The following is a 44,183-nucleotide window of genomic DNA, read 5'->3' as shown; positions in this document are numbered from 1 at the left end:
CCGCGCCCGTGCGGGCGCCGGCGCGCGGGCCGGCGCGGGCGGCCAGTGGCGCCAGGCCCGGCCCGGGGACTTCGGCTTCGGCGAGGGAGTCGACCTGGAGGACCTGCTCGGCGGCATGTTCGGCGGCCGGGGCAGACGGCACTGGGGCCCCGTGCCCGGTGCCGACCAGGAGGCGGAGCTGACGCTTTCCGTTGAGGAGGCCTACCACGGCGGGCGGCGCACCATCACGCTACCCGGCGGGAGGCGACTGGAGGTCAACATCCCACCCGGGGTCACCAACGGTCAGCGGATCAGGCTGGCCGGCCAGGGCGGGCATGGAATCGACGGAGCGCCGGCCGGCGACCTCCTCCTGATCATGCGAATCGCCCCCCATCCCCGCTACCGCGTGGAGGGCCGCGACATCCACGCCTCGCTGCCTCTCGCTCCGTGGGAGGCGGCGCTGGGCGCCACGGTCGCGGTGGACACCCCGGGCGGCGAGGCGAAGGTGAAGGTGCCGCCGGGCACGTCCTCGGGCCGCCGCCTGCGGTTGAAGGGCCGCGGTATGCCAAATCCGCGCGGAGCGCCCGGCGACTTCTTCGCCGAGGTCCGGATCATGGTGCCGGCCAGGCTCACGGACGAGGAGCGGCGCCTGTTCGAGCAGCTCGCCGCCGTCTCTCACTTCGACCCGAGGGGGCGTTCATGACGTACGCGATCGTCCGCCCGATCCGACTCGACCTGGACTCCTACGCGCGGGCCACGGGCCTGCACCCGCAGGCCGTGCACCGGCTGGTGACGCTCGGCCTGCTGGAGCCGACCAGGAACGCCAGGGGGGAGTTGTGCTTCGCCCCCTCCCAGGTGGCAATCGCGGCCCGGATCCAGCGGCTGCACGAGGGACTGTCCATCAACTACGCCGCGATCGGCGTGGTGATCGACCTCCTCGACCGGATCGAGGAGCTGGAGGCCGCCCTGCGCGGCCTCTCACGACGCTAGGGGGCTGGAGTGGACCCGAACAGGATGACGCAGAAGTCGCAGGAAGCCCTGCACGACGCCCAGACCAAGGCCCTGCGCTTCGGCCACACCGAGGTCGACGGCGAGCATCTCCTGATGGCCCTGCTCGACCAGCCAGAAGGTCTGGCACCCAGGCTGGTGGAGCAGGCCGGAGCCGATCCGCGGCGCCTGCACGCCGACCTGGAGGCCGAGTTGTCGCGGCGGCCCAAGGTCAGCGGGCCGGGCGCCGCGCCGGGCCAGGTGTTCGTCACCCAGCGCCTGTCGCGGCTGCTCGACGCCGCCGACCGGGAGGCGAGCCGGCTGAAGGACGAGTACATCTCTGTCGAGCACCTGCTGCTGGCCCTGATCGAGGAAGGATCCACGACCGTGTCCGGTCGGCTGCTGCACGAGCAGGGGCTGACCAGGGACCGGTTCCTGGAGGCGCTCACCTCCGTACGCGGTCACCAGCGCGTCACCTCGGCCATGCCCGAGGTCGCGTACGAGGCGCTGGAGAAATACGGACGCGACCTGGTCGCCGACGCTCGGGCGGACAAGCTCGACCCGGTGATCGGCCGCGACACGGAGATCCGGCGGGTGATCCAGATCCTCTCCCGCAAGACCAAGAACAACCCGGTGCTGATCGGCGACCCCGGCGTCGGCAAGACGGCCGTCGTCGAAGGGCTCGCCCAGCGCATCGCCAACGGCGACGTCCCCGAGGGGCTGCACGACAAGACCGTCTTCAACCTGGACATGGGCGCGCTCGTGGCGGGCGCCAAGTACCGCGGGGAGTTCGAGGAACGCCTCAAGGCCGTGCTGAACGAGGTGAAGGCGGCGGAGGGCCGAATCCTGCTGTTCGTGGACGAGATGCACACGGTGGTGGGAGCCGGGGCGACCGAGGGAGCCATGGACGCGGGCAACATGCTCAAGCCGATGCTGGCCCGCGGCGAGCTGCACATGATCGGCGCGACCACGGTCGAGGAGTATCGCCTGCACATCGAGAAGGACGCCGCCCTGGAGCGCAGGTTCCAGCCGGTGCTGATCGACGAGCCCTCGGTCGAGGACACCATCTCGATCCTGCGCGGCCTGCGCGAGCGGCTGGAGGTCTTCCACGGCGTGAAGATCCAGGACAGCGCTCTCGTCGCCGCGGTGACGCTGAGCCACCGCTACATCTCCGACCGGTTCCTGCCCGACAAGGCGATCGACCTGGTCGACGAGGCGTGCGCGATGATCAGGACCGAGATCGACTCCATGCCGGCCGAGCTGGACGCCCTGACCAGGCGGGTGCGGCGGCTGGAGATCGAGGAGGCCGCCCTGGAGAAGGAGGAGGACCCGGCCAGCCGGGCCAGGCTCGCCGAGTTGCGCACGGAGCTCTCCGCCCTGCGTTCCGAGGCCGACGCGATGCGGGCGCAGTGGGAGGCCGAGCGCTCGGCCCTGCGCAAGGTCCAGAGCCTGCGGCAGGAGATCGAGCACGTACGGCGGGAGGCCGAGCAGGCCGAACGCGACTACGACCTCAACCGTGCCGCCGAGCTTCGCCACGGCAAGCTCCCCGAGTTGGAGCGCCGGCTGCGCGCCGAGGAGGAGCGGCTGAGCAGCCGGCAGCACGGGCAGCGGCTGCTGCGCGAGGTGGTGACCGAGAACGAGATCGCGGACATCGTCTCGCGCTGGACCGGCATTCCCGTGTCCCGGCTGCAGGAGGCCGAGCGGGACAAGCTGCTCAAGCTCGACCAGATCCTGCACGAGCGGGTCGTCGGGCAGGAGGAGGCCGTGCGACTGGTGGCCGACGCCATCATCCGCGCCCGCTCCGGCATCAAGGATCCCCGTCGCCCCATCGGGTCGTTCCTCTTCCTCGGGCCGACCGGGGTCGGCAAGACCGAGCTGGCCAGGTCACTCGCGGCGGCCCTGTTCGACACCGAGGACAACATGGTCCGCATCGACATGAGCGAGTACCAGGAACGCCACACGGTCAGCCGCCTCGTCGGCGCCCCTCCCGGCTACGTCGGCTACGAGGAGGGCGGGCAGCTCACGGAGGCGGTGCGGCGCAAGCCGTACTCGGTGGTGTTGTTCGACGAGATCGAGAAGGCCCACGCGGACGTCTTCAACACGCTGCTGCAGGTCCTCGACGACGGCCGGCTGACCGACGCGCAGGGCCGCACGGTCAACTTCCGCAACACCGTGATCATCATGACCTCGAACATCGGCTCGCACCACCTGCTCGACGGGATCACCCCCGACGGCGAGATCAAGCCCGAGGCCCACGACGGGGTGATGGCGGAACTGCGCCGGCACTTCCGCCCCGAGTTCCTCAACAGGATCGACGACGTCGTGCTGTTCAAGCCGCTGACCGAGGCGGAGATCGAGCGGATCGTCGAGCTGATGTTCAACGACATCAGGCAGCGCCTGGCCGAGCGGCGGCTCACGCTGGAGGTCACCGAGGACGCGCGCAAGCTCATCGCCAACCAGGGGTACGACCCCGTCTACGGCGCCAGGCCGCTCCGCCGCTTCATCGCCCGAGAGGTCGAGACCAGGATCGGCCGCGCCCTGCTGGCCGGCGACGTCCCCGACGGCTCGACCGTCACGGTCGGCGCCGACAAGGGGGAACTCAACGTCACCTTCCACCCGCCGAGGAGCTGACATGCACACCGTCGTGACCTGCGTGAACTGCGGGAGGCAGAACAGGGTTCCGGCTGCGGCCGAGGGCCGGCCCCGCTGCGGGAACTGTCACCAGCCGCTGCCGTGGATCGCCGACGCCGGCGACGACACCTTCGCGGAGGTCGCGGAACGGGTGCGCCTCCCCGTCCTCGTCGACTTCTGGGCGCAGTGGTGCGCGCCGTGCCGGGCGGTCACGCCCGCGCTCGAACAACTCGCCCACGAGATGGCCGGACGGGTGAAGCTCGTCAAGGTCGATGTGGACCGGGCCCCGGCCCTCTCGCAGCGGTTCACGATCACGGCCGTGCCGACGCTCATGGTGCTCAACGAAGGCCGCGTCGTGGCACAACGCGCGGGCGGGGCCCCGCCGGCCCAGCTCCGCGAATGGGTCGAGGGGACGTTGAGGACACCGTCATGATGGAGTCGGCGGCCTCCCTGTCCGAGACACCGGACCTGCATGGGGCCTATCCCCGTCTGGACGAGCGGCGCGTCGCCGAGCTGTCGAAATGCGGCGAGCGCAGAACCGTGTCGCCCGGCGACGTGCTCTACCGGGAGGGTGAGCCGGCCCGGGAGTTCATCGTGATCCTGCGGGGCAAGGTGGCCACGGTCGAGGGGTACGGCGGCGAGGAGGAGCGGACGATCGCCGTCCACGGCCCCGGACGCTTTCTCGGCGAGCTCGGCCTCCTCACCGGCCAGGCCGGATTCCTGACCGCCGTCGTGCGGGAGCCCGGCGAGATCCTGGCTGTCCCGGCCGACCAGGTGCGCACGATGGTGGCCGGTGACCCGGCGTTCGGAGACCTCGTCCTGCGGGCCTACCTGACCCGCCGCACCATGCTGATCGGGATGGACGCCGGGTTCCGCATCATCGGCTCCCGCTATTCTCCCGACGCCCGCCGGTTGCGCGAGTTCGCCGCCCGCAACAGGCTCCCGCACCGATGGATAGACCTGGAGGAGGATGAGGAGACGGATGCGCTCCTCCGCCACCTCGGCATCTCCCCGCAGGAGACCCCGGTCGTGATCTGGCGCGGAGACCAGGTGCTGCGCAACCCGTCCGTCGCCACGCTGGCGAAGACCGTCGGCCTGCCGGCGCCCCGGCCGGCCGACGGCGTGTGCGACCTGATCGTCGTGGGCGCGGGCCCCGCCGGCCTGGCCGCGAGCGTGTACGGGGCCTCGGAGGGCCTGATCACGGTCGTGCTCGACGCGGTCGCCGCGGGCGGCCAGGCGAGCACCTCGTCCCGCATCGACAACTACCTCGGCTTCCCGTCGGGCATCTCGGGCGCCGAGCTCGCCGAGCGGGCCGTCATCCAGGCGGCCAAGTTCGGCGCCCGGCTGACCGTCCCGGCCGAGGCGAGCGGGCTGGAGGCGGACGACGGCCACTACACCGTCCACGTCGCTGGAGGGCCTGTCGTACGGGGCCACGCCGTACTGATCGCCACCGGCGCCCGTTACCGCAAACTCGACGTCCCCGATCTGGAGAAGTACGAAGGGTGCGGCGTCTACTACGCGGCGACGCCGTTCGAGCTGCGCATGTGCCGCCAGGCGCCGGTGGTCATCGTCGGCGGCGGCAACTCCGCGGGCCAGGCGGCACTGTACCTGTCCAGGAACGCCTCGTCGGTGCGCCTGCTCGTCCGCGGCGGCGACCTCGGCGGGAGCATGTCCCGCTACCTCGCCGATGCGATCACCAGGACTCCCGCCATCGAAATCATGTTCCACACCGAAGTACGCGAGCTCCTCGGCGACAGTTTTCTGCGGGCCGTGCGCGCCCAGAACAACCAGACCGGGCAGTTCATCGAGATCGAGACCAACGCGATGTTCGTCTTCATCGGCGCGGATCCGCACACTGGATGGCTGGAGGGCGCCGTCCCGCTGGACGACCGGGGCTTCGTCATCACAGGCGAGGGCTCGTCGTCACACTGGGAGGCCCTGCCCCTGGAGACCGGGCGGCCGGGCGTCTTCGCCGTGGGCGACGTCCGCAGCGGATCGACCAAACGGGTCGCGTCCGCCGTCGGGGAGGGCGCCATGGCGGTACGCCTGGTGCACGAAAGGTTCACCACGACAGGGAATCGACCGAGAGGACAGTGATCAGGATGCCGATGATCGCGATTTCCAGGTTCGAGCACTTCTTCCGCGCCGCCGCAGGACTCGACGTGGACAAGTCCGACCTCAAGCGCTACAGCGACTTCATCAACCGGAAGCTGTACGACATGCTCGTCGTCGCCGAGGCCGCGGCGAAGTCGAACAGGCGCGACGTCATCGAGTTCTGGGACCTGCCCATCACCAAGGGGCTACAGGAGAACATGCACGACTTCCGGGACCTGAACGAGGAACTGGATCTGGCCTCGATCCTGACGGAGCTCCGGGCGCTCCCGCCGCTCGACCTGTCGCTCAGCGAGGAGACCGAGTCGCGGCTGTCGGCCGTGGCGGGCGGGCTCTCCATGGTGCTCGCCAAGGCGTTCACCATCGTCTACCCCACGCTGAAGAACCCGGCCACCGAGCAGTGGGAGCGGCTGACCAGGCTCTTCAACCTGCTGTTGTAATCAACGCGGGCTGTGCGGACGGCACCACCTTCACCGGCTCCTACCGCCCTAGCCACGACTTCGACCGACGCGGGCCGCTATCCGGCCGCCCAACCTTGGGAAGCAACCCGCATGCCATCAGAAGCTCGCGCAGAGAAGCCGCCGTCAGGGGGTGCGTGGGGAGTATTCATGGCGGTCCCTCGCTGCCGGATGTCCCGGGAGAAAGGGACACCTCGACGGGGGCGTTGATCGGCCAGACCGCGAACTGCGGGCCGGGCCCGCTGCGGTAGTCGCGGTCCCAGACCTGGACCTGCTTCACGATGGCCTGGGCGACGTCGCCGCCGCGCGGGCCGTAGCCGTTGCGCCGAACTCGTCGCGGCCCTCTCCGGTCGGCCGGATGGACAGGTAGGCGAACGAGTCGCCTTGGACTGTCGCGTAGGGGAACCAGCGGCCTACCTCCTCAGACACGATGCTCGGGTCCTCGCCCTCGGGGGTGTTCACGGTCATGTTGCAGAAGCCGGGCAGCGCTGTCGCCATCCACAAGGGCAGATCGGGGAACGGCTCGGCGGGGGGCACGGTCACCCCGGACCAGGCCGCGGTGGGGACACCGATCGAGCCGCGGAACGCCAACCGGGCATGGAATGCACTGTGCGACGAGGTGGGCATCACGCGGCCGGACGGCAAGCGGGTGAGGATTCACGACCTCCGGCACACCGCGGCGACCTGGCTGCACGGGGAGGGCGTGGACATGAAGACTATCCAGGGGACTCTTCGGCACAGCCGGCTCGCCACGACCTCGGAGATCTACACGCACCTCACCGAGGAGGTACAGCGCCGGGCCGCGGACTCGATGGACGGGGCGCTGTCCCGGTTCGGCCGCATCGCTCAATGACCCGATGCACTGCTGACCTGCGGGAATGTAGGGGTGTGTAGGGATTCAGGTATTAGCTCTGTACGTATAGGCGCGTAGGTGGAACAGGTAGACCCTACACGGCCCTACACGCCCCCTCTGAAGTGCAGAAACACGGAGAGATCCGGCACGCTAGAGCGATGTAGTCAGATGTAGTCACTCGTATTACAATGTAGTCGTGTCGAATAAGCCGACCACTGTCCGGCTGACGGATGAGCAGAAGGCGGGGCTCGACGCCATTGGCGAGCGAGAGGACCGGAGTCGATCGTGGCTCATCTCGAAGGCCGTGGACGAGTACATCGCCCGGCATCTACGAAGCGAAGAGACAACTACGAACGGGGGTGAACCTCAGTGAACGAACCGGCGCTGCTACAGCCGTTGCTACAGCACACTCCTAGAAACGACTCAGGGAGTCCCTTTAGATCAAGGAACTCCCAGGTCAAACTGTGCGCGGCCGACAGGAGTCGAACCCGTAACCTTCTGATCCGTAGTCAGATGCTCTATCCATTGAGCTACGGCCGCTCGCTGCGTAAGCAAGCATAGCGGGTTTTGGGGAGTGCCTCGAACCAGATACCGCAATCTTGGGCTCGTCCGCTAGGTCCGGCATGGTTGAGGGGCCGGGAGAGGGTGGTCAGGGTGTCTTGAGCGGGCCGGACACTCAGTCGGCGTGGCGTGGGTGCCGGAGTGAGGAGGGTCACGGCCGGTAGGAGGGTGGAGGAGGTCCCGTACGCCAGGCCCGGGACGAGCGAGTAGTCCGGTTTGGCCCGCTGGGGAAACGGGGGTTGTGGATACATCGAAGGGTGTATCCACAGGCGGGTCCCTCGCAGGAGGGAAGTGGCCGGGCGGGGTGGTGAGATGGGGGCATGAAGCGGGAGGCGCTGGGAGCTGGGGCGGCCTTCGCGATGGGGATGGTGCTCATCGCGGGCGGGGCCTTTCTGCAACGTGGGGCGCCCACCTGGGTCTTGTGCGTGCCGCTGGCGATCACCTGTGCCGGGGTTGTGGTGCGGCAGCGGGCGCCGCTGGCTTCGCTGGGGCTGGGGGTTGCCGGGGTCGCGATCGATGCCTTTGTGGGGCCGTCGCTCGCGACGGTCTTGATTTTCACCGACAACCTCTATGCGGCCGCGCTTTATGGGCCGGTTCGGTTCGCTCGGTGGTTGCTCTTCATTACCGCCGCGCTCGCGATTGCGGCCGGGGCCGTGGCCGGGATCTTTGCCGAGGACTGGTGGATGCTCGCCGTCATGGGGGTGCAGGCGGGGCTGGTGCTGGTCGTCCCCGTTACCACTGCGCTGGTTCTGCGGGAGCAGCGGGATCGGGCCGCGGTGGAGCGGGTACGCGCCGAGCAGGTGGCTCATTTGGCCGAGCTCGATCGGCAGGCGGCCGTCGCGGCTGAGCGCACGCGGATGGCGCGTGAGCTGCACGATATGATCGCGAACCATTTCAGCGCCATCGCCATTCAGTCCACCGCCGCCCTTTCTCGCAAGGATCTGGATTCGGCGACGGTCCGGAAGGTCATGGAGTCCGTACGGGAGAACAGCGTGAAAGGGCTGGCCGAGATGCGAACCATGATCGGGCTGTTGCGTCAGGAGGGTGACGATCCCGCGGAAACCACTCGGCCTCGGCTGGCCGATGCGGAGACATTGGTGGAGAGGGTCACGCGCGCCGGACTGGTCGCCGAGCTGCGGGTTCAGGGCGCGCTTCGGGAATTGCCCGCCTCTGTTGATCTGGCCGGTTACCGGATTCTGCAGGAGGCGCTCACCAACGCGCTCAAGCATGGCGACTCGCCTGTTCGGGCCGTCATTTCGTACGAGGTGGGGCGGGTCCTGGTGAGTGTCGAGAACGCGGTCGGCAGGCGTGGGGCGCGGTTGCCCGGGGCCGGGGCCGGGCTGATCGGCATGCGGGAGCGGGCCTCGTTGGTCGGCGGATCTTTTGAGGCCGGGTCTTCGGGCGACGGTGATGCGTGGCGGGTGGTGGCCGCGCTTCCCACCGCCGATGATCAGGCCGTATCGGCCGGCGGCTCCGATCGGGATCTGGTGCCGGGCTTCCGTGGGGAAGGAGAACGGTCCCTGTCCGTTCTGGAAGTACGGCCGGAGAGGGCGTGAGCCGATGACCATCAAGGTGCTGGTTGCCGACGATCATGCGGCCGTCCGGGTGGGGATCGTGCTGATCCTGGAGGGGGCCGGCGATATCGAGGTCGTCGGCGAGGCGGGGGACGGGGAGCAGGCCGTGACCATGGCCCGGGAGATGCGGCCCGATGTGGTGTTGATGGATGTGCGCATGCCGCGCCTCGACGGCATTTCCGCCACCCGGGAGCTGGCGGGCATCAGTGATGTGCTGATCCTTACCACGTTCGACCTCGATGAATATGTTTTCGGAGCGCTGCGGGCGGGAGCCGCCGGATTCTTGCTGAAGAACACGGACGCCGACTCGCTGATCGAGGCCGTGCGGTTGGTGGCGCGTGGAGATGGGCTGATCTCACCCGGGGTTACGCGCAAGTTGATCGCGGCGTTCGCCGGACAACTACCGCGCAGGGAGCCGGCGGCCGATCCGGAGAGCCTGACCCCTCGCGAACGGGAGGTGCTGGCGTGCATCGGGCGGGGACTGTCCAATGCTGAGATCGCCAGGGAGCTCGATATGGCGGAGGCTACGACGAAGACGCATGTCAGCCGGGTGCTGAACAAGCTGGGGTTGAAGAGCCGGGTGCAGGCCGCGATTTACTACTCGGGAGAAGGGATCTAGAGGCTTAGTCTGGGCGTTGTGAGCACGCCGCCGCCCCCGCAGCCGGGAGAGCCCACCCCGCCTCAGAAAGGCTCCTCTGAAGGGCAGGCGGGTTGGGTGCCGCCGTCTCAAGGGAGCTCTGGTCAAGGGAGCTCCGGCCAAGGAGGACCCGGGGCAGGGGAGCCGCCGCCTCCTGGTCAGCCGCCGTCTCACGGTCAGCCGCCCTGGTACGGTCAGCCGCCTTATGGGCCGCCGCCCCCATCCAGGGCCCCCTCCACCGGCGTGCTGATCGCATTGATGTTCGCCGGCCTGGCCATCTACAGCGTCCTCAACGTCGTCATCGGATTCCTCGTGGTCATCGCCATGGGCTCCGCGGGCGCCAACGCCACCGTTTACCTGATCGCCGGCACGGTCGCGCTCGCCCTCATCGGCCTCGGCGCGGGCATCGGACTGCTCTTCGTACGCAGGCCGTGGACCAAAGGCCTCGGCCTCGGCCTCATGATCGGGTGGGCCCTCTGGTCCATCGTGTCCGCCGGCTACTGCACAGGTCTCAACCCGGGCCTGTACGGCTGACATGCCCTACCACGAGATCTTCGTCGGCCTGGGCGTGCTCGTGGCCTCCGTCGTCTTCGTACGGGAGGCGAGGAGAAGGGGCGCGCTCAACGAGCAGTCGTTGACGGCGGTCGCCGGGGCCCTGGTCGGGGGAGCCATCGGGATGCGGCTGGCGGGCTGGCTCGAGACGCTCGACCTGCAGGACCTCTGGCTGTACGGCTCCCGCAGCATCCTCGGCGGCCTGACCGGCGCGTACGTGGGTGTGCTGGTGGCCAAGAGGATCGTCGGCTACAAGGAGCGGACGGGCGACCTGTTCGCCCCGGCGGTCGCGCTCGGCATGGCGGTCGGCAGGATCGGATGCCACCTGACAGAGGCGCCGGGCAGGCCGACCGATCTGCCGTGGGGAGTGCACGCGCCCCCGACCACCCCCGAGTGCCCCGGTTGTCTCACCGGCCAGGCCATGCATCCGTCGTTCGTCTACGAGATCGTCTTCCAGCTGGCCGCGTTCGCCGTGCTCCAGTGGGCGCGCAAGCGGCTGATCCAGCCGGGCGAGCTGTTCACGCTCTACTTGGCCGCGTACGCCGCCTTCCGCTTCCTCGTCGAGTTCACCAGGGCGAATGAGACGGTCTGGCTCGATCTGACCAGGCCCCAGTGGTTCCTGATCCCGAGCCTGCTGCTGCTCGCCATCAGGCTCGGGTACGGCTGGCGGCGCGGCTACTACGACCCCCTCTTCGAGCGAAAGGTCATGACATGAGCGCAGGCATGGGTTTGCGGGGCGACCGCATCCACAGGTACGTCAACGCGTTCTGCCCTCACTGCCACGGTCAGGAGCTCGACAGGGTCGAACGGCTGAGCGGCTACCTGGCCGAGCGCGACGGCAAGGTGTGGCTGGAGCGCGGCTGCCGCGAGCACGGCCTAATCCGGACGTTGTACGACGAAGACCCAGAAATCCTGAAATATCTAGAAGAGTGGACCGCCCCGACAAAGCAGCACGTACCCGATATTTCCGGTAACTTCCGTCCGATACCCTCCGCCTACCTCCACGGCCTCCCCGAGATGCAGACCCAGCACACCTGCATCCTCCTGGAAGACATAGCCGAAGCCTGCAACCTCCGCTGCCCCACCTGCTTCGCCGACAGCTCCCCTGACCTGACCGGCATCGTCCCCGTACAAGACATCCTCGCGAATGTCGACCAGCGCCTCGAAAGAGAGAACGGCAAGCTCGACGTCCTCATGCTGAGCGGCGGCGAGCCCACGCTCCACCCTGAGCTCAAAACCCTCCTCACCGAGCTCGAAGCGCGCCCGATCACCCGCATCCTGATCAACACCAACGGCGTGCTCATAGCCAGGGACGACTCCCTCCTGGACCTCCTCACGGGACACAGGGAGCGGGTGGAGATCTACCTCCAGTACGACGGACCGTCGGCCGAGGCCTCGAAGCACCACAGGGGAGGCGACCTCACCCGCATCAAGGCCCAGGCGATCAGCGCGCTGTCCGAGCGTGAGATCTTCACCACCCTCGTCATGACCGCCGCGCTGGGGGTCAACGACGGCGAGATCGGCGAAGTCGTACGGCTCGCCCTCGACACCCCGTACGTCGGAGGAGTGTCGATCCAGCCCCAGTTCGCGTCGGGCAGATCGGGCGCCGTCGACCCCACGAACAGGCTCACGCACACCGGCGTGCTCAAGCGCCTCGACCCCCAGACCGAAGGCCTCGTGACCTGGCGCGACCTGACCGCCCTGCCCTGCTCCCACCCTCACTGCTGCTCGGTCGGCTATCTCCTCCGCGACGACTCGAGAAGGTGGCGCTCGCTCACGGCGCTGATCGGGCACGACCGCCTCAAGGAGAACCTCGGCCTGGTCTCCAACCGCATCGCCGACACCGAGCTCCCGCGCGAGCTGCGCCTGGCCGTACAGGAGTCCCTTCTCGGCCTGCTGTCGGAGCAGTCGTCGTTGTCGCATCCCCAGATCGGCGACGTGTGGCGGACCATCTGCGAGAACTGCGACCTCGGCATGTCCACCCTGCTCGCCTTGACGGTCAGGCGGAAGAAGCTGCGCAGAATGCTGGGGGAGCGGGTGGTGCGTATCACTGTCAAGCCGTTCATGGACATCTCCACCATGATCGAGGAACGGCTCACGCAGTGCTGCGTGCACGTGGGGACGCGGGCCGAGCAGGACCAGTGCGCGCCGTTCTGCGCCGTGCAGGCCTGGCCGCAGCTCTCCAGGCAGCGGCTGTCGGTGGTGGCGTCGTGACGGCGTCGGGATCCGCTCCGGCTGCCGGCGGTGGCCCGGCGAAGGCCCAGCCGTATGATCCGCTCCGGTTGTGCGTGTACGCGACCGTCGCGCTCCTTGCCTGGCTGCTCGGGCCGTGGGCGGTGCTGGGGTTCGCGGTGCTGGGGTTCGCCGGTTACTGGAAGGCGCGGCGAGCCGGGCTGACCCGGAGCAAGTGCCTGCTCAGGGACACCCGGCTCGTCCTGGCCTACCTCGGGCTCCTCGCCGTCGTGGCGGTCGTGGCGATCATCCACTGACGGCCAGAAGGGCAGTCCACGGGCGTGCCCAGCGTGCCGGGAATCCGCTCGCCACCCCCCGGGCTCGGACGAACTCGTCGAAATTATCCACGAACCCAGGGATCAGCGAGGGCGCGTTACTGTTGCCAGCCTATTCGGCGGGAACGTACAGGCTGAGCGTCTCGGCGATGCAGGACGGCCGCTTCTCGCCCTCGACCTCGATCGTCATCTTCAGACTGGACAGGTAGCCGGCCGGAGTGCCCTTGACGTCGAGCAGTTCGCCCACGGCCCTGATCCGCGCGCCGACGGGGATCGGCCGGGGGAAGCGGACCTTGTTGAGGCCGTAGTTGACCCCCATCGCGATGCCCTCGACCTTGACCAACTCGAACATGAACGACGGCAGCAGCGACAGGCTCAGGTAGCCGTGGGCGATCGTGCCCCCGAACGGCCCCTCCTTGGCCCGCTCCACGTCAACGTGGATCCACTGGTGGTCGTCGGTGGCGTCGGCGAAGAGGTTGACCTGGTCCTGGGTGACGGTGCGCCACTCGGTCGGGCCGAACTTCTCGCCGACGGCCGCCTTGAGCTCCTGAACATTCGCGAAGGTCCGCATGAATCCGAACGCTATTGCTCGGGTGGGACGGCTGCCAAGTTCAGCACCCGCGGTCGAGGATCGGCGCCCCGCGCGCGGACGAATCCTCGAACTCCACAACACCGATGCGCGCGAGGGCGCTCGGCCTGTTGCAAAGATCTTTACTCGAAACCATCGCATAGGTGTTCGAGTCCGCGCTACAGTTCTAGGTACCGCAATCGAACAAGGGTTCGGCCTGGTGAGAGGGGGTGTGTCCGATGACGGTGCTCGCAACCGCCCCTGCTCGGACACGCCGTAGCACTTTCTTCCCAAATCTAAGACGGCCGCTATATCCGGCAATAAAGTCCGAGAGCGTGGACCCTGTGCGAAACCCCTACGCCCCCGGCGCCGGACAGCGTCCGCCGGAGCTCGCCGGGCGTGACCGTGAGCTGCAGCAGTTCGAAGTCGTGCTGGAGCGGGTGGCCCGTGGCCGTCCCGAGCGCAGCATGGTCGTCACCGGCCTGCGGGGCGTCGGCAAGACCGTCCTGCTCAACACGTTCAAGTCCATGGCCATGCAGCGGCTGTGGGGCACGGGCAAGATCGAGGCCCGGCCCGACCAGTCGATCAGGCGTCCCGTGGCGGCCGCGCTGCACATGGCCATCCGCGAGCTGGCGCCGCGCCACCGCGCGCCCGAGCGCATCGAGGAGTTCCTCGGGGTGCTGAAGGCGTTCGCCATGCGGGATCCGGCGGCGGCCAAGGGCACCTCGCACTGGTCGCCCGGCATCGAGGTGCCCGCCAGTCGCGGGCGCGCCGACTCCGGCGACCTGGAGATCGACCTCACCGAGCTTTTCGTCGACGCGGCGAGTGTGGCCACCGACCTGGCGGTGGGCATCGCGCTGTTCATCGACGAAATGCAGGACGTGCAGCCCGCCGACGTCTCCGCGCTCTGCGCCGCCTGCCACGAGCTGTCGCAGTCGGGCGGGCCGCTGATCGTCGTGGGCGCCGGGCTGCCGCACCTGCCGAGCGTGCTGTCGGCCAGCAAGAGCTACTCCGAACGGCTCTTCCGCTACGCGCGCATCGACAAGCTCGACCGGGAGGCGGCCGATCTCGCGCTGATCCTGCCGGCGCGCGAGGAAGAGGTGGAGTTCACCCCGGATGCCCTCGACGCCCTCTATGAGGCGGCCGACGGCTATCCCTACTTCGTGCAGGCGTACGGCAAGGTCGCCTGGGACCTCGCCCCGCGCAGCCCGATCACCCTCGACGACGTCAAGGTCTCCGCGCCGGAGGCCGAGGAGGAGCTCGCGGTCGGGTTCTTCGGCAGCCGCTACGAGCGGGCCACCCCGGCCGAGCGCGACTACATGCACGCCATGGCCCAGATCGGCGACGAGCCGGTCGCCACCGCGGAGGTGGCCGACGCCCTCGGGCGAAAGCCGTCCAGCCTCTCGCCGGCCCGTGACAGCCTCATCAAGAAAGGGCTCATCTACAGCGCCGAGCGTGGCCTGATCGCGTTCACGGTGCCGCACTTCGGGAAGTTCCTGCGCGCTCAGCCGGTCTGAGCCGCGCCCCTAGACCTCTATTGGGCTGTCTAGTGGGGAAGCTAGACAGCCCAATAGAGCCATATCGTCGTGCCTGTCGAGCGGAATCTAACGCTTTATAGCGTCAGGCCGATACTGGCGTATATTCCGGCAGAGATCCGCTGCCCTCCCTGCTGACCACGGCCATCCGCACCGCCGGGCGCCGGCCGCTGAGGTAGACGGCGAAGACGACGTCGTCCTGGTCGTGGTTCTGGAAGGCGAAGAAGCGCCAGCACAGCTCGCGCCAGGTGTCGTACGGCTCGGCCGAGGTCAGCTCGCCTTCGTGGGCCCGCCAGGTGCCGCTCGCCCTGAGACGCGTGAGCGTGGCCGATTCGGCGGGGCCGCGGCGCTGCTCGCAGGGGGCGCGGAACCGTACGCGGTCGATCAGTTCCTCGAGCTCGGGGGAGAGGGCCGCGAGCACAACGACTCCCGCGACCGTCAACCAGGATGGGTGCATCATGGCCGGCCACCCTGGCACCGGCGCCCACACCGACACCCCGGCCATCCCGGTCAGGGCGATCGTCCTGCCGATCGAGCGCAATCCGACCGGCGCGGAGCTCACCTCGCCGAAGCAGCCGCAGCCCGCGTCCGGCCGCCGCCTGCGCAGCTCCAGCAGCACGTACGTGGACATGGAGAAGAAGGCGACCGTACCCCACCGGAAGATCGGATGCGTGGTGACCAGCAGCCCCGTGGCCAGCGTCACCTCGCCACCCGCGCAGATCAGCAGCGCGGGGGCCTGCATGCGGCCCGGAACCAGGACCGCGGGCCCGAGCCTGGACAGTGCGCCAGGTTCACCTCCGGAGCGTACGGTGCTCACCTTGGCCACCGTGCCCGCGAGGAGCAGCACGATCAGAAGCGGCAGCTGCGATTCGAGCACGCCCGCGTCACCCCAATCCGATCTGAGCGTTGAAGCACCCTTTGACCAAGTCGCCGCCGAGCTCCACATAGGAGAACGGCGACAGCTCCACGATCCGGCCGCGCGGCGAGGTGTCGCACTCGACGCAGCGGTCGCAGAAACGCCCGGCCACGCATCCGCACGCCACCACGGGGACGTTGGCGTTTCGCTGCGAGCACAGGTTCCTGACCTGCAGCAATGATCCGACCGCGAGGTACGGCAGCCCCGTGCATGACACCCCGGCATCCGGGCAGCCGGTGTCCTGTCGCTCCAGCATCGGGTACGCGGCGCCCCGCTCTTCCTGGTCGAACGTGTCCGACCAGGTGGCGGGGCCCGAGATGCGGGACTGCAGCCCGGCGTACGCGGGCGGCGGGGCGGGCACGGCGCGGGCCGGGTACGGCGGCTGCGAGGTCGCGGGCAGCAGGGCCAGGCCCGCCCCCTCCTGCCTGATCCCGATCGCGTCGAACAGGTACCCGGGCTCGAACATGGGATGCCGCACCTGCAGCCGCCCGGACGCCCGGTAGGGGATGGTGATCGTCCGATGGCCGCGGTGGGGTCCGCAGTCCAGCTCGACCGTCAGGTCCCTGCGTCCGCTGATCGACAGGATCGTTCCGGTGATGCGGGTGGTGTCGGCCCAGATCCGCTCGACGACGCGCCCCGTGCGCGTCCGCATCGTGACCATGGAGCCCCCGGGGAGATCGGCGGGGGCGACGTCCTGACCGTGCCAGGCGGTGGCCCAGGGGGCGATCACGAGCCGTTCCTCGGCGCCCGCGGGGGTCTCGATGATGATCAGGTGCGGGCTGACGTCCAGGATCTCGCCGGCGACGGCGCGTAGGGGCTCTCCGTTGTCCGGGTCGGGGCCTGGAACGCCGGAGTCGCGCCCGAGCGCGGCCGCGGCGAGCACCCTGCGGCGCTCAACGCTCGGATACCCCATCGGCCCCTCCCTCGTCGGGTACTAGATTCACACGACTTGGGCGTAGCTCACACCGTACCGGCGCAGATGGGATCAAAATACGCATCCCCGGGGAAGTGAGTTGACACCCGGCGACGAACAAACCGCCACCGACCTTGACCGACCTTTGTCGTTGGCGGACCGAAACCTGAATTCTGGTTCAGGCTCAATAGGGCATCAGGCTGCGATTCTGGCCACGATGCAGACCACCAGCTGGGAAGACGAGTTCCGCGAGTACGTGAGGGCGCGCGGTCCCGCCCTGCTGCGCACCGCCCACCAGCTCACAGGTCATCCGCTGGACGCGGAGGATCTGCTGCAGAACGCGCTGACCAAGACGTACCTGGCCTGGGACCGGATCGAGGACAGGGGGGCGCTGGACGGCTATGTGCGGCGGGCCATGGTGAACATCAACATCTCGCAGTGGCGGCGGCGCAAGCTGGAGGAGTACCCGTCGGACGAGCTGCCCGAGGTGTGCACTTCTTCGGAAGAGCCGCACGGGGACGTGCACGAGCAGCTCGAGCAGGCCTTGGGCGAGCTGCCTGAGCGGATGAGGGCGGCGATCGTGCTGCGGTACTACGAGGACATGACCGAGCCGGAGATCGCGAGGACGCTGGGGATCAGCGTGGGCACGGTCAAGAGCACGGTGTCGCGGGCCATGGCCAAGCTCAGGAACGCACTGGGACGCCGCCCTTCGTGAGCCCCTTTATGAGCCCTGTCCTGCGGCTTCCGCCTGATGTGGCTCGTGGGCGCCGGCGGTGGCGCATGGTCGTACGACGTCCCTGATCTTCCGCAACGTGGCCAGGAACGCCTCCAGCTCGTCCGCGCTCAGCAACCCGGTGAACCAGTCTTCGATGTCCTTCAAGTGCTGCGGCACCACGGACTCCAGTCGTGCCCGCCCGGCCTCGGTGAGCACTGCGTAGGAGGCCCGCCGGTCGCTGGCGCACGCCTGCCTGGTCACCAGTCCCTCCCGCTCCAGCCGGTCGACGACCCTGGTCACCCCGCTCGTAGACAGCTCGGTCTGCGCGGCCAGATCGCTCATCCGCAGCCGCTGCCCCGGCGAACGAGCCAGCCTGATGACGGTCTCGAAATCGATCTCAGACAACCCCGCGGCGCCGAGCACCGGCTGGAACCTGGCCATCAGCCCGGCGTGCGCCTCCGCCAGCAGTCCAACGGCCGTCAAGCGAGGGTCGTCAAAATTCATCACGTCCATAGCGTAGCCGACGATAGTTGACTGGAGGAATATTCCTCGTGTAGAAATTTGTTGCCGCAGACATCCGCACAGCAACTATCCCTTGAGGAGAACCCCATGACCACCCGCACCTGGGAGTCATTGACCGTCCCCGCCGCCGGGACCTACAACCTGGACGTTGCCCACACCCGCATCGGTTTCATGGTCAAGCACATGATGGTCAGCAAGGTCCGCGGTCACTTCGGCGCCTTCAGCGGCTCGGTCACGATCGCCGAGAACCCGCTGGAGTCCACCGCCGAGCTCACCATCGAGACCGGCAGCATCGACACGGGCATGGCCGACCGCGACGGCCACCTGCGCAGCGACGACTTCCTGTCCGCGGAGAAGTTCCCGCAGATCACCTTCGGGAACGCGCGCGTGGTCAGCCACTCGGGCGACGAGTTCACCGTCGTCGGCGACCTGACCATCCGTGACGTGACCAAGGAGGTCGAGCTCACGGTCGAGTACGGTGGCGCGGGCACCAACCCGTGGGGCGGCTCGGTCTGGGGCTTCTCCATCACCACGGAGTTCGACCGCGAGGACTTCGGCCTGACCTGGAACCAGGCCCTGGAGACCGGCGGCGTGCTGGTGGGCAAGAAGGTCAAGATCGAGATCGAGGGCGAGGCGAACCCGGCCGCGTAACCCGGCACCGCCGGCGTTCGATGGACGTTATCCACAACCCCGAAGCCCGTCCACGCTCTGGGCGGGCTTCATCCACAGGTAGTTACCCACAGGCTGTTGATAACTCTTGGTGAAGGGCGGGGAGCAATCGCTTTGCCGCCTCGCCCGAAGGCCGGTACGCTGTGCTGAGCCGCGATGGCTTCCAGGAGGATTCGCCTAGTCAGGTCTATGGCGCCGCACTGCTAATGCGGTTTGGGTTTACCGCCCATCCGGGGTTCAAATCCCCGATCCTCCGCAGGCGGAAGGCCCTCTCCCTTGATCGGGGAGAGGGCCTTTTTGATCTCTGTGGGCGTCCGGGTTGCAGTTGCCCGTCAGAGCCGGCCCCAGAGGGCTTGTCCCATGCGCTCGCTGGCGTCCTTCATCTGGAGCATGGCCACGTGGGTGTAGCGCTCGGTGGTGGTCACGCGGGCGTGGCCGAGGATCTCCTGTACGACTCGGATGTGGACGCCTTGCTCGATGAGGAGGGTCGCCGCGGTGTGGTGGGCGTCGTGGACTTGGGCGTCATACGCCTTGGCCAGGAGCGCCGGCGGACATTGGAGAGTGAGCTTGCTCTGTCGACATCTCCAACTCACCGTCGGCGGCCAACGGACCGGCCGATTCTCGCGACCCGTCGTCAGTCGCCGACCGGGCTCGTCGGGGCGCCGCCCGTACCCTTGCCCGCGACCCGGACCACCCAAGTCGTCATCCCTAGCACCACCGCCGCCAACACCCCCAGCACCGCCGCGTTCACCGGATACCCGGCTCCCGGAAGCCCTCCCACGTACACGCTCGCCATCGGCAGCAGCACCACCAGAGCACGGCGTCCGACCGGCGACCGCAGCGCCATCACGGCGGCCACCATCGCCAGCGCCCACATGGGTGGGTAACCCCACCGGTGTGAGATCACTGCACCGACCGCCGAACCGCCGAATATCACCCCCATCCACCACAGCAGCCGCCGACTCCCCAGCAACCCGGGTCCGGGCGACGGCGCGAGGAGCACCATCACCCCGCACAAGCTCGAGGGCAGCACCGACATCGCCAGCCCGCCGAAATTGACAGGCACGCCTCCGATCCCGGGACGCCCTGTAAAACGTCGGCAATCGGTACCGCCCTGACGATCGCCTGCCTGGGGTGGCCGGCCGTCTCGGGTGGCTGGCGGCGATCGGCGGTCCAGGGCTTCGTTCCTCAGCCCCGGTCCACTGGGCACTGTTGCTGGCGTGCTCACGCTTGCGCCACAGCTGGCCCGGCTCGACCGTGTGTGGGGCCGTGGTGGGGGAGGTCCTGAGGCTCTGACACGACAGCGGCACAAACGGCCCTTGGTGTCGCTGTTTTGGTTAGGTAGGTTTCGTCCATGAAGGCAGCGGTTCATTCCAGGTACGGTCCGCCGGACGTGGTTCGGATCGCCGAGGTGGATGAGCCCTCGGTCGGGGACAAGGACGTTCTGGTCAGGGTGCATGCAACGACGGTGAACCGGACGGACTGTGCCTACCGAGCGGCCAAGCCCTTCTTCATGCGGATAATCACCGGCCTTACCCGGCCGCGGCGCAGGGTCCTCGGAACCGAGTTCGCGGGGGTGGTGGAGGAGGTCGGCGGCGGCGTCACGTCATTCGCCGTGGGGGAAAGGGTATTCGGGTACAACGAGGGCGCGTTCGGAACGCACGCCGAGTACCTGTCGGTTCCCGAAGACGGCATGATCGCGACCATGCCGGCGGACGCGACCTTCGCCGAGGCCGCTCCCGGCACCGAAGGTTCGCATTATGCGCTCTCGTTCATCAATACGGCCGGGATCCGGGCCGGGCAGGACGTCCTCGTCCATGGGGCGACCGGTGCCATCGGCTCGGCGGCGGTACAACTGCTGAAGAGCCTCGGCGTCACGGTGACCGCAGTGTGTGACACGGCGAACCTGGAGCTGGTGCGGAGCCTGGGCGCCGACCGGGTCGTCGACTACACGGCGCAGGACTTCACCAGGGACGCGCAGACCTACGACGCGGTATTCGACGCGGTCGGCAAGAGCACGTTCGGCCGCTGCAAGCGGCTGCTGAAACCCGGCGGGGCGTACCTGTCCTCCGACCTGGGGCCCTGGTGTCAGAACCTGGTCCTGCCGCTGGTCACGCCGTTGCTCGGCGGCAAGAAGGTGAAGTTCCCCTTCCCGAGGAACGACCGGGAGATGGTGTGGCACCTCCGGGAGCTGATCGAGTCCGGACAGTTCAGGCCGGTCATCGACCGGCGGTACCCGTTGGACCAGATCGTCGACGCCTACCGCTACGTCGAGACCGGGAAGAAGATCGGTAACGTCATCATCGACGTCGTACCGCCGAGCTGACCGACCCCTTGGCGGCCAAGGCACTTCAAGGCCACAAACTGCGGAGGGAGCACTCACGCCCGGGTTCGGCCGCTGCCAGGCGGTGGGGCCCGGCGGCAGCATACGGGCGTTCACTGTCTTAAGCCCGGGCGGCGACGGAGGGGTCGTGGACGTCCGAAGCGCCAATGGGCCTGGCAGCACCACCATCGTCCGCGCTTGTAGGACAAGCTTGAACCGATCGGGACTGGCAAGATTCGGGCTGCTAATGCGGGCACTGGAGCGTGAGCTTGCCCTTGCCCTTCGCCACCAGGCCGGCAGTCGCGGACCGATCAGGCGGGTGAAGCCGCGCCGGTCAGTGAGGGCTGGGCGAGCATCCAGTAGGGACCGGGACGAGGAGAAACAACGCAGTTCGCCAGCCGTACGCCAGCGTGAGAGCGCCGGGCCTCAGGGCGATGACCACGGCGGGCAGGATGCCGCCACAGCAGTCGGACGCATCCGACGCCCACGTAGCCGCCGATCCTGCACCGCCTGCCAACAGGGACATCTCCGCCTGGTGCCTCGTTAGAGTGTTAGCACTGGGTCGCTCTCCCGTTGCGAGGACAAGCATGGCGGATGAACCTGCCAAGCCACGACGGCTTACCGTCTACGCTGAAGTTGCTGCTGTTCTAGCCCTTGTCGTGGCGATCATCGGCGTCGTCGTTGCCGTTTTCGCGTTCGAGCATGACAAGGAAGTCGCCGACGGAAGTCAAGGGGCCAGTCCAGCAGTTACGGTTACGCAATACGCTACAAATAGCGGTATCCAAAAATCCGACAAGGACGACTCTTCTTCATCCGATTTTTGGCGTGTGACCGGAGTGGTGATTTTAACAATACTTACCGGCCTCATCTCCAGTTTTCTGGTCTTTACGTCCTGGGAAGAACTTGTAATCTCCGACTTCATTGTTATACTTATTACGGTGGCGATCGCGGGAACGCATGCCTTCATACTCTCCCTAATGGGCATCACCTTGATTTGGGCGATCGTGCTCGCAATGGTATTCGCGGCGATCGGATTCTTCGCCAACGTGTTCGCTGCTTAGCTTGTAAATTATGCCCACTGTAGGCGAAATCCGCCGCCGGGGTTCCATCGACTGACGTACGAAATCCACAGGACTTCCAGCCCTTATGGGAGACCGTAAGCGAGCAGAAAATGCTTGCAGACCGTCCGCGAAAGCGACGTGAGGCGCGGCGCAACGCCGAAGACCGTCCCAACGAGCGTACCGCCTCAGGTACGAGCATGCCTCCGGCGGGGCCCTCAGGCTTGGGGAAGATCAGGGAAAGGGCCGAATGATAGGTGTGCCCGTACCGGGTTTCCTCGGTTTCCTTACAGAGGGCGTGAGGTCCAACGGAGGCCGAGCGAGGAAGAAACACGTTATAGCGGCCAGAATCCAGAGAGCGCCAAGGCCAATGCCTATCCATCCACTAATGATCAGAGACTCATAGGACGCATCAGCGTGCGGCGTGCTTCCGAAATACTGTTTCTCTTGCACGAGCGTCCAGTATTCGCTATATCTGGCCCTCTCTCTGGCATCCTGTGCGTATCGTTCTAGAAGGATGCTGGGAACGAGAACCAGGCAGCCGATCCCCATCAGAACGAATCGCGCGCGCCTTACGGTCACTTGCCGCCTCCCTGCCTCAAGGTGGGATGAGAGTAGCTGAGCGCCCGAAACGACCACAATGAGAGGGCCTACGGCGTGCCCGATCGGACGGGAAAGCAGGGGGAACGGTGGGGAGTCACGGGGGACACGATCAGCGCCCTGAACAGCGACTACGCAGGTCACTCAAGATCGTCGTAGCTACGCGCCCGCTGGTTCCGCCAACGAATCTGCCTCATCCGGCGATGACAAAATCACCATCTCCGACTGCCTGATAGGTGGTCCAGCAGCATATCCAGCGGCCGCGGTACGCGATCGAGATCGAGTTCCGCGACGAGCAGGCCAGAGTAGCGGATCTTGCGGCCACTGCCGGATCCCATGAACCGGCGCAGCTGGTCGTGAGTGCTGCCCCCGCGCCATGCGGGTTGCTTCTGGAGCGTGCGAAATGAGCGGAGCTCGCCCTCGGCATCGACAACGCGCTCAACCGTGGCGGTGCCGAGGGCGCGGATCAGCTCGTCTTCCAGGTCAGCGACGCACACGAAGAATCCGAGCGCCTCCAGATCGGATCCGAGGCCGGCGCGCTCGAGACCCCTCCGGAAGTCGCCTTCCTCCCCGACGTCGACCAGACCCGCCAGCCGGAGATTGCGACCGGGAGGGCCGAACCTGCCGATATACGTCCCGATGTTCGTGGCACCGCCCATCGCCACCAGGGAGATGCCTTCGGCCGCTAGGTTCCGGCCACGGCGCTCGGCCAACGCTTCGATGGCCGACTTATCACTGGTTCCCTCGACCAGGACCACGGTTTGCGTGTCGCTCACGAGCCCAGCCTCGCATCGAACCTGGAGAGGTTCATCCCCTTTTACGCGCTGAAAGGTCACCAGCCGCAGACCACGATCGGCGTGCGTGATGTGGCCGACGCCGTGCAGTCGCACGAGAGGGACGATTCGTCAACGTGGTCCTCGCGGGACTGGCGGGGACATCCTCCTGATCAGAAAGGATGTCTGTCATTTTTCTGCGAGGCGTCGATCTGCGGGGGTGCGGCTCGTATGGAGAGCAGAAGGCCGGATAGGCCGGCCGCGAGATCGACCTGGAGGAGCAGAGCGATGTCTGACACGAGCATCCTGTTGAGCGGGCTTGCGATCGGTGAGTCGCCGCGGTGGCACGAGGACCGCCTGTGGTTCTCGAACTGGGGGACTCAGGAGATCATCGCCCTCGACACCGACGGCGCCGGCGAGGTGGTGATGCGGGTGCCGACCACTGTTCCGTTCTGCATCGACTGGCTGCCGGACGGCACTTTGCTGGTCGTGCAGGGGCCCGAGGCGCTGCTGCTGCGCCAAGACCGGGATGGTGCGCTGGTGCCTTACGTAGATCTGAGCCCGATCGCCAAGGGCTGGAACGAGATCGTGGTGGATCGCCGCGGCTTCACCTATGTCAACGGCAGCGACTTCGATTTCACGGGCGGCGGGCCGTTCGTTCCCGGGGTGATCGCGCTGGTCACCCCGGACGGGATGGTCCGGCAGGTGGCCGACGGCATCGAGTTCGGCAACGGCATGGTGGTGACGCCGGACGGCGGCACGCTGATCGTGGCGGAGTCGTTCGCCTCCCGGCTGACCGCCTTCGACATCGCCGCCGACGGCGGCCTGTCCAACCGGCGGGTGTGGGCTCAGCTGGAAACCGGCCCGGATGGCATCTGCCTGGATGCCGAGGGCGCGGTCTGGGCCGCCTCGATGGGCCGGTGCGTACGGGTCCGGGAGGGCGGCGAGATACTGGGGCAGGTCGTGGTCCCTGAAGGGCTGAGCTGTTTCGCCTGCGCACTGGGCGGCGCGGACCGTAGGACCCTGTTCGTGATGGTGGCCCAGTGGCTTGGGGTTGAGAACATGTTTGGCCCTGACCGGACCGGCCAAGTGCGCACGACCCGGGTGGCCGTACCGGGCATCGCCTAGGCTGCCCGAGCACACGACTCCACGCAACCGGGTCAGGACAGCAGCTTGGCATAGCAGCGACTGAGCGGTTCGTGCTGGTAGGGCGGATAGTTGGGGATGATCGTGTAGCCGGCGCGGGTGTACAGCGCGATGGCCTCGGGCTGGCGGATGCCGGTCTCCAGGCGGATCTCGGAGTGGCCGAGGGTGGTGGCGATGCGTTCGGCCTCGGCCAGCAGCCGTCTGGCGATACCGCGGCCGCGGGCCGCAGGGGTCACATACATGCGCTTGAGCTCGGTGGCGCCGTCGGGGAAGGGCTGGATGGCGCAGCAACCGACTGGCTGGCCGTCGAACTCGGCGAGCAGGAAGCGGATGGCCGGGTTGAGGTTGGCCCCGGCGTCACCGGTGTCGTGGGGGTAGCGACTGGCGAGGTCGGCGTCAACCCCCCGCGCGCCGCTTAACCGCGGCGCGACGGGAGAATCTCCGGCCTTCAGGCCGGGGAGGAGTTCAATGACAGGTTCAGGGCCCCCAAGGTGCTGTCAGTCGAGGATGTGGGAGGTGGCGCGGGCGTAGCGGTGGCGGATCTCCGGAACGGCGTCCCCCTCGTACGTCTCCGTCTCCTCCGACCGCCACTCCGGCGAAGTGACCAGCGTGGCGGCCTGGTACGCGGCGCCGTTGGCGACGTACTCGGCCGGGGACGGCACCGTGATCGGGGCGCCGAAGATCGTGGGGGCGATGCGGCGGACCGCCTCCGAACGGGCCGCGCCGCCGATCAGCAGCACCCGCTCGGGCTTCGTGCCCAGCGCGTCGAGAGCGTCGGCCAGGCCGCACAGCATGCCCTCGATGGCCGCGCGTGCCAGGTGGGCGGGGGTCGAGGTGGCCAGGGTCAGCCCGTGGATGGAGCCCGTCGCGGTGGGGCGGTTGGGGGTGCGCTCGCCCTCCAGGTACGGCACGAGCGTCAGCCCGCCCGCACCCGGCGGCGCCTGGAGGGCCAGATCACTCAGCTCGTCAAGGCTCACACCGGCGATGCGGGCGGCGGCGTCCATCACCCGGGCGGCGTTGAGCGTGCACACCAGCGGCAGGAAGTGCCCGGTCGCGTCGGCGAACCCGGCCACCGCGCCCGTGGGGTCGGCACTGGCCGACTCCGCGACCGCGAACACCGTGCCGGAGGTGCCCAGCGACACCACGACGTCACCAGGCCGGGCGCCCACTCCGAGTGCGGCCGCCATGTTGTCGCCCGTCCCCGGTGCGATCATGGCCGCGCCCCCCTCGAAGGCCGCGTCCGTCGGACCCAGCACCTGGGGGAGCCGCGGGACCGCCCCGAGCGCCAGCTTCAGCAGATCCGTGCGGTACGCCCCCGTCGCCGGCGACCAGTAGCCCGTCCCCGAGGCGTCCCCCCGATCCGTGGTGAGCTGGTCGATCGGTGGCGTAGGAGCGTCGGGGGAGAAGGTCCCTGAGGCGAGCGCGCCGGCCAGGCGCCACGTGAGCCAGTCGTGCGGCAGGCAGACCGCGGCCGTACGGGCGGCGTTGCCCGGCTCGTTCTCGGCCAGCCACCGCAGCTTGGTCACCGTGAACGAGGCGACCGGCACCGAGCCGACCGCGGAGGCCCAGGCCTCCGGCCCGCCCAGCTCAGCGATCAGGTCGGTGGCGGCCTGGGCGGAGCGGGTGTCGTTCCAGAGCAGAGCGTCGCGTACGACATTTCCGGACTCGTCCAGGCAGACCATGCCATGCTGCTGCCCCGCCACGCTGATGGCCAGCACGTCGGAGAGCCCGCCGGCCTCCTCGATGGCCCGCAGCAACGCGGACCACCAGTGCGACGGATGGACCTCCGTGCCGTCGGGATGCGGCGCGCGGCCCTGCCGCACCAGCGCGCCCGTCTCCGCGTCACGAATGACGACCTTGCAACTTTGCGTCGAGGAATCGACCCCAGCGACCAGCGTCACCCACGAACTCCTAACAAGTGCTCCAGCGCAAGCTGGTTGAGATACGTGAAATGGTATCCGCGCGCGGCGGCGACCTCAGGATCGAAGTCGTCGTTAGCCAGATCGGCCAGTGTCTCGCCGCGGTTGAGCGTGGGCAGGCCGAGCTCCTCGACGCGGGAGGCTCTCAGTGCGTCTCGTACCTCGGGGTCGGCCCGGAAGGCCCGCGCCTTCTCACGCAGGATGAGGTACGTCCGCATGTTGACGGCGGCCGACACCCACACGTCCGAAGGGTCCTCCGTACGCGACGGCTTGTAGTCGAAGTGGCGCGGCCCGTCGTAGCCGCCGTGCTCCAGCAGGTCGACCAGGAAGAACGCGCTCATCACGTCGCCGTGGCCGAAGACCAGGTCCTGGTCGAACCGCGGCCCGTGCTGGCCGTTGAGGTCGATGTGGAACAGCTTGCCGTGCCACAGCGCCTGCGCGATGCCGTGCACGAAGTTGAGGCCGGCCATCTGTTCGTGGCCGACCTCGGGATTGAGCCCCACCATTTCCGGATGTTCCAGCTCGCCGATGAACGCCAGCGCGTGCCCGATCGTCGGCAGCAGGATGTCGCCGCGCGGCTCATTGGGCTTGGGTTCGAGAGCGAAGCGGATGCCGTAGTCGTGCTCGCGCACATAGCCGCAGAGCAGGTCGATGGCCTCCTTGTAGCGCCCGAGCGCCGAGCGCACGTCCTTGGCCGCATCGGACTCGGCCCCTTCCCTGCCGCCCCAGCACACGTAGGTGGTGGCGCCCAGGGAGGCGGCCAGGTCGAGGTTGCGCATGACCTTGCGCAGGGCGTGTCGCCGCACGTCACGGTCGTTGCTGGTGAAGGCGCCGTCGCGGAAGACGGGGTGTGTGAACAGGTTGGTGGTGGCCATGGGCACTTTCAGCCCGGTCTCGGCAAGCGCTTTCCGGAAGGCCGCGATCGCCCGGTCGCGATCGGGCTCGACGGCGAGCAGGTCGTCGTCGTGGAATGTGACGCCGTAGGCCCCCAGTTCGGCCAGCCGATGCACGCTCTCGACGGGGTCGAGGGGCGCCCGAGCGGCGTCCCCGAACGGATCGCGCGCCTGCCAGCCGACCGTCCACAGACCGAAGGTGAATCGATCTTCAGGGGTTGGCTCGTACATGTCTCGATGCTCCCCTGCTGATCAGTTCTTCACAAGCCCGAGGGATCACGCCCGATGCTGATCTCCTCGGCGATCTTGCGGATCTCCGCCACCTCGAGGCCGGGGGCCTTGGGAAGGTGGCGCTGCAGCGCCTCCATCACCACGGGCACGGGCTGGCCGGCGAACCGCCCGGCAATGCCGTGGACCGCCCTGAACAGCGCCTCTTCGGTGTCGTGCATCGGCCTCTCCTTCGTCGGGTACCCGGAGAACGGTACGGCCTCGGCCCGACAGTTTCTCACTATCCCTCCAGCGTGTTCCGCACCGCGACGCAAATCTCGTCGAGCCGGCGTACCTGCTCGGGTGTCAGCACGTCGAACAGGCTTCGCCGTACCTCCTCTACATGCCCTGGCGCGGCGGCGGCCAGTGCGGCGAACCCGTCGTCCGTGAGCACGGCGAGATTGCCGCGCCGGTCGGCGGGGCAGCGCTCGCGGCGGACCCAGCCGCGCTCCTCCAGGCGGGCGACGGCGTGTGAGAGACCGCTCTGGGAGCTCTGCGCCCTGGCGGCCAGTTCGCTCATCCGCATCGACCGCTCGGGCGCCTCGGAGAGCGCCACGAGGATCATGTAGTACGTGTGCGGCATGCTCGCGTCCCGCTGGAGCTGGCGGTCGAGCGTCTCGTTGATGAGCTGGGTCGCCGCCAGGAAGTTCCGCCAGGTGTGCTGTTCGTCCGCATCCAGCCATCTCGTCACGGGGTCAATTTAGTTGAACGCTCATATACTTAGCGAGGGACTCGGCTGAAAGGGGAAAAACCATGCCTGTCCAGCGACTCAACCACGCGGTTCTTTACGTCCGTGACGTGGAACGCAGCGTCGCCTTTTACCGCGAGGCCCTCGGCTTCGAGATCGTGATGGGCATGCGGGGCGCCGCCTTCCTGCAGGCTCCCGGCTCGACGAACGACCACGACCTGGGCCTGTTCGAGATCGGCGCGAGCGCGGAGCCCTCGCCGGCGGGGCGCACGTCCGTCGGCCTCTACCACCTGGCGTGGGAGGTCGACACCCTCGACGAGCTGGAGCGCGTCGCGGCCAAGCTGACCGAGCTGGGTGCCCTGGTGGGCGCATCCGACCACGGCACCACGAAGGCGCTGTACGCCAAGGACCCCGACGGGCTGGAGTTCGAGGTGTCGTGGCTGGTGCCGGCCTCGCTGCTCACCGACGAGATCCTCGCCGCGCGCGCCGGCATCCGTCCGCTCGACCTGCGCGCCGACAAGGAGAGGTTCGGCGCGCAGACTCGTGGCGGAGTGGGGGTCTCGATCCAGGCCTGAAGTACCGTGGGTTGTATACGGCCCTTCTTCCACGGAGAACGGTCATGCCAACCGATCCTGACCATGTGCTCGACGCCATCGACGGCGTCGTCGACGAGTGGGAGACGCTGAGCGCGGACGCCATGCGCTGGGCGCCTCCCGAGGACAAGAGTCCCGATTTCATGACCGAGATGACGGAGATCTTCGGTCCGCTGGTCAATGCCTTCGCGCAGGCGTTGCGGCCCGTGAGCGACGCGTTCGAGCGGGTGCTGCACACCTTTGACGAGGACGACTAGCCGGTGCGCCGCCGCCGCGTCCGCCGCGGGTACGCCTTGGCCGTCTCGGCCAGCCGCGCGGCGTGCTCGGCCTGCTTGCGCCAGTGCCCGTAGGCGTCGCCTCGCTGCGCCAGCCGGTCGAGCTCGCTCATGGTCGCCAGCGGGATGAACGCGGGCTCGGCGTCCCGCCACGGCGTGCCGGGCAGCGGCATGAACGTGTGGGTGTGGATGCGGGCACCCAGTTCTGCCAGGTCGGCGGCCAGCTCCAGCGACTGCCCCTGGTCCTCCTCGGTCTCGCCCGGCATGCCGAAGATGAAGTCGACGTTCGGCCGGAAGCCGTGCTCGATCGCGATCCTGACGGCGTCGCGCACCGGCGAGGTGTCGTGGCCGCGCCCGGAGGCGGCCAGCACCTTGTCGGAGCCCGACTGGGCGCCGATGATCAGGTTGTCGTTGGCCACGTAGCGCTTGAGCAGCCGCATGGCCTCGGACGTGACGTGCTCAGGGCGTACCTCTGAAGGAAAGCTCCCGAAGAACACCCGGCCGTCCGGCGGCAGTTCCTCCTTGACCCCGGCCAGCAGCTCCTCCACCTTGCCGAGGTCAGGATCGGGCCCTGGGGAGCCGTACGAGAGCGAGGTCGGCGTGATGAAGCGGATGTCGCGCAGGCCCCTGTCGACCATCCCGCGCACGTGCTCCCGCACGCTGGCGACCGAGCGGTGGCGGAACTGCCCGCCGAACATGAACGGCGTCTGGCAGAAGCGGCACGTGTAGCGGCAGCCGCGGGTGATCTCGATCGGCCCCTTCCTGCCCAGGAACGAGGGGAACGCGTCGAGCGGGAGTTGCGGCGCCGGCCTGGTGCGCAGCGCGACGCCGTCACCGTCCTTGATCGCCAGTCCCGGGACCGAGGTGAGCGGCTCGTCCCGCTGGAGAGCCCGGACGAGGGAGATGATCGTGGACTCGCCCTCGCCGATCCCCGCCAGGTCCCAGCCCGCGTCGATGACCTGCTGCGGCTCGGCCGTGGCGTGCACGCCGCCGGCGATGTGCAGCCCGCGGCCGCCGCTCAGTGACCTGACCGTGGCCAGCTCGGCGGCCATGGCCTCGGCGTCCGGCGAGTAGAACGACCACAGCACGAGCACCCGGTCGGCCCCGCTGGCAGAGATGTGCTCGGCGGTCTCCTCGGGGGTCGTCCCGAGTCTCAGCTCGTGCTCGACCCCCGCGGTCTCCAGGGCGGCGAGCAGCGCGTGCACGCCGTACGTCACCGCCTTGCGGTATCGGACCACCACACTCACAGCCAGCGCCACGTCCCGCAGCGTAGCTCAGCCCTGACGTACCGGGCGCAGTGCGCCGGCCAGCCTGGCCAGCTCGGCGAGCATGTCGTCGGCCGCGGACTCCATGACCTCGTTGGCGTGCACCTTGCCGTCCTCGCCGATGAACTGCGAGTAGAACGGGATGTTCACCGCCTCGAGCAGCGGGACCATCTTCAGTGTGCTGACCACCTGGTGCAGGCTGTGCGTGGCGCGGGTGCCGCCGGAGACCCCTCCGTAGCTGACGAACCCGGCCGGCTTGTGGTGCCACTCGTGGTGCAGGTAGTCGAGGGCGTTCTTCAGCACGGCGTTGAAGCTGTGGTTGTACTCGGGGGTCACGAAGACGTACGCGTCACCCCGGTCGATGGTGGCGCTCCACTCCTTGGTGTGAGCGTTCACATACTGCTTGAGCCGCGGGTGGTTGGGCTCGTCCAGGAACGGCAGCCCGACCTCGGCCAGATCGACCAGCTCCACCTCGAAGAGGCCCGAGTCCACGGCCTTGCCGTGGAACCAGTCGGCGATGGAACGGCCGGCGCGACCGGGACGGGTGCTCGCGACGATGATCTGCAAGACGGGCCTGTTCATTTTTCAACTCCTGTGCTCGGTAAGACATCTGCTCAACATTATTGAGTAGCTTTACCTTCCTGAGCAAATGCTAGGATCTTCGGCGTGAGTCTCAACTCGGTGTGCACTCGCTTCCACATCGCCCTGGAGCTGATCGGCGCCCGCTGGTCGGGAGCGGTGATCCACATGATCTTCAAGGGCGCCCACCGCTACGCCGACCTCAAGGCGGCCATTCCCGGCATCAACGACACGATGCTGGCCCGGCGGCTGCGCGAGCTGGAGGCCGCCGGGCTCATCGAGCGCCGCGTGCTGGCCACGTCGCCCGTGCGGGTCGAATACCACCTGACCGAGATGGGGCAGGAGCTGCGGCCCGTGCTGGACGAGCTCGTGACGTGGGCGCACAAGTGGGTCCCGCTGCCGGAGGCCAAGTCCGCTTAGCCATCCTGCCGGGTGGGCGATGCGGGAGCCGGACGAGGAGCTGCCGGTGCCGCTGGCCGACATGCTGCGGGCCATGGTGGAGGCGCTGGAACGCCGCCCGTTCCGCACCCGCATCGAAGGGCTCATACGGCTAGACTCGTCGGCATGACCTGGCGACATTGATCCATAACCAGGGGCCGGCGCGGGACGCGCGGGCCTCCGAGGCTTCAGGCACTCGGAGTCCCTACTCGTCCCCTGGAAGGCCGCATGCTTGTCGCTTCGCTGTACGTCTACACGTTTCTCGGCGAGTTCATCCTGCTCTACCCGGTTTACACGCTGCTGTTCGCGGACGCCGGGTTATCGGTAGCGGAGACCTCGTCCCTGTTCGTCATCTGGTCGGTGACGGGCATGGTGCTGGAGATCCCGTCGGGTGCCTGGGCCGACAGGGTCTCCAGGCGCCTGCTGCTCTGCCTGGGGCCGCTGCTGGCGGGCCTGGGCTTCGGGTTGTGGGTCCTGTTCCCCTCGTACTGGGCCTTCGCGCTCGGGTTCGTGCTGTGGGGGGCCGAGGGGGCGCTCGTCTCGGGCGCGTTCGAGGCGCTGTCGTACGAGGAACTCTCGCGTCGAGGGCTCGAGGCCCGCTACGTCACCGTCATGGGCCGGGCCACCTCCGTCGGCCTCGTCGCGGACGCGCTCGCCATCGGCCTGGCCGTGCCCGTCTTCGCCGCCGGGGGTTACCTCGCCGTGGGGGCGGCCAGCGTGCTGGCCTGCGTCCTGTGCGCCGCTGTGGCGCTGACGCTGCCCGAGCGCAGGACGCGGGGGACCGGGCAGACCAAGTCCGGATATTTGGCGATATTGAGGGAGGGCGTCACAGAGGCCCGCACGGATCCCGGGGTGTTGCACGCCGTCCTGCAGGTCTCGCTCGTGACGGCGATCTGGGGGGCCCTGGAGGAGTACGTCCCCTTCCTGGCGGCCGAGACGGGCGTGGCCAAGACCACCATTCCGCTGCTGATCCTGCTCGTCTGGATCGGCGCCACGGCCGGCGGCCTGCTGTCGGGCGTGGTGTCCGCGTACGCCCCCCTGCTCGCGCTGGGGGCGGTGGCCATGGCCGCAGGGGCTCTCGTTGGGCATCCGGCGGGTTTCGGGCTGATCGCCGTGGCGTTCGGGGCGTTCCAGCTGGCCGGGGTTCTGGCCGGCGCGCGGCTCCAGGAGCGGATCACGGGCACGGCGCGGGCCACTGTGACCTCTGTCGCCGGTTTGGGGACGAATCTGGTCACGGTGGTGGTCTACGTCGTCTACGGAGCGACCTCGTCGTACGTCTCGCACGGCACGACGTTCGCGATCCTGGTCCTTCCTTACCTGCTGATCTCAGTGGCGGGACGACGACGGGATCCGCTTGGGCAGGGGCGGGGGCTCCGGCGCTTCCTGCGGCGGGATCAGGGGCGGGTCGGTCCTGGCGCCCCGCCAGCGTGAGGGGAAGGCCGAAGCGGCCAGCAGGACGCACCCCGTGGGGAGCGACCAGGTGTAGAGCAGGGTCATGTAGCCCTCGAGAAACTCGCTCGGCACCTGGTCGAATCCCATCCGGTGGTCGCCGCCCATGGCGATGCGCACCAGGGCCGCCCCGATGAATCCGGTGAAGGCGAGGCCCGGCAGCAAGGAGGCGAGCGGTGAGATCCGCGACCCCGCCAAAGCGCCGATGAGGACCAATGTGCCGATGAACACGGCCATCACAGTCCAATCGACGCTCATAACCGCCGTGACGCGAAAGCGCTCGATCCCGACGATGAAACCGGCCGCGATGAGCGGGCTGGCCAGCAGTCCTGCGCCGGCGCCGAGCACATGACGAACACCATTACGCACAGAGAACACCTCCAGCCACGGGACCCTACCGACCCACCAGGCCGCCCACCTTTAAGGCGGTAAATCCGCGATCAGGACCCATGCCCAAAAAGCCCCCATAACACCGAAATAGAGACTCTTTGGCATGCTGGCATCGGCCGTAGCAAACGTTAGCTTGACAGCACCCCCACCCGAGGAGTGCACATGTTGAGTAAACGCTGTGCGCTGGTGGGCGGCGTCATCCTCGCCGCCTGCCTGGCCACCCCCATCAGCCCCGCAGCAGCTGAACCGGCACCTCAATCCGCCTCCCCAACCCCGCCCCCTGCCGTGGTCGACGCGTTGGAGCGGGACCTCGGCCTCTCCGAGCAGCAGGTGCTCGCCCGACTGGCCAACGAGGAACGCGCCGCGGCCACGGAGGCCACGCTGACCTCCCAGCTCGGCGCGTCGTACGGCGGCGCCTGGCTGAACGACGACGCCTCCAAGCTCCTGGTCGCCACCACCGATCCCAACACCACCGCCACCATCGAGTCGCAGGGCGCGCAGCCGGTCGTGGTCACGCGGTCGCTCGCCCAGCTGGACGCGATCATGCGGCAGATCGACCAGGCCCCGAGGCGTGCCAGGGCCGCGGCCGCGCTCTGGTACGTGGACGTGAAGAGCAACAGCGTCGCCGTCCAGGCGCCCACGGTCGAGGCCGCGGAGGCCCTGGCCACGGCCGCGCGCGTGGATCGCAACGCGGTCAGCGTGTCGGCGACCGCCGAGCGGCCCACGCCGTTCATCAACATCGTCGGCGGCGCGCCGTACTACATCGGCTCCAGCCGCTGCAGCGTCGGCTTCTCCGTCACCAAGGGCAGCACCCCCGGCTTCGTCACCGCCGGGCACTGCCGCCTGGCCGGCAGCCGGACCACCAACCCGACGGGCACCTTCCAGGGCGCGTCCTTCCCGGGCAACGACTACGCCTGGGTCGCCGCCCCCGGCAACACCCCGCAGCCGTGGGTACGCGGCTCGGGCGGCTCGACCGTGATCGTCCGCGGCTCCACCCAGGCCGCGGTCGGCTCGTCCATCTGCCGCTCCGGTTCGACCACCGGCTGGCGCTGCGGAACCATCCAGCAGCACAACGCCACCGTCACGTACTCGCAGGGCACCGTCACCGGCCTGACCCGCACCAGCGCGTGCGCCGAGCCGGGCGACTCGGGCGGCTCGTTCATCTCGGGCAACCAGGCCCAGGGCGTGACCTCGGGCGGCTCGGGCAACTGCACCAGCGGCGGTACGACGTACCACCAGCCCGTCAATGAGATCTTGAGCGTGTACGGCCTCACGCTCACCACCGGCTGAGCCCCCGCCGGCTCTGCTGACCGGAACCCCGCGCCGCGTGCCCTGGCCGACCAGGGCACGCGGCGCGGCGATTTTTTACCTGGCTCACCGATGACTTTTCGCGCCTCGCCTGGTCTGCCTCTCTGCAAGAGATCTGGATTCACCATTGAGGAGTTCGCGATGAAGCGACCCGTCGTCGGCGGCATGCTGCTCGCCAGCACCAACCCCGAGCGCCTGCGCACCTGGTACGTCACCGCGCTCGACCCGGAGGAGAACACCGACGTCCAGCAGTACGGAGTGCTCAAGTTCGGTGAGTTCTACCTGTTCATAGACACGCGGTCGGACGTGACCGACAAGAACCCGGAGCCCGGCAGGACCATACTGAACTTCCACGTGGCCGACGCCCGCGCCGTCGCAGCCCGCATGGAGCAGGCGGGCGCGTCGTGGCTGGCACCGCTCGAGGACCGCGACGGCAGCCTGTTCGCCACCGCGATCGACCCGGACGGCAACTACGTGCAGATCATCCAGCTCAGCGAGGCCGCTCTCGCGGCCATGTGAGGCGATCATGTTCGAAAACACAAAGGCGTTCAGCGGGTTCTCGGTGAACGACATCGCGGCGGCGAAGAGGTTCTACGGCGAGACGCTGGGACTGCGTGTCTCGGAAGACCACGGACTGCTGACCCTGCACATCGCGGGCGGCACCGACATCCTCGTCTACCCGAAGGAGAAGCACACTCCGGCCACGTTCACGATCCTCAACTTCCCGGTCGAGGACATCGACAAGGCGGTGGACGAGCTGACGGCGCGGGGAGTGCGCTTCGAGCGCTACGAGGGATTCCCGGTGGACTCGAAGGGCGTTCTCCGCGGCCAGGGGCCGCCCATCGCCTGGTTCACGGACCCGGCGGGGAACATTCTGTCGGTCATCCAGCAGTAGCGGTGGCGTCGTATCGGGGCGGCACCCCCACGTAGGCCTGCCGCCCCGCGCGGCTACGGCCAGAGGTCAGGGTCGGGTCAGGGGTGGGTCGGGGTGGGAGCCGGATGTGGGACGGGGCCCACGGGCGGGAAAGTGGGCTCATGACCGCAGTGAAGAGGCTCTACCCCCTGATCGCCTGCGCCTCCATCCTGTTCTCGGTGGTCGCCGTGGTGGCCGGGCAGTTCGGGCCCGACCCCTACCTGGACCCCCTCAATGTGACCATCAGCGAATACGCCGTGTCTGACCGCGGGGGCGTCACGGAGGTCGCTATGGCAGTGCTCGGGGTCGGGTCGCTGGCGCTGCTGGCAGGGCTGCGGGCGACAGGGGCGCCGGTGCGGGGGATGCCTGAGTGGTTGCTCGGGGTTTGGTCGGGGGCGCTCATGGTGGCGGCTCTGGTCCCGACCACGCCCATCGGGGCGGACCTCGATCTGGCGGCTCAGGTTCATCGGTACGTGTCGGTCGCGGCGTTCGTCAGCCTCCCGGCCGCCGGGGCGTTGCTGGTGCCTCGGCTCGCCTCAGACGAACGCTGGAAGCCTGTGGCGCGAGTGGTGGAGTGGGTGGCCCTTGCCGGGGGGTTCGGGCTGCTGGCGATCACGTACGTGGCTATGCCGGGGGAGCGGGTGATGATCGGGCTCGTCGAGCGGTTGTTGCTGGGGGCCGAGGTGGCCTTGCTGGGCGTGCTGGCCGGCTGGCTGCTCTGGACGACGGTGAGCCCGCGGCTCTCGGCTGGACGGCTCGTTCCGTTCGGGGACCGGGGCGTCGCAAGAGAAAGAGAGCGTGTAGCTGCTGGTTCGGCCCTCGGGGGAGCCTCGTGGAGGAGCGCGGCCTAGGCCCGCCTCGCAGTCACAGGAGGCACCAATTTCCTGACATATCACAGATTTATCGCTAATCGATCTTAAAACCATCTGTTCGGGTGCTATTCTCTCCGCGATCTTCTATCCGGGAGCAGGTGTCATGGCATCGGGCAGATCCATCAGATTCAAGATCTCGACGCTGCTCGTCATCCCCTTGATCTCCCTGATCGCGCTCTGGGGCTTCGCCGCGAGCACCACGTTGGGGGAGGCGCTCAGCCTGCTCAAGGTCGAGACGATCTGGACGGGCGTCATCAACCACGCCGACGGCCTGATCTCCAACCTCCAGGCCGAACGGCTGGCCTCCGCCGAGCAACTGGCGGGCACGGTCACGGCCCCCGACGCGCTGAGCAAGGCCCGGACCAAGGTCGACAACAGCAGGAAGACGCTGCGCGAGCAGTCGATGGCCCAGGACACGCAGTCGGCGCTCACGCAGGACATGAAGACCCAGCTCCAGACGGTGTTCGAGGCGATCAACCGGATACCGGACATCCGGCACAAGGTGGACGACCGCAAGCTCACCCCCGGCACTCTCGTCACCGAGTACGCGAAGATCTCCGACGAGATCCACCTTCTGTACTCCCGGATGACGGTCAGCACCGACCTCGAGCTGGCGCTCCAGGCGCAGGGCCTGATCGCCGCCGACGAGGTGCGCGAGATCCTGAGCCGGGAGCACGCGCTGATCGTGGCCTCGAACGGCCGGGTCAGCATGCACGACCTCCACATGCTGGCCGGTCTCGACAGCACCAGGACGTACCTGTTCCCCAAGGCGCTGGCCAACCTCGACACCGAGCTGCGGGCCCCCTTCGAGAAGCTGTACTACTCCCCGCGCTACAGCACGATGGAGAACCTGCTGGAGAGCTACATCACCGGCCAGCCGGTGGACGTCGAGCTCTGGCGGGGCGTGGCCGAGCAGGTGCAGAAGGAGTACAGGGACGCCGTCTGGCGCACCGGCGACAAGCTGCTGGCCAGGATGGAGCCCGCGGGCGTGGGCGTCGTGGTGCGGGCCGGCATAGCGGGCCTGCTCGGCCTGGTCGCGGTCGTGTTCTCCGTCATCATCTCGATCAAGGTCGGCCGCAGGCTCACCCGCGAGCTGGGGACGCTGCGCCGTACCGCGTTGGACCTGGCCGAGATCAGGCTGCCCGACGTCGTGGCGAAGCTGCGCAAGGGCGAGAGCGTGGACATCGCGACCGAGGCGCCGCCCATCACGGTGGGCCGCAACGCGACCAGCGAGGTCAGCGACCTGGCCGCGGCGTTCGACAGCGTGCAGAGCACGGCCGTGGACGCGGCCGTCGAGCAGGCCAGGCTGCGCGATGGCGTGTCCGAGGCGCTGCGTAACCTCGCCAGGCGCAGCCAGTCGCTGCTGCAGCGCCAGCTCAAGATGCTGGACGAGATGCAGCGCCAGACGGAGGAGCCGGAGGCGCTCGAGCGGCTGTTCAGGCTCGACCACCTGACCACGCGCATGCGGCGCCACGCCGAGGGCCTGGTGCTGCTGTCGGGCGGCTCGGCGGGCCGCAGGTGGCGCGGAGCCATCCCTGTCGAGGACGTGCTGAGCGGCGCGGCGGCCCAGGTCGAGGAGTACACGCGGGTACGCGTCTACCCGATGTCCGAGTGCGGCGTCTCGGGCGCGTCCGTGGCCGACCTCATGCACCTGTTCGCCGAGCTGATCGAGAACGCCGCCTCCTTCTCATCGCCCAGCAACGAGGTCTCCGTACGCGGTGAGATGGTCGGCAGGGGCTTCGCCGTCGAGATCGAGGACCGCGGCCTGGGCATGGACCCGGCCACCCGGAAGGCCATCAACGAGCGCCTGGCCAGCCCGCCGGAGTTCGATCCCGCGCAGACGGAGCGGCTCGGCTTCGCGGTGGTCGGCATGCTCGCGGCCAGGCACGGCGTCAGGGTGACGCTCAAGCCCTCACCGTACGGCGGCACCACCGCCATCGTGCTCCTGCCGGGCTCGCTGGTCGAGCCCATGGCGACGCCGGTGCAGCCGCTCGAGTTCGAATCCGTCTCCGTGTCGGTCGTACGATCCGAGCCCACAGGGCCCGGCGAGCTCCCGCGCCGTGTCCGTACCAGCAAGCGCGGCGGCGCTCCGGCGGCGAACGAGCTGCCCCAGCAGTTGCCGCAACAGCATGAGCGGCAGGACTCGGAGCTGCCCCGCCGCGCGCGGCAGAGGGAGACGGGCCTGCCGCGGCGTGAACGGCAAGCCGGCCTGCCGCAGCGGCTCAAGCAGGCGCCGCCCCCGGTGCCGCCGGCCGAGGAGCGCTCGCCCGAAGAGGCCAGGGCGCTGCTCTCCTCGCTTCAGTCGGGCTGGCAGCGCGGGCGGCAGGACAGCGAGCAGGATGGGGGATCTCAGTCGTGAGCCGCGAGCACGAGTGGGTCGATGAGGAGGCAGGTCCCGTCGTACGGCCGTACGCGGTCGCCCGCGGGCGCACCAAGCCCGCCTCCTCCTCCACGCTCGACCTGCTGGCGACCGTCGTCTCGACGGGGTTGCCCATCCCGGCGAAGGCGGAGCTCAGCGCTCAGCACCGGCGGCTGCTGAGCGCCGCGTCCGGCGAGACCAGGCCCGTTGCCGAGGTCGCCTCGGATCTGGGCCTGCCCGTCGCCGTCGTGAGGGTGCTGCTGGGGGACCTGCTCGAGCACGGCCTGATCACGGTGCGCCCGCCGCGCGACAAGGCCGCCACGCCCACGGAGAGCCTCCTCCGAGAGGTGATCAACGGCCTCAGGGCGCTCTAGGCCGCCCGGGGTTCGCCAGGCGGCTAGTTCGCCGAGGTCAGCGTCCGCAGGGAGTGCTCGACCAGGGTGATCATGACTTCCTTGGCGGACGCGCGCCGCCGCACGTCGCACAGCATGATCGGCACGTCGTCGTCCAGGTCCAGCGCGATGCGCACGTCCTCCACGCTGTGCCTGGAGGCCCCGTCGAAGCAGTTGACGGCGACCACGAACGGCGTGCCGCGCTGCTCGAAGTAGTCGATGGACGGGAAGCAGTCGGTCAGCCGCCGCGTGTCCGCGATCACGACCGCGCCCAGCGCGCCGTAGGACAGCTCGTCCCACATGAACCAGAACCGCTCCTGCCCGGGGGTCCCGAACAGGTACACGACCAGCCCGTCGCGGATGGTGATGCGGCCGAAGTCCATCGCCACGGTCGTGGTGTTCTTACCCTCCACGCCGTCGAGGTCGTCGACCCCGATCCCGCGGTCGGAGAGCACCTCCTCCGTGCGGAGCGGCTTGATCTCGCTGATCGACCCGACCAGTGTGGTCTTGCCGACGCCGAACCCTCCTGCGATGAGAATCTTCAGCGCAACGGGGTCCTCAGAGAGCACGGAGTCCATTGATCACTTCCTTGAGAATGCGCTCATTCGACCGCGACCCTCTAGCGGAGGGCGACGTCACCGAGATGAGGCCGTGGTCACGCAGGTCGCCCAGCAGGACCCGGACGACGCCTACGGGCAGGTCGAGCTCGACGGCCAGGTCGGCCACCGAGATCGCGTCACGAGCCGCCCGCAGGATGAGTTGTTGTTCGGGACCGAGCTCGCCAGGCGGGTCGCCGATGGCGCGCACGGATGCCACGAGGTCGAACGCGTCCCCTGAGGAGTGCGTGCGACCGCGGATGAGAGCATAGGGCCGGACGACGGGCCCCGCGTCCTCATCGAACCACTGGGGGCTATCGCTCATGACGCTCCAGCGCGCGGATTGGTGGTGATGTGCTGGCCCACCCGCTTGACCAGCATCGCCATCTCGTAGGCGATGTGGCCGACGTCCACGTTCGCATCGGCGATCACGGCCAGGCACGTGCCCTGTCCCGCCGCGGTGACGAAAAGGAACGCCGTCTCCATCTCCACAATGGTCTGGCGCACGTCGCCGCCGCCGAAATGGCGTCCGGTGCCACGCGCAAGACTCTGGAACCCGGCGGCCACAGCCGACAGATGCTCGGCATCCTCCCGGGACAACCCCTTGGAGTAGCCCACCGCCAGGCCGTCGGTCGACAACAGGACCGCCTGGCGTACGGCGGCGACCCTAGTGGCCAGGTCGTCGAGCAGCCAGTTCAGCTCACCAGTGTTGGCGGTCGGCGCAGTCATGCATCCCCCTTAGTCATGGCCCCTCCTCAGAGGCTTCTTCTCGGGCGCGTTGGGTTCCCCGCTGGAAGGCGGAGAACAAGTCCCTAACCTCGTCGGGAGAGCGTTCGGGCCGCGGCTCCTGCTCGGCAGGCCGCTCCTGCCCACGCGACTCCGGCTCGGAGGGCTGCTCCTTGAGCTGCGGCGCCAGGTTGGCCTGGCGTACCCGCCTGGGCAGCCCCGCGTGGGTGCCCGAGGTCACCACGGCGAGAGCCTTCTTCCGCGTACGGCTCGGCAACTCGGCCTTGCCGCCGCCGTCGCCCGCGGCCAGCGCCGCCTGCTCGGTCACCATCGAACGCGGCACCAGCACCACCGCCGCCGTCCCGCCGAAGGGCGAGCGCCGCAGCAGCACCTTGATCCCGTGCCGTTCCGCCAGCGTGGCCACCACGAACAGGCCCAGCCTGTCGCTGTCGGCCAGGTCGAACTCCGGCGGCGCGGCCAGCAGCGCGTTGAACGCAGAGTACTCGCCGGCCGACAGCCCGAGCCCTCTGTCCTCGATCTCAATGACGTAACCGTTGCTCACCAGGTCGCCGCGTACCTGGACCGTGGTGTCCGGCGGCGAGTAGAGGGAGGCGTTCTCGACCAGCTCGGCCAGCAGATGGGTGACGTCGGCAGCGGCCGTCCCGTCGATCGCGCTGGCCGGCATGGTCTCGACGTTCACCCTGGTGTAGTCCTCGACCTCCGCGACGGCGGCCCTGACGATGTCGATCACGGACACCGGCTTGCGCCACGCCCGCCCGGGCGCGGCCCCGGAGAGGATCATCAGGCTCTCCGAGTGCCGGCGCATGCGGGTGGTCAAGTGGTCGAGGCGGAAGAGCTCCTCCAGCCGGTCAGGGTCGTGCGTACGGCGCTGCATGCCGTCCAGCAGCGCGAGCTGGCGGTGCAGCAGGCCCTGCTTGCGCCGGGCGAGATTGAGGAAGACCTGGCCGACCCCGTGCCGCATGGCCGCCTGGCCGACCGCCGCCGTCACGGCGGTGCGCTGCACGGAGCCGAAGGCCCTGGCCACGTCGGTGATCTCAGCGGAACCGCTCACCTTGATCGCCTTGGCCTCCTTCTTCACGTCGACGTCCTCGCCCCTGCGCAGCCGCTCGACGATGTCGGGCAGTCGTGTCCCCGACAGCTCGACCGCGGCGGAACGCAGCCCGGCCAGTTCTCCGGCCAGCCGACGACCGAAGCGTACAGAGATGATGATCGACGAGAGCACCGCGATCAAGCCGAGGCCGCCCGCGATGGAGATCTTGACGATGGTGGAGGTGGCGGCCTCGGACGCGCGCGAGGCCAGGACCTCCGCCGAGGCGGAGCCGAGCTGGTCGAGCCGGGACGTGAGCCTGTCGAGCGACTGGTTCCAGGTGTCGGCGACGGGAGGCGGGGCGCCGGTCGTGGTGATCCGCGCCTCCATGGTGGCGAAGCTGAGGAACGGCTCGGTGGCGAAGACCTCCTCGTACTGCCTGCGCAACTGCACGTCGAGCCCGGCGAGGCCGCGCGCGTGCAGGAACTTCCTGGAGGCCGCGTACTCGGTGAAGGCGGCCGCCTCGGGCTGGGTGAGCCGGTGGTCGGCCAGCGCTCCGATGATGAGCGCGTGCTCCCTGGCGACGTACTCCCTGGCCATGCCCATGGCCTGCAGCGAGGAGGCCTGCTGGAAGATCGTCAGGTCGGAGACCGAGACCAGGTGGTCGTAGAGGGTGAAGATCGCATCGAGGATGCGGTTGTACTCGTTCAGACCGGCGAGGCGGGAGCCGAGGCCGCCGTCGATTTCGGCCCTGATCGGGCCGAGCCGGTCGAGAGCGGAGTCAAGGGTGCCGAGCGGCAGGCGCAGGTCGTCGCCGACCGCGTTGCCGGCCTCCATGACGGCCAGCTTGAAGTCGGTGACGGACCTGTTGGTGCGGGCACGCTGGGCGCTGAGGGCCGTCGTGAGTTTACGCGTAGTGAGCGTCTCCGCTGAGCGGGCTCGCTCGGCCTGCAACTGTAATCCCAGGTCGGTGGAGGTGACGCCGAGAGTCTGGTAGAGGGTGTTCGCGCGGAGCAGTGACTGGGCGTCGCCCATGGTGAGGTTGAGGACGAAACCCCAGAGCGCGCTCAGAGACAGGAGCGGTAGCAGCAGCAATAAGAAGATCTTGAACCGAATTGACCGGTTTCGCGAACCCATGTCCCAACCTCGAGTCGGGGGCATTTCCACACCTTGTGTAAATACACCTCCGGAAGATCGCATAGGAGACTAGCACCGTTTATGCTTCCGGCGCAGTGGGAGGAACACGTTCATTACCGTGATTATTGGGACAAGATCTTGGGGTCTCGGCGGGCCGAGGCGATGATCGCTCGCAGTCAGGCCAGCGCTACCAGCGAGATCGCGCTCTCACGGACTCACCGGCGCCAGCTCGTCCACCGCGCGCAGGGCGGCCGTGACGGCGCCGCCCGGCTCCGGCTCCGAGTCGGAGCCCGCGATGGCGATCCGGCCGAACCGCCTGCGCGCCACGTCCGCGGGGAACGGCCCGTCCGGATAGAACGTGTGCCAGGGCCGGCAGTACTCGGGCGCTCTCCCGTGGCCCCAGCGGTCGACCGTGATCGCCTCGATGTCCCGGGCCGGGTCGAAGCCGCCGGGGCCGAGCAGCCGGCCGAGCTGGTCGCGCACGGTGTGCTCCAGCTGGCTGTACGGCGTCCTGAACAGCTCCCGCCTGCCCGCCACCGAGCCCTTGTCCGGCCCCAGCTCCGAACGGCACGGCGTGGCCAGCAGGCGCACCTCGGACGGCGGGGCGAGCTCTGACAGGCACCAGTACGCGCCGGTCCAGCGGACCCGGCGGACGCCGACCCGCCGCCACGCGCCCGGGTCGCGCACCCGTACCGTGGCGTGCAGCAGCGGCACCCTGACGGCCAGGCTCAGCGCCCGCCGCTGGTCGAGGGGAAGGTCGGGCACGAGGTACGGGATGACGGCGCTCCAGCAGGCCAGGACCACCGCCCCGGCCTCGACGGTCATGACCCGGTGGCCGTCGAAGTAGCCCACGGTCGCCGAGGAGGCCCCGTCGCGTACCGACACCACCGGGCTGGACGGGCGGAACAGCACGCGGCCGTCCAGCGGCAAGGGGCCGGCCTCGACCGGGCCCTCCTTCACGGTGGGCGAGTTGAACCGCGATGGTTTGTCCCGGTCGAGCCCCAGGCCCTCGAACCCCGGATATCCAGTGCCCCAGGCGTCGATCGCTCCGAACGCCCGCGTGTCGTACCCCCACGCCCGGCACGACATGGTCCGGCAGAATCGCTCGACGTCGGGGTGCGCCCCGCAGACCTCCAGCAGGAACCGTGAGTAGGTCAGCCCCGCCAGCCGCTCCTGCTTCTCCTCGGCCGAGAGTCCGGGGAGCCAGTCGGGCGGGTCGCGCTGGAGCATGAGCAGGTCCTGCCTGGCGCGTTCGGCGATAGGCAGCCGGGCGCTCCAGCCGGAGGTGAGCCTGACCAGGGTGTCGGATCCGAAGCTCTCCCGGTCGCACATCACGCCGTCCTCCGGCGGCCCGAAGCGGGGCCGGCGAGGAGACGAGATCCTGTCGTGGTTGTCGAGGACGAGGACGCCGTCGCGGGGACGCCGCCGCAGCCACTCACGCGCCGCGCTCACCCCGCTCGTCCCGCCGCCGACCACCACCAGGTCGT

Annotated in this window: 53 protein-coding genes and 2 tRNA genes; 32 read left to right on the top strand and 23 right to left on the bottom strand. The window is 68.6% G+C overall.

Translation table 11 applies throughout. The annotated features are described in order from the left end of the window. The 6 genes from AB0J09_RS09870 to AB0J09_RS09845 all read left to right on the top strand — a co-directional run. On the top strand, positions 1 to 682 hold a 682-nt coding region (locus AB0J09_RS09870), incomplete at its 5' end, for a J domain-containing protein (RefSeq protein WP_360687984.1). Further along, a complete protein-coding gene (locus AB0J09_RS09865; protein ID WP_360687981.1) occupies positions 679 to 969 on the top strand; it encodes a chaperone modulator CbpM in 291 nt (96 codons plus the stop codon). The genes AB0J09_RS09870 and AB0J09_RS09865, both read left to right, overlap by 4 nt. A gap of 9 nt (positions 970 to 978) precedes the next feature. Continuing rightward, positions 979 to 3,597, top strand: a complete 2,619-nt coding sequence (gene clpB, locus AB0J09_RS09860) for an ATP-dependent chaperone ClpB (protein ID WP_360687978.1) — start codon at positions 979 to 981, stop codon at positions 3,595 to 3,597. Position 3,598: 1 nt separating this feature from the next. Then, positions 3,599 to 4,030, top strand: coding sequence for a thioredoxin (gene trxA / locus AB0J09_RS09855; protein ID WP_360687975.1), 432 nt, complete (start codon positions 3,599 to 3,601; stop codon positions 4,028 to 4,030). Beyond that, positions 4,027 to 5,694: an FAD-dependent oxidoreductase gene (locus AB0J09_RS09850; protein ID WP_360687972.1), complete on the top strand. Its 1,668-nt coding sequence runs from the start codon at positions 4,027 to 4,029 to the stop codon at positions 5,692 to 5,694. The genes trxA and AB0J09_RS09850 overlap by 4 nt, the downstream gene beginning before the upstream one ends. 5 nt (positions 5,695 to 5,699) lie before the next feature. Beyond that, positions 5,700 to 6,149 (top strand): DUF1931 family protein, encoded by a 450-nt coding sequence (locus AB0J09_RS09845; RefSeq protein ID WP_360687969.1) that lies wholly within the window; start codon positions 5,700 to 5,702, stop codon positions 6,147 to 6,149. A gap of 166 nt (positions 6,150 to 6,315) precedes the next feature. On the opposite strand, the gene AB0J09_RS09840 is transcribed toward AB0J09_RS09845, so the two are convergent. Beyond that, a complete protein-coding gene (locus AB0J09_RS09840) occupies positions 6,316 to 6,447 on the bottom strand; it encodes a hypothetical protein (protein ID WP_360687966.1) in 132 nt (43 codons plus the stop codon). Beyond that, positions 6,444 to 6,635 (bottom strand): hypothetical protein, encoded by a 192-nt coding sequence (locus AB0J09_RS09835; protein ID WP_360687963.1) that lies wholly within the window; start codon positions 6,633 to 6,635, stop codon positions 6,444 to 6,446. The genes AB0J09_RS09840 and AB0J09_RS09835 overlap by 4 nt, the downstream gene beginning before the upstream one ends. Between AB0J09_RS09835 and AB0J09_RS09830 the strand changes: the two genes are divergently transcribed. Together AB0J09_RS09830 and AB0J09_RS09825 are read left to right on the top strand one after the other, a co-directional pair. After that, positions 6,634 to 7,020, top strand: coding sequence for a tyrosine-type recombinase/integrase (locus AB0J09_RS09830; RefSeq protein WP_360687960.1), 387 nt, complete (start codon positions 6,634 to 6,636; stop codon positions 7,018 to 7,020). The genes AB0J09_RS09835 and AB0J09_RS09830 overlap by 2 nt on opposite strands. A gap of 196 nt (positions 7,021 to 7,216) precedes the next feature. Beyond that, on the top strand, positions 7,217 to 7,393 hold the full coding sequence (locus tag AB0J09_RS09825) for a ribbon-helix-helix domain-containing protein (protein WP_360687957.1): 177 nt from the start codon (positions 7,217 to 7,219) through the stop codon (positions 7,391 to 7,393). Between the two features lie 94 nt (positions 7,394 to 7,487). Here the strand turns inward: AB0J09_RS09825 and AB0J09_RS09820 are convergent. Then, positions 7,488 to 7,560 (bottom strand) — tRNA-Arg (locus tag AB0J09_RS09820). Positions 7,561 to 7,901: 341 nt separating this feature from the next. Between AB0J09_RS09820 and AB0J09_RS09815 the strand changes: the two genes are divergently transcribed. The 6 genes from AB0J09_RS09815 to AB0J09_RS09790 all read left to right on the top strand — a co-directional run bounded on the left by AB0J09_RS09815 (position 7,902) and on the right by AB0J09_RS09790 (position 12,833). Beyond that, positions 7,902 to 9,137 carry a histidine kinase gene (locus AB0J09_RS09815; protein ID WP_360687954.1) on the top strand — a complete coding sequence of 412 codons (1,236 nt, stop codon included), beginning with the start codon at positions 7,902 to 7,904 and terminating at the stop codon, positions 9,135 to 9,137. A gap of 4 nt (positions 9,138 to 9,141) precedes the next feature. Beyond that, on the top strand, positions 9,142 to 9,774 hold the full coding sequence (locus AB0J09_RS09810; protein WP_360687951.1) for a response regulator transcription factor: 633 nt from the start codon (positions 9,142 to 9,144) through the stop codon (positions 9,772 to 9,774). Between the two features lie 261 nt (positions 9,775 to 10,035). Beyond that, on the top strand, positions 10,036 to 10,326 hold the full coding sequence (locus AB0J09_RS09805) for a hypothetical protein (protein ID WP_360687948.1): 291 nt from the start codon (positions 10,036 to 10,038) through the stop codon (positions 10,324 to 10,326). 1 nt (position 10,327) lies between these two features. Beyond that, positions 10,328 to 11,059: a prolipoprotein diacylglyceryl transferase family protein gene (locus AB0J09_RS09800; protein WP_360687945.1), complete on the top strand. Its 732-nt coding sequence runs from the start codon at positions 10,328 to 10,330 to the stop codon at positions 11,057 to 11,059. Continuing rightward, entirely contained in the window at positions 11,056 to 12,558 is a 1,503-nt protein-coding gene (locus AB0J09_RS09795) for a radical SAM protein (protein ID WP_360687942.1), read from the top strand. Before AB0J09_RS09800 ends, AB0J09_RS09795 begins: the two co-directional genes overlap by 4 nt. Continuing rightward, positions 12,555 to 12,833, top strand: coding sequence for a hypothetical protein (locus AB0J09_RS09790; RefSeq protein WP_360687939.1), 279 nt, complete (start codon positions 12,555 to 12,557; stop codon positions 12,831 to 12,833). Before AB0J09_RS09795 ends, AB0J09_RS09790 begins: the two co-directional genes overlap by 4 nt. 130 nt (positions 12,834 to 12,963) lie before the next feature. On the opposite strand, the gene AB0J09_RS09785 is transcribed toward AB0J09_RS09790, so the two are convergent. Beyond that, positions 12,964 to 13,422: a MaoC family dehydratase gene (locus tag AB0J09_RS09785; RefSeq protein WP_360687936.1), complete on the bottom strand. Its 459-nt coding sequence runs from the start codon at positions 13,420 to 13,422 to the stop codon at positions 12,964 to 12,966. A gap of 332 nt (positions 13,423 to 13,754) precedes the next feature. On the opposite strand from AB0J09_RS09785, the gene AB0J09_RS09780 reads away from it, so the two are divergent. Further along, positions 13,755 to 14,936, top strand: a complete 1,182-nt coding sequence (locus tag AB0J09_RS09780; RefSeq protein ID WP_360687933.1) for an ATP-binding protein — start codon at positions 13,755 to 13,757, stop codon at positions 14,934 to 14,936. Positions 14,937 to 15,039: 103 nt separating this feature from the next. On the opposite strand, the gene AB0J09_RS09775 is transcribed toward AB0J09_RS09780, so the two are convergent. Beyond that, positions 15,040 to 15,831: a MauE/DoxX family redox-associated membrane protein gene (locus AB0J09_RS09775; protein ID WP_360687930.1), complete on the bottom strand. Its 792-nt coding sequence runs from the start codon at positions 15,829 to 15,831 to the stop codon at positions 15,040 to 15,042. 7 nt (positions 15,832 to 15,838) lie between these two features. Next, positions 15,839 to 16,783, bottom strand: a complete 945-nt coding sequence (locus AB0J09_RS09770) for a hypothetical protein (RefSeq protein ID WP_360687927.1) — start codon at positions 16,781 to 16,783, stop codon at positions 15,839 to 15,841. A gap of 217 nt (positions 16,784 to 17,000) precedes the next feature. Here AB0J09_RS09770 and AB0J09_RS09765 point away from each other — a divergent pair, with 217 nt between their 5' ends. Continuing rightward, entirely contained in the window at positions 17,001 to 17,498 is a 498-nt protein-coding gene (locus tag AB0J09_RS09765) for a SigE family RNA polymerase sigma factor (protein WP_360687924.1), read from the top strand. A 6-nt stretch (positions 17,499 to 17,504) separates the two neighbouring features. Here AB0J09_RS09765 and AB0J09_RS09760 read toward each other — a convergent pair whose 3' ends face one another. Next, a complete protein-coding gene (locus tag AB0J09_RS09760; RefSeq protein WP_360687990.1) occupies positions 17,505 to 18,002 on the bottom strand; it encodes a MarR family transcriptional regulator in 498 nt (165 codons plus the stop codon). Positions 18,003 to 18,107: 105 nt separating this feature from the next. Between AB0J09_RS09760 and AB0J09_RS09755 the strand changes: the two genes are divergently transcribed. After that, positions 18,108 to 18,671 carry a YceI family protein gene (locus AB0J09_RS09755; RefSeq protein ID WP_360687921.1) on the top strand — a complete coding sequence of 188 codons (564 nt, stop codon included), beginning with the start codon at positions 18,108 to 18,110 and terminating at the stop codon, positions 18,669 to 18,671. Positions 18,672 to 18,855: 184 nt separating this feature from the next. Continuing rightward, positions 18,856 to 18,945: transfer RNA gene (locus tag AB0J09_RS09750), tRNA-Ser, on the top strand. Positions 18,946 to 19,021: 76 nt separating this feature from the next. Here AB0J09_RS09750 and AB0J09_RS09745 read toward each other — a convergent pair. Both AB0J09_RS09745 and AB0J09_RS09740 read right to left on the bottom strand, forming a co-directional pair. Then, positions 19,022 to 19,282, bottom strand: coding sequence for a tyrosine-type recombinase/integrase (locus AB0J09_RS09745; RefSeq protein WP_360687918.1), 261 nt, complete (start codon positions 19,280 to 19,282; stop codon positions 19,022 to 19,024). A gap of 41 nt (positions 19,283 to 19,323) precedes the next feature. Continuing rightward, positions 19,324 to 19,755 carry a hypothetical protein gene (locus AB0J09_RS09740; protein ID WP_360687915.1) on the bottom strand — a complete coding sequence of 144 codons (432 nt, stop codon included), beginning with the start codon at positions 19,753 to 19,755 and terminating at the stop codon, positions 19,324 to 19,326. Positions 19,756 to 20,043: 288 nt separating this feature from the next. Between AB0J09_RS09740 and AB0J09_RS09735 the strand changes: the two genes are divergently transcribed. Beyond that, positions 20,044 to 21,015 carry an NAD(P)-dependent alcohol dehydrogenase gene (locus AB0J09_RS09735; RefSeq protein ID WP_360687912.1) on the top strand — a complete coding sequence of 324 codons (972 nt, stop codon included), beginning with the start codon at positions 20,044 to 20,046 and terminating at the stop codon, positions 21,013 to 21,015. A gap of 584 nt (positions 21,016 to 21,599) precedes the next feature. Further along, complete coding sequence (locus AB0J09_RS09730) at positions 21,600 to 22,073, top strand: hypothetical protein (RefSeq protein WP_360687909.1); 474 nt, start codon at positions 21,600 to 21,602, stop codon at positions 22,071 to 22,073. 809 nt (positions 22,074 to 22,882) lie between these two features. On the opposite strand, the gene AB0J09_RS09725 is transcribed toward AB0J09_RS09730, so the two are convergent. Next, on the bottom strand, positions 22,883 to 23,560 hold the full coding sequence (locus AB0J09_RS09725) for a TOPRIM nucleotidyl transferase/hydrolase domain-containing protein (RefSeq protein ID WP_360687906.1): 678 nt from the start codon (positions 23,558 to 23,560) through the stop codon (positions 22,883 to 22,885). A 171-nt stretch (positions 23,561 to 23,731) separates the two neighbouring features. Between AB0J09_RS09725 and AB0J09_RS09720 the strand changes: the two genes are divergently transcribed. Beyond that, a complete protein-coding gene (locus AB0J09_RS09720; RefSeq protein WP_360687903.1) occupies positions 23,732 to 24,571 on the top strand; it encodes an SMP-30/gluconolactonase/LRE family protein in 840 nt (279 codons plus the stop codon). A gap of 32 nt (positions 24,572 to 24,603) precedes the next feature. Here the strand turns inward: AB0J09_RS09720 and AB0J09_RS09715 are convergent, their stop codons facing one another. The 5 genes from AB0J09_RS09715 to AB0J09_RS09695 are packed head-to-tail and all read right to left on the bottom strand — an operon-like array spanning position 24,604 to position 28,359. Further along, positions 24,604 to 25,041: a GNAT family N-acetyltransferase gene (locus tag AB0J09_RS09715; RefSeq protein WP_360687987.1), complete on the bottom strand. Its 438-nt coding sequence runs from the start codon at positions 25,039 to 25,041 to the stop codon at positions 24,604 to 24,606. A gap of 45 nt (positions 25,042 to 25,086) precedes the next feature. After that, positions 25,087 to 26,490, bottom strand: coding sequence for a xylulokinase (xylB, locus tag AB0J09_RS09710; protein WP_360687900.1), 1,404 nt, complete (start codon positions 26,488 to 26,490; stop codon positions 25,087 to 25,089). After that, a complete protein-coding gene (gene xylA / locus AB0J09_RS09705) occupies positions 26,487 to 27,632 on the bottom strand; it encodes a xylose isomerase (protein ID WP_360687897.1) in 1,146 nt (381 codons plus the stop codon). Before xylA ends, xylB begins: the two co-directional genes overlap by 4 nt. A gap of 29 nt (positions 27,633 to 27,661) precedes the next feature. Then, a complete protein-coding gene (locus tag AB0J09_RS09700; RefSeq protein WP_360687894.1) occupies positions 27,662 to 27,850 on the bottom strand; it encodes a hypothetical protein in 189 nt (62 codons plus the stop codon). Positions 27,851 to 27,909: 59 nt separating this feature from the next. Beyond that, positions 27,910 to 28,359: a MarR family transcriptional regulator gene (locus AB0J09_RS09695; RefSeq protein ID WP_360687891.1), complete on the bottom strand. Its 450-nt coding sequence runs from the start codon at positions 28,357 to 28,359 to the stop codon at positions 27,910 to 27,912. A gap of 62 nt (positions 28,360 to 28,421) precedes the next feature. Here AB0J09_RS09695 and AB0J09_RS09690 point away from each other — a divergent pair, with 62 nt between their 5' ends. Together AB0J09_RS09690 and AB0J09_RS09685 are read left to right on the top strand one after the other, a co-directional pair. Beyond that, positions 28,422 to 28,931 (top strand): VOC family protein, encoded by a 510-nt coding sequence (locus AB0J09_RS09690; RefSeq protein ID WP_360687888.1) that lies wholly within the window; start codon positions 28,422 to 28,424, stop codon positions 28,929 to 28,931. 44 nt (positions 28,932 to 28,975) lie between these two features. Further along, a complete protein-coding gene (locus AB0J09_RS09685; RefSeq protein WP_360687885.1) occupies positions 28,976 to 29,206 on the top strand; it encodes a hypothetical protein in 231 nt (76 codons plus the stop codon). On the opposite strand, the gene AB0J09_RS09680 is transcribed toward AB0J09_RS09685, so the two are convergent. Continuing rightward, positions 29,203 to 30,483 carry a TIGR04013 family B12-binding domain/radical SAM domain-containing protein gene (locus AB0J09_RS09680; RefSeq protein WP_360687882.1) on the bottom strand — a complete coding sequence of 427 codons (1,281 nt, stop codon included), beginning with the start codon at positions 30,481 to 30,483 and terminating at the stop codon, positions 29,203 to 29,205. The genes AB0J09_RS09685 and AB0J09_RS09680 overlap by 4 nt on opposite strands. A 15-nt stretch (positions 30,484 to 30,498) precedes the next feature. Next, on the bottom strand, positions 30,499 to 31,071 hold the full coding sequence (locus tag AB0J09_RS09675; protein WP_360687879.1) for an NAD(P)H-dependent oxidoreductase: 573 nt from the start codon (positions 31,069 to 31,071) through the stop codon (positions 30,499 to 30,501). Between the two features lie 84 nt (positions 31,072 to 31,155). Here AB0J09_RS09675 and AB0J09_RS09670 point away from each other — a divergent pair, with 84 nt between their 5' ends. The 3 genes from AB0J09_RS09670 to AB0J09_RS09660 all read left to right on the top strand — a co-directional run bounded on the left by AB0J09_RS09670 (position 31,156) and on the right by AB0J09_RS09660 (position 32,937). Next, positions 31,156 to 31,488: a helix-turn-helix domain-containing protein gene (locus tag AB0J09_RS09670; RefSeq protein WP_360687876.1), complete on the top strand. Its 333-nt coding sequence runs from the start codon at positions 31,156 to 31,158 to the stop codon at positions 31,486 to 31,488. A gap of 19 nt (positions 31,489 to 31,507) precedes the next feature. Continuing rightward, entirely contained in the window at positions 31,508 to 31,636 is a 129-nt protein-coding gene (locus AB0J09_RS09665; protein WP_360687873.1) for a hypothetical protein, read from the top strand. A gap of 98 nt (positions 31,637 to 31,734) precedes the next feature. After that, positions 31,735 to 32,937, top strand: a complete 1,203-nt coding sequence (locus AB0J09_RS09660; RefSeq protein WP_360687870.1) for an MFS transporter — start codon at positions 31,735 to 31,737, stop codon at positions 32,935 to 32,937. On the opposite strand, the gene AB0J09_RS09655 is transcribed toward AB0J09_RS09660, so the two are convergent. Continuing rightward, positions 32,833 to 33,324, bottom strand: a complete 492-nt coding sequence (locus AB0J09_RS09655) for a hypothetical protein (protein WP_360687867.1) — start codon at positions 33,322 to 33,324, stop codon at positions 32,833 to 32,835. The genes AB0J09_RS09660 and AB0J09_RS09655 overlap by 105 nt on opposite strands. Before the next feature lie 183 nt (positions 33,325 to 33,507). Here AB0J09_RS09655 and AB0J09_RS09650 point away from each other — a divergent pair, with 183 nt between their 5' ends. The 6 genes from AB0J09_RS09650 (at position 33,508) to AB0J09_RS09625 (ending at position 39,171) form a co-directional block, all read left to right on the top strand. Further along, positions 33,508 to 34,635: a S1 family peptidase gene (locus AB0J09_RS09650; protein ID WP_360687864.1), complete on the top strand. Its 1,128-nt coding sequence runs from the start codon at positions 33,508 to 33,510 to the stop codon at positions 34,633 to 34,635. Between the two features lie 159 nt (positions 34,636 to 34,794). Then, complete coding sequence (locus tag AB0J09_RS09645; RefSeq protein ID WP_360687861.1) at positions 34,795 to 35,172, top strand: VOC family protein; 378 nt, start codon at positions 34,795 to 34,797, stop codon at positions 35,170 to 35,172. Between the two features lie 7 nt (positions 35,173 to 35,179). After that, positions 35,180 to 35,548, top strand: coding sequence for a VOC family protein (locus tag AB0J09_RS09640; protein ID WP_360687858.1), 369 nt, complete (start codon positions 35,180 to 35,182; stop codon positions 35,546 to 35,548). A 140-nt stretch (positions 35,549 to 35,688) separates the two neighbouring features. Continuing rightward, positions 35,689 to 36,417, top strand: coding sequence for a DUF998 domain-containing protein (locus AB0J09_RS09635; RefSeq protein ID WP_360687855.1), 729 nt, complete (start codon positions 35,689 to 35,691; stop codon positions 36,415 to 36,417). Between the two features lie 124 nt (positions 36,418 to 36,541). Next, a complete protein-coding gene (locus AB0J09_RS09630) occupies positions 36,542 to 38,797 on the top strand; it encodes a nitrate- and nitrite sensing domain-containing protein (RefSeq protein ID WP_360687852.1) in 2,256 nt (751 codons plus the stop codon). Continuing rightward, positions 38,794 to 39,171, top strand: coding sequence for a DUF742 domain-containing protein (locus AB0J09_RS09625; RefSeq protein ID WP_360687849.1), 378 nt, complete (start codon positions 38,794 to 38,796; stop codon positions 39,169 to 39,171). The genes AB0J09_RS09630 and AB0J09_RS09625 overlap by 4 nt, the downstream gene beginning before the upstream one ends. A gap of 23 nt (positions 39,172 to 39,194) precedes the next feature. Here the strand turns inward: AB0J09_RS09625 and AB0J09_RS09620 are convergent, their stop codons facing one another. From AB0J09_RS09620 to AB0J09_RS09600, 5 genes are all read right to left on the bottom strand, one after another. Further along, entirely contained in the window at positions 39,195 to 39,767 is a 573-nt protein-coding gene (locus AB0J09_RS09620; RefSeq protein WP_360687846.1) for an ATP/GTP-binding protein, read from the bottom strand. Beyond that, positions 39,748 to 40,110 (bottom strand): DUF742 domain-containing protein, encoded by a 363-nt coding sequence (locus AB0J09_RS09615; protein ID WP_360687843.1) that lies wholly within the window; start codon positions 40,108 to 40,110, stop codon positions 39,748 to 39,750. The genes AB0J09_RS09620 and AB0J09_RS09615 overlap by 20 nt, the downstream gene beginning before the upstream one ends. Beyond that, positions 40,107 to 40,514 carry a roadblock/LC7 domain-containing protein gene (locus AB0J09_RS09610; protein WP_360687840.1) on the bottom strand — a complete coding sequence of 136 codons (408 nt, stop codon included), beginning with the start codon at positions 40,512 to 40,514 and terminating at the stop codon, positions 40,107 to 40,109. The genes AB0J09_RS09615 and AB0J09_RS09610 overlap by 4 nt, the downstream gene beginning before the upstream one ends. Positions 40,515 to 40,527: 13 nt before the next feature. Continuing rightward, entirely contained in the window at positions 40,528 to 42,654 is a 2,127-nt protein-coding gene (locus tag AB0J09_RS09605) for a nitrate- and nitrite sensing domain-containing protein (protein WP_360687837.1), read from the bottom strand. A gap of 249 nt (positions 42,655 to 42,903) precedes the next feature. Beyond that, a partial coding sequence (locus tag AB0J09_RS09600) for a hypothetical protein (RefSeq protein WP_360687835.1) occupies positions 42,904 to 44,183 on the bottom strand: 1,280 nt, incomplete at its 5' end.

The organism is Nonomuraea sp. NPDC049784 (genome assembly GCF_040659615.1).
Taxonomy (GTDB): Bacteria; Actinomycetota; Actinomycetes; order Streptosporangiales; family Streptosporangiaceae; genus Nonomuraea.
Note: the sequence above shows the minus strand (reverse complement) of the source record. Positions and strands in the feature narration are given on the sequence as shown.

Bases quoted from the DNA above. Each gene is read 5' to 3' on its own strand.
- AB0J09_RS09675 (WP_360687879.1), bottom strand. From the start codon at position 31,071: ATGAACAGGCCCGTCTTGCAGATCATCGTCGCGAGCACCCGTCCCGGT.
- AB0J09_RS09685 (WP_360687885.1), top strand. From the start codon at position 28,976: ATGCCAACCGATCCTGACCATGTGCTCGACGCCATCGACGGCGTCGTC.
- AB0J09_RS09665 (WP_360687873.1), top strand. From the start codon at position 31,508: ATGCGGGAGCCGGACGAGGAGCTGCCGGTGCCGCTGGCCGACATGCTG.
- xylA (WP_360687897.1), bottom strand. From the start codon at position 27,632: ATGTACGAGCCAACCCCTGAAGATCGATTCACCTTCGGTCTGTGGACG.
- AB0J09_RS09830 (WP_360687960.1), top strand. From the start codon at position 6,634: ATGTTGCAGAAGCCGGGCAGCGCTGTCGCCATCCACAAGGGCAGATCG.
- AB0J09_RS09730 (WP_360687909.1), top strand. From the start codon at position 21,600: ATGGCGGATGAACCTGCCAAGCCACGACGGCTTACCGTCTACGCTGAA.
- AB0J09_RS09810 (WP_360687951.1), top strand. From the start codon at position 9,142: ATGACCATCAAGGTGCTGGTTGCCGACGATCATGCGGCCGTCCGGGTG.
- AB0J09_RS09785 (WP_360687936.1), bottom strand. From the start codon at position 13,422: ATGCGGACCTTCGCGAATGTTCAGGAGCTCAAGGCGGCCGTCGGCGAG.
- AB0J09_RS09630 (WP_360687852.1), top strand. From the start codon at position 36,542: ATGGCATCGGGCAGATCCATCAGATTCAAGATCTCGACGCTGCTCGTC.
- AB0J09_RS09850 (WP_360687972.1), top strand. From the start codon at position 4,027: ATGATGGAGTCGGCGGCCTCCCTGTCCGAGACACCGGACCTGCATGGG.
- AB0J09_RS09800 (WP_360687945.1), top strand. From the start codon at position 10,328: ATGCCCTACCACGAGATCTTCGTCGGCCTGGGCGTGCTCGTGGCCTCC.
- AB0J09_RS09795 (WP_360687942.1), top strand. From the start codon at position 11,056: ATGAGCGCAGGCATGGGTTTGCGGGGCGACCGCATCCACAGGTACGTC.
- AB0J09_RS09835 (WP_360687963.1), bottom strand. From the start codon at position 6,635: ATGACCGTGAACACCCCCGAGGGCGAGGACCCGAGCATCGTGTCTGAG.
- AB0J09_RS09765 (WP_360687924.1), top strand. From the start codon at position 17,001: ATGCAGACCACCAGCTGGGAAGACGAGTTCCGCGAGTACGTGAGGGCG.
- AB0J09_RS09635 (WP_360687855.1), top strand. From the start codon at position 35,689: ATGACCGCAGTGAAGAGGCTCTACCCCCTGATCGCCTGCGCCTCCATC.
- AB0J09_RS09620 (WP_360687846.1), bottom strand. From the start codon at position 39,767: ATGGACTCCGTGCTCTCTGAGGACCCCGTTGCGCTGAAGATTCTCATC.
- AB0J09_RS09845 (WP_360687969.1), top strand. From the start codon at position 5,700: ATGCCGATGATCGCGATTTCCAGGTTCGAGCACTTCTTCCGCGCCGCC.
- AB0J09_RS09760 (WP_360687990.1), bottom strand. From the start codon at position 18,002: ATGAATTTTGACGACCCTCGCTTGACGGCCGTTGGACTGCTGGCGGAG.
- AB0J09_RS09815 (WP_360687954.1), top strand. From the start codon at position 7,902: ATGAAGCGGGAGGCGCTGGGAGCTGGGGCGGCCTTCGCGATGGGGATG.
- trxA (WP_360687975.1), top strand. From the start codon at position 3,599: ATGCACACCGTCGTGACCTGCGTGAACTGCGGGAGGCAGAACAGGGTT.
- AB0J09_RS09660 (WP_360687870.1), top strand. From the start codon at position 31,735: ATGCTTGTCGCTTCGCTGTACGTCTACACGTTTCTCGGCGAGTTCATC.
- AB0J09_RS09720 (WP_360687903.1), top strand. From the start codon at position 23,732: ATGTCTGACACGAGCATCCTGTTGAGCGGGCTTGCGATCGGTGAGTCG.
- AB0J09_RS09690 (WP_360687888.1), top strand. From the start codon at position 28,422: ATGCCTGTCCAGCGACTCAACCACGCGGTTCTTTACGTCCGTGACGTG.
- AB0J09_RS09650 (WP_360687864.1), top strand. From the start codon at position 33,508: ATGTTGAGTAAACGCTGTGCGCTGGTGGGCGGCGTCATCCTCGCCGCC.
- AB0J09_RS09770 (WP_360687927.1), bottom strand. From the start codon at position 16,783: ATGGGGTATCCGAGCGTTGAGCGCCGCAGGGTGCTCGCCGCGGCCGCG.
- AB0J09_RS09610 (WP_360687840.1), bottom strand. From the start codon at position 40,514: ATGACTGCGCCGACCGCCAACACTGGTGAGCTGAACTGGCTGCTCGAC.
- AB0J09_RS09755 (WP_360687921.1), top strand. From the start codon at position 18,108: ATGACCACCCGCACCTGGGAGTCATTGACCGTCCCCGCCGCCGGGACC.
- AB0J09_RS09735 (WP_360687912.1), top strand. From the start codon at position 20,044: ATGAAGGCAGCGGTTCATTCCAGGTACGGTCCGCCGGACGTGGTTCGG.
- AB0J09_RS09645 (WP_360687861.1), top strand. From the start codon at position 34,795: ATGAAGCGACCCGTCGTCGGCGGCATGCTGCTCGCCAGCACCAACCCC.
- AB0J09_RS09700 (WP_360687894.1), bottom strand. From the start codon at position 27,850: ATGCACGACACCGAAGAGGCGCTGTTCAGGGCGGTCCACGGCATTGCC.
- AB0J09_RS09640 (WP_360687858.1), top strand. From the start codon at position 35,180: ATGTTCGAAAACACAAAGGCGTTCAGCGGGTTCTCGGTGAACGACATC.
- AB0J09_RS09615 (WP_360687843.1), bottom strand. From the start codon at position 40,110: ATGAGCGATAGCCCCCAGTGGTTCGATGAGGACGCGGGGCCCGTCGTC.
- AB0J09_RS09865 (WP_360687981.1), top strand. From the start codon at position 679: ATGACGTACGCGATCGTCCGCCCGATCCGACTCGACCTGGACTCCTAC.